Source organism: Halanaerobium kushneri, assembly GCF_900156285.1.
In the GTDB taxonomy this organism is placed as follows: domain Bacteria; phylum Bacillota; class Halanaerobiia; order Halanaerobiales; family Halanaerobiaceae; genus Halanaerobium; species Halanaerobium kushneri.
Genome location: NZ_FTNC01000017.1, coordinates 1 through 57,671, shown reverse-complemented (window position 1 = coordinate 57,671; position 57,671 = coordinate 1). Strand labels below are relative to the sequence as shown.

42 protein-coding genes (1 of these 42 running past the window's edge) are annotated in these 57,671 nt (G+C 34.3%); all 42 read right to left on the bottom strand.

Annotated features, from left to right (window positions below; translation table 11 throughout):
• Positions 1-69 carry the beginning of a GntR family transcriptional regulator gene (locus tag BW929_RS11050; RefSeq protein ID WP_076545550.1) on the bottom strand. The gene continues 618 nt to the left of window position 1, outside the view, so only the first 69 of its 687 coding nucleotides appear in the window; it begins with the start codon at positions 67-69; the stop codon falls past the left edge of the window.
• A 114-nt stretch (positions 70-183) separates the two neighbouring features.
• Entirely contained in the window at positions 184-2,367 is a 2,184-nt protein-coding gene (locus BW929_RS11045) for a glycoside hydrolase family 3 C-terminal domain-containing protein (protein ID WP_076545549.1), read from the bottom strand.
• A 15-nt stretch (positions 2,368-2,382) separates the two neighbouring features.
• Complete coding sequence (locus BW929_RS11040) at positions 2,383-4,476, bottom strand: alpha-glucuronidase family glycosyl hydrolase (protein ID WP_076545548.1); 2,094 nt, start codon at positions 4,474-4,476, stop codon at positions 2,383-2,385.
• 100 nt (positions 4,477-4,576) lie between these two features.
• Positions 4,577-6,454, bottom strand: a complete 1,878-nt coding sequence (locus BW929_RS11035) for a sialate O-acetylesterase (protein WP_076545547.1) — start codon at positions 6,452-6,454, stop codon at positions 4,577-4,579.
• 72 nt (positions 6,455-6,526) lie between these two features.
• Positions 6,527-7,471, bottom strand: coding sequence for an aldo/keto reductase (locus BW929_RS11030; protein WP_076545546.1), 945 nt, complete (start codon positions 7,469-7,471; stop codon positions 6,527-6,529).
• Positions 7,472-7,581: 110 nt separating this feature from the next.
• Positions 7,582-8,592, bottom strand: a complete 1,011-nt coding sequence (locus BW929_RS11025; RefSeq protein WP_076545545.1) for an endo-1,4-beta-xylanase — start codon at positions 8,590-8,592, stop codon at positions 7,582-7,584.
• 128 nt (positions 8,593-8,720) lie between these two features.
• On the bottom strand, positions 8,721-9,620 hold the full coding sequence (locus BW929_RS11020; RefSeq protein ID WP_076545544.1) for a carbohydrate ABC transporter permease: 900 nt from the start codon (positions 9,618-9,620) through the stop codon (positions 8,721-8,723).
• Positions 9,621-9,638: 18 nt separating this feature from the next.
• The gene (locus tag BW929_RS11015) at positions 9,639-10,562 is read right to left on the bottom strand and encodes an ABC transporter permease (RefSeq protein ID WP_076545543.1); all 924 of its coding nucleotides are present in this window, start codon (positions 10,560-10,562) and stop codon (positions 9,639-9,641) included.
• A gap of 114 nt (positions 10,563-10,676) precedes the next feature.
• Positions 10,677-12,293 carry an extracellular solute-binding protein gene (locus BW929_RS11010; protein WP_076545542.1) on the bottom strand — a complete coding sequence of 539 codons (1,617 nt, stop codon included), beginning with the start codon at positions 12,291-12,293 and terminating at the stop codon, positions 10,677-10,679.
• A 77-nt stretch (positions 12,294-12,370) separates the two neighbouring features.
• Positions 12,371-13,492: a family 8 glycosyl hydrolase gene (locus tag BW929_RS11005; protein WP_076545541.1), complete on the bottom strand. Its 1,122-nt coding sequence runs from the start codon at positions 13,490-13,492 to the stop codon at positions 12,371-12,373.
• A 103-nt stretch (positions 13,493-13,595) separates the two neighbouring features.
• Positions 13,596-14,591: a LacI family DNA-binding transcriptional regulator gene (locus BW929_RS11000; protein WP_076545540.1), complete on the bottom strand. Its 996-nt coding sequence runs from the start codon at positions 14,589-14,591 to the stop codon at positions 13,596-13,598.
• Between the two features lie 192 nt (positions 14,592-14,783).
• Positions 14,784-16,103 carry a xylose isomerase gene (gene xylA / locus BW929_RS10995; RefSeq protein ID WP_076545539.1) on the bottom strand — a complete coding sequence of 440 codons (1,320 nt, stop codon included), beginning with the start codon at positions 16,101-16,103 and terminating at the stop codon, positions 14,784-14,786.
• A gap of 151 nt (positions 16,104-16,254) precedes the next feature.
• Positions 16,255-17,397 (bottom strand): sugar ABC transporter permease, encoded by a 1,143-nt coding sequence (locus tag BW929_RS10990; RefSeq protein ID WP_076545538.1) that lies wholly within the window; start codon positions 17,395-17,397, stop codon positions 16,255-16,257.
• Positions 17,390-18,919 carry a xylose ABC transporter ATP-binding protein gene (locus BW929_RS10985; RefSeq protein WP_076545537.1) on the bottom strand — a complete coding sequence of 510 codons (1,530 nt, stop codon included), beginning with the start codon at positions 18,917-18,919 and terminating at the stop codon, positions 17,390-17,392. The genes BW929_RS10990 and BW929_RS10985 overlap by 8 nt, the downstream gene beginning before the upstream one ends.
• Positions 18,920-18,980: 61 nt before the next feature.
• Entirely contained in the window at positions 18,981-20,015 is a 1,035-nt protein-coding gene (xylF, locus tag BW929_RS10980; RefSeq protein WP_076545536.1) for a D-xylose ABC transporter substrate-binding protein, read from the bottom strand.
• Between the two features lie 194 nt (positions 20,016-20,209).
• Positions 20,210-22,564, bottom strand: coding sequence for a glycoside hydrolase family 3 N-terminal domain-containing protein (locus BW929_RS10975; protein ID WP_076545535.1), 2,355 nt, complete (start codon positions 22,562-22,564; stop codon positions 20,210-20,212).
• Positions 22,565-22,603: 39 nt separating this feature from the next.
• A complete protein-coding gene (locus tag BW929_RS10970; protein ID WP_076545534.1) occupies positions 22,604-23,428 on the bottom strand; it encodes a carbohydrate ABC transporter permease in 825 nt (274 codons plus the stop codon).
• A 10-nt stretch (positions 23,429-23,438) separates the two neighbouring features.
• Complete coding sequence (locus BW929_RS10965; protein ID WP_076545533.1) at positions 23,439-24,326, bottom strand: carbohydrate ABC transporter permease; 888 nt, start codon at positions 24,324-24,326, stop codon at positions 23,439-23,441.
• 66 nt (positions 24,327-24,392) lie between these two features.
• A complete protein-coding gene (locus BW929_RS10960; protein WP_076545532.1) occupies positions 24,393-25,670 on the bottom strand; it encodes an extracellular solute-binding protein in 1,278 nt (425 codons plus the stop codon).
• A gap of 287 nt (positions 25,671-25,957) precedes the next feature.
• A complete protein-coding gene (gene dapA / locus BW929_RS10955; protein ID WP_076545531.1) occupies positions 25,958-26,854 on the bottom strand; it encodes a 4-hydroxy-tetrahydrodipicolinate synthase in 897 nt (298 codons plus the stop codon).
• A gap of 26 nt (positions 26,855-26,880) precedes the next feature.
• Positions 26,881-28,635 carry a dihydroxy-acid dehydratase gene (gene ilvD / locus BW929_RS10950; protein ID WP_076545530.1) on the bottom strand — a complete coding sequence of 585 codons (1,755 nt, stop codon included), beginning with the start codon at positions 28,633-28,635 and terminating at the stop codon, positions 26,881-26,883.
• 106 nt (positions 28,636-28,741) lie between these two features.
• Positions 28,742-29,563, bottom strand: a complete 822-nt coding sequence (locus BW929_RS10945; RefSeq protein WP_076545529.1) for a carbohydrate ABC transporter permease — start codon at positions 29,561-29,563, stop codon at positions 28,742-28,744.
• The gene (locus BW929_RS10940; protein ID WP_076545528.1) at positions 29,563-30,432 is read right to left on the bottom strand and encodes a carbohydrate ABC transporter permease; all 870 of its coding nucleotides are present in this window, start codon (positions 30,430-30,432) and stop codon (positions 29,563-29,565) included. Before BW929_RS10940 ends, BW929_RS10945 begins: the two co-directional genes overlap by 1 nt.
• A gap of 78 nt (positions 30,433-30,510) precedes the next feature.
• On the bottom strand, positions 30,511-31,794 hold the full coding sequence (locus BW929_RS10935) for an extracellular solute-binding protein (protein WP_084566182.1): 1,284 nt from the start codon (positions 31,792-31,794) through the stop codon (positions 30,511-30,513).
• 213 nt (positions 31,795-32,007) lie between these two features.
• Positions 32,008-33,993: a right-handed parallel beta-helix repeat-containing protein gene (locus tag BW929_RS10930; RefSeq protein WP_076545526.1), complete on the bottom strand. Its 1,986-nt coding sequence runs from the start codon at positions 33,991-33,993 to the stop codon at positions 32,008-32,010.
• A gap of 214 nt (positions 33,994-34,207) precedes the next feature.
• Entirely contained in the window at positions 34,208-35,626 is a 1,419-nt protein-coding gene (locus BW929_RS10925; protein WP_076545525.1) for a family 43 glycosylhydrolase, read from the bottom strand.
• A gap of 103 nt (positions 35,627-35,729) precedes the next feature.
• A complete protein-coding gene (locus tag BW929_RS10920; protein WP_076545524.1) occupies positions 35,730-37,202 on the bottom strand; it encodes an alpha-N-arabinofuranosidase in 1,473 nt (490 codons plus the stop codon).
• Positions 37,203-37,229: 27 nt separating this feature from the next.
• On the bottom strand, positions 37,230-38,066 hold the full coding sequence (locus tag BW929_RS10915) for a carbohydrate ABC transporter permease (protein WP_076545523.1): 837 nt from the start codon (positions 38,064-38,066) through the stop codon (positions 37,230-37,232).
• A gap of 26 nt (positions 38,067-38,092) precedes the next feature.
• Entirely contained in the window at positions 38,093-38,986 is an 894-nt protein-coding gene (locus BW929_RS10910) for a carbohydrate ABC transporter permease (RefSeq protein ID WP_076545558.1), read from the bottom strand.
• A 70-nt stretch (positions 38,987-39,056) separates the two neighbouring features.
• Positions 39,057-40,358 carry an ABC transporter substrate-binding protein gene (locus BW929_RS10905; RefSeq protein ID WP_084566180.1) on the bottom strand — a complete coding sequence of 434 codons (1,302 nt, stop codon included), beginning with the start codon at positions 40,356-40,358 and terminating at the stop codon, positions 39,057-39,059.
• A gap of 165 nt (positions 40,359-40,523) precedes the next feature.
• Complete coding sequence (locus tag BW929_RS10900) at positions 40,524-41,525, bottom strand: LacI family DNA-binding transcriptional regulator (RefSeq protein WP_076545522.1); 1,002 nt, start codon at positions 41,523-41,525, stop codon at positions 40,524-40,526.
• 289 nt (positions 41,526-41,814) lie between these two features.
• Complete coding sequence (locus BW929_RS10895) at positions 41,815-43,431, bottom strand: helix-turn-helix domain-containing protein (RefSeq protein ID WP_076545521.1); 1,617 nt, start codon at positions 43,429-43,431, stop codon at positions 41,815-41,817.
• Positions 43,432-43,473: 42 nt separating this feature from the next.
• Positions 43,474-45,327 carry a sensor histidine kinase gene (locus tag BW929_RS10890; protein ID WP_084566179.1) on the bottom strand — a complete coding sequence of 618 codons (1,854 nt, stop codon included), beginning with the start codon at positions 45,325-45,327 and terminating at the stop codon, positions 43,474-43,476.
• 176 nt (positions 45,328-45,503) lie between these two features.
• Entirely contained in the window at positions 45,504-46,778 is a 1,275-nt protein-coding gene (locus BW929_RS10885) for a family 43 glycosylhydrolase (protein ID WP_200805241.1), read from the bottom strand.
• Positions 46,779-46,793: 15 nt separating this feature from the next.
• Complete coding sequence (locus BW929_RS10880; RefSeq protein ID WP_076545520.1) at positions 46,794-47,630, bottom strand: carbohydrate ABC transporter permease; 837 nt, start codon at positions 47,628-47,630, stop codon at positions 46,794-46,796.
• Positions 47,630-48,535 (bottom strand): carbohydrate ABC transporter permease, encoded by a 906-nt coding sequence (locus tag BW929_RS10875; protein ID WP_076545519.1) that lies wholly within the window; start codon positions 48,533-48,535, stop codon positions 47,630-47,632. Before BW929_RS10875 ends, BW929_RS10880 begins: the two co-directional genes overlap by 1 nt.
• A 108-nt stretch (positions 48,536-48,643) precedes the next feature.
• Complete coding sequence (locus tag BW929_RS10870) at positions 48,644-49,918, bottom strand: ABC transporter substrate-binding protein (protein ID WP_076545518.1); 1,275 nt, start codon at positions 49,916-49,918, stop codon at positions 48,644-48,646.
• Positions 49,919-50,071: 153 nt separating this feature from the next.
• The gene (locus tag BW929_RS10865) at positions 50,072-51,586 is read right to left on the bottom strand and encodes an alpha-L-arabinofuranosidase C-terminal domain-containing protein (protein ID WP_076545517.1); all 1,515 of its coding nucleotides are present in this window, start codon (positions 51,584-51,586) and stop codon (positions 50,072-50,074) included.
• A gap of 175 nt (positions 51,587-51,761) precedes the next feature.
• The gene (locus tag BW929_RS10860; RefSeq protein ID WP_076545516.1) at positions 51,762-53,102 is read right to left on the bottom strand and encodes a sn-glycerol-1-phosphate dehydrogenase; all 1,341 of its coding nucleotides are present in this window, start codon (positions 53,100-53,102) and stop codon (positions 51,762-51,764) included.
• 184 nt (positions 53,103-53,286) lie between these two features.
• The gene (locus BW929_RS10855; protein WP_076545515.1) at positions 53,287-54,888 is read right to left on the bottom strand and encodes a xylulokinase; all 1,602 of its coding nucleotides are present in this window, start codon (positions 54,886-54,888) and stop codon (positions 53,287-53,289) included.
• 19 nt (positions 54,889-54,907) lie between these two features.
• On the bottom strand, positions 54,908-55,600 hold the full coding sequence (araD, locus tag BW929_RS10850) for an L-ribulose-5-phosphate 4-epimerase (protein ID WP_076545514.1): 693 nt from the start codon (positions 55,598-55,600) through the stop codon (positions 54,908-54,910).
• Positions 55,601-55,819: 219 nt separating this feature from the next.
• On the bottom strand, positions 55,820-57,316 hold the full coding sequence (gene araA / locus BW929_RS10845; RefSeq protein ID WP_076545513.1) for an L-arabinose isomerase: 1,497 nt from the start codon (positions 57,314-57,316) through the stop codon (positions 55,820-55,822).
• Between the last annotated feature and the right edge of the window lie 355 nt (positions 57,317-57,671).

Below are 57,671 nucleotides of genomic sequence, written 5' to 3'. Positions count from 1 at the left end.
TTTTAAAACATTATATACATAATCTTTCATATTTAAATTGTTATATTTTTTGTGATAAGCTAAATTCATATAAATCCACCACCTGTTAAGTATATTAATAATACTAACATACTAGTTTAGAATTGTCAAACTATTTTCTGAAAAAGCAGAATGGTTAATTATCAAACCACTCTGCATATAATTTTAGTATCCCAATTCAACACTATTTCCTTTTACTTCAAGTTTTTCTACTAAAACTTTCTGTTTTTTTAACTGCTGACTATAATTATTAGGTTGACTCCCCCCTACATAAATATTAAATTCTCCAGCCTCCAAAATAGCCTGTCCTTCTTGATTGATTAAGGCAAAATCTCGGCGAGTAAGTTCAAATTCAACTGTTTTTTCTTCTCCAGGATCTAATTCAATCTTTTTTATACCTCTAAGCTCATATTTGGGAGTTGGAACACTGCTATCTAAATCTTTGAGATATAGCTGTACAACTTCTGCTCCCCTGTATTCACCAGCATTTTTAATTTTTGTGCTAACCTTGATTTCTATCTCAGAGTCAGTGGAAAAAGATTCTGACGATAATTTCAAGTTACTAAATTCAAAATCCGTATAACTTAAACCGAAACCAAAAGGATAGAGTGGGTCTGCTTCCATAAATCTATAGGTTCTATTCTGCATCGAATAATCTCTAAAATCAGGCAGCTGATCCATAGATCTAACAAAAGTTACCGGTAATTTTGCAGATGGATTATAATCTCCAAATAGAATATCAGCAACAGCGTTTCCGCCTTCTTCCCCTGGATACCAGGCTTCTAAGACAGCTCTTGCTTTTTGATCAACCGAATTTAAATTAACAGGACTACCATTTGTAATTACTGCAATGATTGGCTTTCCTGTCTCTGCGACAGCTGTCAGCAGTTGCTCCTGCATTCCTGGCAGAGCAATATCTATCTTATCTCCGCCACCATCTGAGTTGGCAACTGCCCCCTCCTCTCCCTCCAGTTCAGGAGAAATACCAAGGCACATTATTACTACATCAGATTTTTCGGCAATGGAAACCGCCTCTGCAAAGCCAGCATCCGGCTGATTACCCCAGTAAGAAGGCTCAGTTGTTCTCAAATCACAGCCCTCAGCATAGTAAACCCGGGTCTGGTCACTAACCGCATTATGTATTCCATCTATCAATGTCACATATTTAGAAGCCTTACCGCTGTAGTTTCCAATCAGCACCGGCTGACTGTCAGCATTGGGGCCAATAACTGCTATAGAATCCAGCTCAGCTTTATTTAAAGGTAAAATATCTTCTTCATTTTTAAGCATAACTATTGACTGCCTTGCTGTCTCCCGGGCCAGCTCTCTATTTTCCTGACTGTCATTTACTTCAAATGGAATCTGATTAAAGGGAACTTCATCTTCCGGGTCAAACATTCCCAGTTTAAATCTGGTCTTCATCAGCCTCTTAACTGATTTATCAATTACTGCTTCTGTCAGCAGGCCTTTTTCCACTGCAATTTTCATGCTCTCATACACTCGACCGCAGTTTAAATCACAGCCCTTATTTACTGCCATTGCTGCAGCTTCTTCAGGGCTCTCCTGAACCTGATGCCTTAAATAGATATCCTCTATTGCACCACAGTCGGAAACATAGTGGCCGTCAAAATTCCATTCTTCGCGCAGAATATTTTCCATTAACTCTTTACTGGCACAGGCAGGCTCACCATTAACTCTGTTGTAGGCACCCATTACTGCCTCAACTTTTCCTTCCTTAACCGCATCACGAAAAGCAGGCAGATAGGTTTCGCGCAGATCTTTTTTATTGACCTCTGCATCAAAGTGATGGCGCTCACTTTCAGGTCCGCTGTGAACTGCAAAGTGTTTGGCACAGGCTGCAGCCTTTAAGTACTTGGGGTGGTCTCCCTGCAGTCCTTTAATAAAAGCAACTCCCAGACGTCCAGTTAAGTAAGGATCTTCACCATAGGTTTCCTGGCCTCTTCCCCAGCGGGGATCTCTAAAAATATTGATGTTGGGTGTCCAGAAAGTTAAGCCCTTATAAATTCCGCGGTCATCCTTTTTCTGAGCCTGATTGTACTTGGCTCTGGCCTCATCTGCTATAGTCCCCGCAACATCATGGAGCAGTTCTTCGTTAAAAGAAGCTGCCATTCCAATTGCCTGAGGAAAAACGGTTGCTGTACCAGCTCTGGCCACTCCATGCAGGCATTCATTCCACCAGTTATATTTTTTAATATCCAGTCTTTCAACTGCCGCTGCATCATAGATCATCTGCGACATCTTCTCTTCTAAAGTCATTCTAGAAACTAAATCTTCTACCCTTTCTGTTAAGGGAAGAGATGGATTTTTATATTTCATTTCTTCAGTCATTATATTCCTCCATTACTAATATATTTTCCGATCAAACTTATCATCAATACCGGAAATTCTGTGGAAGTAGGTATTCACCTGATCCCTCCACTCAACAGCATTATCAAGCTGCATCTTAAGCCTTTTATTTACATTTTCAAAGATTTCTGAATCAACTTTTTCTTCAAGTTTCTCCCAGTGTCCCTGCAGTTCTTTAACAGCTGCCACACCTCGAAAGTGGCTGTCGTAAATATGCTGAATCACCGTTTTACCAGAATCCAGCTCATGGGTATAGGGAACATGATGGAAAAATAGAAGCAGCTCATCCGGACAGTTTTCTATAGTCTCATATTTTTCTGCATTTTCCTTAAAATATTGACCCGCATAACCGGTTCCAGTTGCTACACTGCGGTCAACACCTATTCCCTCATGGTCCGCTCTGTGATAGGTTCCCCAACGCGAATATTCATAACCGTTGACATTAACTCCATAATGGTGACCTGGGTTTACCATCCAGCCAATTCCTAAAGGCGAAGTATAGTCTTCATAAATACTCCAGGAGTATAACAACATCCTGAGCAGGCTCTCCATCACTTCCTGATCCTGACCAAAGGTGATTTTTATCCACTCTTCTGTGATTTTAACAGCTGATAAATCTGGATTCCAGGCCAGACGGCCGTAGCCATAGAGATTGGCCTGAGCTAAGTGGTGTCCTGTCCAGTTCTGATCATTACCTACATTAACAACCGCAGCAAATCCAGTATTTTTCTGATTATAAGTTGAGCCGTCAACAATTCTCTTAACAGGGGTATTTTCTCCCTCAGCATAGGTGTCGAAATCAGTAACCTTCTTCCACTGAGGAATTAAATAACATAAATCCTTCTGCTGGCCTGTATATTCCTGAGTAACCTGCAGTTCAAGCACCTGATTTGTTTCCGGCATGGCTCCAAATAGTGGAGTAATTGGTTCACGCACCTGAAAGTCCATCGGTCCATTTTTGATCTGTAAAAGTACATTTTCCTTAAATTGGCCATCTAAATCCTTAAAGTTGTCATAGGCAGCTCGGGCTCGGTCGGTCTCTTTATCCCGCCAGTCCTGCTGACAGTTGTAGACAAAACAGCGCCAGATTAATAAACCTCCATGGGGCTCCAGTGCTTCTGCCATCATATTGGCACCATCAGCATGGCTGCGGCCATAGGTAAAGGGTCCTGGTCTGCCTTCAGAATCTGCTTTAACTACAAATCCTCCAAAATCTGGAATCTCATCGTAAATTTCGGCAGTTTTTTCTTTCCACCAGAGTCGTACTTTTTCGTCCAGTGGATCAGCAGTATCAATACTACTCAGCTGCATCGGTGAAGCATAGTTAGCACTTAAATAGGTGGTAATTCCATAGTCTCTTAAAATATCAGCAATGGTAATTACCATCTCAATTTTGTCATCAATTAAGCGTGTTTCCTGATAAGAAACATTGACATTATTGATAGAAAGAGCATTGATACCAATTGAAGCCAGCATCCGGGCATAATCTCTGATCCTTTTTAAATCATTTACCAGCTGATTATCTTTATAAAAAATTGACTTGCCTGCATAACCCCGCTCAATGCTGCCATCTAAATTATCCCAGTGATTTAGCATTCTGAGATTATTTTTGGGATTAGATAAAAGATCTAGTTCCAGCAGATCATTTTCCTGCTGAATTTCTCTTAAAAGGGCAAAAACTCCATACAGCAGCCCCTGATCTGAAGCTGCAGTAAGCAGGAGCAGATCCTGTTCTTTAAAATATTTAATTAAATAGCCTTCTTCATCTAATTCGCCAAATTCTACATTATTTAAAATTGAAGAAATTTCTTTGCTGCCGGCAGCAATCTCTTTTACCTCGGTCTCTGCTGCAATTAAAATTTTATTCTGATACCGATCTTTAAAATTCAATTTAAAATCTGCTGCTAAAAACTTAGGCAGAGCCCGTTTGAGTTCTTCTTTTATTGATGCACTTAAATTTGTCTTCCCATAAACAGAAATATTGCTCAGTAATTCTTCATTTTTATTTAAATAATTATCACTCAGTTTTTCATAACTTAACCAGGCCTGATAGGCCTTAGATTTTTTGTTGATAAATTTTTTTATTGACATTTTTTATCCTCCAATCATGAGGTGAAAATTAAATTAGTAAACTAATCTTTCATATTATTTTTTACTATATAAAATATTTTAGTAATAAAATCAAACAAAATTATATTTTTTCTAAAAAAGTTCCAGCTGGTAAATCAAGCTGGTTATATAAATTGGCTTCTTTAGGATTATCTTTCCAGGCATAACGGATATATTGAGGATTTTTCAGAGCTTCAGTGTAGATTATAACTTTATTATTTTTTAGCACAGCTCTTGCTTTTTTAAACTTTTTATCTGCTGCTGCAAGCTCAAACCCTTTTAACTTATCTCCTTTGAAATTTAAGCCACCAGCAAGATTAGAGAATTCCAGGATTATTCTATCCTTCCTCTTTACTAAATTCTTTAATTTAGGACCACTATAGATAAGTTCTTCACCATAAGCTAAATTTCGAGCTGCTAAGTAAAATCTATGTGCCACATCTTTTTTGTTTAATGGGTGGAGATCATTCCACTCTCCTAGATCAAGGTTAATAGTCATTGCAGTGTTTTTTAATTTTAAAGCATCCCGCTGTGCATTGCGGAAGGCCGCCCAGATTTCTCTTTCATTTTCCTCTGGTGGTTCAAAGTTAGGCAGCTGTGCATAAATAAAGGGTAGATCACCCTGTTTAAATCTCCGCCGCCAGAGTTTAATCATTTTTACAAATAAGTCTTTATATTCTTCCTCACGACCGGTATTTGATTCTCCCTGATACCAGCAGATCCCTTTTAGTTTGTAATTTAACAGAGGAGAAATCATACCATTAAATAAACCTGTCGGCTGCCACTGAATAAAAATTTCTTCCTCTTTATCTTCTTCAATAACTGCAGCAACTTTATACTTCCATTCACCTCTGAGATCAATTTCATTTTCTCCAGTAAAAAGCTTATATGGCTTATCAGCTACAAACTCACCCTGCCCATTATTGACTACAACTCTCACTGCAATTAGATTTTTACCTTCCTTTAAAATCCCATCCTTTAGCTTATATTTGCGGGGAGGATATTTATAGGTAACTGTACCTACCCTTTTGCCATTAACATAGGCTGTATCAGCATCAACTATTCTTCCCAGCCAGAGTCGAGATGGTTTTTCTGCCTCTGCTTCAGTTAATTCAAGCTCTTTTCTAAACCAGACAACACCATTTTTATTTGCAAAGTTAAGCTGATCGAATTTGCCTGGAATTTCAACTGTCTCCCAGTCAGAATCATCATAAGCAGAATCAAAATAGGTAGGAGCATTCTTTAAACCCTGATCATTTTTATGAACCTTTGCTGCCCACTCTTTATTAACCTCTAAATTATGGGCTTCTGCATTTTGAATTTTTTCCGTATCTGAAAATTCGTCTGCCATTTTTAAATACACGGGATAGTCAGCCAGTGATTTTCTGCTCATCCAGGCTTCAACCGGTGAACCACCTACACTTGCATTTAAAATACCAACCGGCACCTCATATTTGTCATTTAATTTTTTAGCAAAAAAATAGGCAACTGCTGAAAAATCTCTGATAGTATCCTGAGTAACCTTTTTCCAACCTGCTCCTTCAATATCTTCATTTTCTTCTTTAAAATTATAGGTGATCGGGAGCTTAAACTCTCTAATTTGGTCATTTCCTGCCTTTTTTATTTCCTCAGCATAGCGATCCTTAACCCGCTGCATTGGTAACTCCATATTTGACTGACCTGAACAAAGCCAGACTTCACCGATTAAAATATCGCTGATACTGATTTTTTCGCCAGCAGTTGTAATTTTCATATCATAGGGGCCACCAGCTTTTACTTCAGGCAAAATAACAAACCATTCACCTTTATGATTTGCCCTGGAGAAATACTCCCTATTTTTAAAAATAACTTTAACTTGCTGCTGCGGCTGAGACCAGCCCCAGATTTTAATTTCTTCATTCCTCTGTAAAACCATACCATCAGTAAGTAAAGCTGGTAATTTTAAATTTTGCTTCTGCATTTATTCAACCTCTTTCAAATTATGTATTAAAAGCAGGATAGAAATCTATCCTGCTAAATTTAAATATTAAACTTAAAATTTTGCTTCAGTCATTGCTTTTAACATTTCTTTACTTAGATCAAGTTTCAGGCTGCCAACAGCTTCTTTAAACTGTTCGTCTGTAGTGGCTGCAATTAGAGGAATAGCCTTTGGCTCTCTATTCATTAACCAATAATAGACTAACTGATTTCTTGTTGCTCCGGTTTCAGCAGCAATTTCATCCAGTACTGCCAGCCTTTTATCTGTATCCGGACCCTGGTACTGTTTTTTGAATTCTTTATTTGGATTTGTATAAGCTCCCTGAAGTAATGGCGAATAAGCCACCAGAGAAATTCCGGTATCCTCGACAAATCCAAATAAATCCTGGTTGGCTGCTACCTGATCACCAAAATCCCAGCCGCTTTTCGGTCGCAGATATGAATAACGCTGCTGGATAGCACTGTAGCTCTGCCAGTGATTTTTTTCCGCAATCTGTCGTGCTCTCTCAAGACGCCAGGCTTTAAAATTACTAGCTCCAATTGCCCTAACCTTTCCTTCTGTAATTAATTCATTGAAAGCTTCCAGCGTTTCCTCCATTGGAGTATTAAAGTCATCAGTATGTGCATAATAAAGATCAAGATAATCAGTGCCAAGTCTTTCTAAACTTCTATGACATTCTTCTTTAATCTGTTCTTTGGTGGTTCCATACTCAGTTCCAGGATAGGGAAAACCAACTTTGGAAGCCAAAATAATCTCTGTACGATTATTTCTATCCTTAAGCCATTTACCAATCATTTTTTCGCTTTCTCCGCCCTGAGTCTGATCACTAATCCAGTGAGAATACATATTAGCAGTGTCAAAAAAGTTTCCTCCAGCAGCAAGGTACTGGTCCATTCTTCTAAAAGATTTTTCCTTACTATCTCTGGCACCAAAGTATAAACAGCCCAATCCCATCTGACTTACCTGAAGTCCTGTATTTCCAAGCTGAATTTTTTCCATACTGAAACCCTCCTTTTATATCTATTATATTACATATTTTTAGCTGGCACAAAAATTAAGCCTTAATGTAGATTTGTTAATCAAAAGCTTTATTATCTCAGCAATAACAGCTAAGAAGGAACAACAACTCTCCAGAAAGCTGGTTTTGCTTTCAATGATTGATCAAATAAAAGCGGCCAGTTATTTCTTACTACCGGGAAACCAGTTAACCAGCTGTGATCATCGGCGATTCCCCAGAGGGTAACATTGGTAATTGAATCAGAATACTGCTTAAAAAGCTTGAAAATTTTACTGTAGCGGTGACCCTGCTCAACAGCTAATTCCTCACTAAAACTGTCATAGCTCTGATTATTATTCTTATAAACACTTAGATCAAGCTCAGTTATCTGGAGATCTACCCCCAGAGAAGAAAACTTTTCTAAAGTTTTTTCCATTGTAGAAATTGAAGGGGACTTAATATTGATGTGGCCCTGCATTCCAATTCCATCTATAGGAATACCCTCAGTCAGCAGCTCCTTAACAAGATTATACATTATATCACGCTTAGCAGGATCAGATAAAAGGCTGTAATCATTTATATACAAATTTGCTCCCGGGTCAATCTTATTAGCATGGATAAAGGCTTCTTTGATATAATCTATCCCTGCAATCTGATACCAGCTGCTGTTTCTGAGTCCATTTGTCTCATCGGATGAGGGCTTAATTACTTCATTAACTACATCCCAGCTGTCAATATCTCCTTTATAATGCTTCATTGTTTTTTCAATATGGTTTCTCATTCTCTCCAGGAGAACTTTTTTAGAAACTAAATTTCCTTTTTCATCCTCAAAAAACCAGTCAGGAACCTGACTGTGCCAGACTAAGGTATGACCTCGCATTATCATTTCATTTTCCTTTGTAAAATCACGAATTTTATCTCCACCGTTAAAATTAAATTCTCCTTCTTCAGGCTGAATAGTTTCCGGCTTCATTACATTTTCGGCGGTTAAACTGTTAAAATGCTTCTTTAAAATTTGAGCATGTTTCCCCTCCAATTGATTGGGTTCAACAGCTGCCCCAATCTTAAAATGATCTGCATAAACAGCTTTTAATGAAGGAATATCTGCTTCAATTTTCTGCATAATACCACCTTTCTTTTTAATAATTAAATCCACAAATTAAAAAGAGAAAACTCATAAAAGAGTAATTTAATCCTGCTTTTATAAGCTTTCTCTTAAATTTTTAAGAAATATTGAACTTTAAATTGTTATTATTCCTTTACCCCTCCGAGAGTCAGACCGTGTACAAAGTATCGCTGGAGAAAAGGATAAACAACCGCTATTGGAACAGTAACAATAATAGTCATGGTAGCTCTAATTGCCCGTGGGGTAATCTGGGCGGCTTGAGCTGAGTTTGATAAAGCCTGCTGCATTGAGCCAGACATTGAATTGGCACTCGCTAATACTTTCATTAACTCATACTGCAGGGTTGAAAGGGCTGGATTGGATGAGTTATAGAGAAAAACATCCCACCAGGCACTCCAGTGATAAACAGCTGTAAAAATAGCAATTGTTGCCAGAACTGGTTTACTTAAGGGTAAAATAATTTTTAAGAAAATAGTAAACTCTGATGCTCCATCAATTTTAGCTGATTCAATTAAACTTTCCGGCAGGCCATTGATATAGGTTCTAACAATAATTAAGTTAAAAGCAGCTACCAGTCCGGGCAGTACATAAACCCAAAAATTGTTGGTTAAACCAAGGCGCTGATAAAGAAAGTATGTTGGTATTAAACCTCCCTGAACATACATTGTTAAAACATAAATAAAGGTTATAAATTTTCTTAAAACAAAATCTTTACGGCTAATTACATAAGCTAACATTGCTGTTAAAAATGTCCCAAAAACCGTAGTTAAAACGGTTCGGGCAATAGAGACACCTGCTGCATGGAAAATCTGAGGATCAGTTAATAAAGATTCATAATTAAAAGTTGTAAATTCACGCGGCCAGAGATATATACCTCCCTTAATACTATCTCTTCCCTCATTGAGAGAGATTGCCAGAGTATTTAGAAATGGATAAAGAGTAACAATAATCAAAGCTATTAAAAATGAATAAACAAATATATCTAATAAAATATCATCCCAGCCTCTTTTCTTGGCTCTGAGCATAAGAATCGATTCCTCCTTTTAAATTAATCTTTCTTCTCCCATCATTTTAGCTATCTGATTGGCACTAAAAACTAAAACAATACTGACTAAACTTCTAAATATACCTGCCGTTGTAGCAAAAGAATAACGCATCATTTTCAATCCATAATCAAGCTCAAAGATTCTAAAAATCCTGGAGTACTCAATTACTCTTCCATTACTGAGCAGATAAATCTGCTGAAAGCCCATATTCATTAAACGGCCTACATTTATAATTAATAAAATTATGATAACAGGTTTTAAAGCCGGTAGAGTAATATATCTAATTCGCTGTAATCTACTCGCACCGTCAATAACTGCAGCCTCATATAAACTGGGACTAATTGAAACAATCGAGGCTAGATATAAAATCGCACCAAATCCAACAGTTTTCCAGACATGAGAGGCACCAACTATCCACCAGAAAAGTTTAGGGATTCCCATAAACATAATCGGAGAATCTATAATTCCTAGATTTAATAAAACATCATTGACAATTCCACCATCAGTGGAAAGAGCATTCATAACCAGATTAGCTCCTACAACCCAGGAAATAAAATGGGGTAAATAAGAAATAGTCTGAGTAATTTTTTTGAATTTAGCAAAACGAACTTCATTTAAAACCAGCGCCAGTAAAATTGAAAAAAACATTCCTGATAAAAGCTTAATCAAGCTCATAGCAAGAGTATTTCTTAATACCTCAAAAAATACAGGATCAGTTAATAATAATCTAAAGTTTTCTAAACCAACCCATGTCTGATTGAAAAATGAATTTCCAGGCCAATAGTTCTGAAAGGCCATTAACCAGCCCCATAATGGTACATATTTAAAAATGATAACATAAATTATAAATGGAAGTGACATTAAAACTAAAGCTTTCTGCTTCCAGAGTTTCTGCCAGAAAGTATCTCCACTTTTCTTCACAAATATTCCTCCTTAAAGAAATAGCTAATTAAACAAAAATAAGAAAATTTTTATTTAGGAGCAGGAAGTTTAACTCCCTGCTCCGATTATTAATGATAGGATTATAAACTAGTTTTACCAGTTCTCCATTCTCCAATCAATTTGTTTTTGATAGTGCTCAATTTGGGCATCCATTAGACCATTAATCTGCTTAGTATAGGCATCCCAGTTAGTTTCAAATTTCTCTGTTGAATCCATTACCAGAGTCGGAATATGCTGCACTAAAGCATCGGTCATTCTTGTTGATTCAATCTGTGCTTTAGAGTTTGTAGGTAAGGTAATTGTCCAGAGTGGGAAATACTTTCTGTCTTCAAATGGCTTATTATAAAGACCAGTAAATGATTTAACACCATAGGCATCCATTACCTCTTTTTCGGCTTCCGAACTATTTGCATAAATTGCACTGGGCTGTCTGCTAGGCATAAAACTGTTTCCATCAGGACCAAGACCAGTTAAACTTGGAAAGGCATTATAGAAATAATGACGTCCAAATACATCTCTAACCCAGGTTGGATCCTGGAACATTTTCAGTTGCTCTTCAGTTCTGTAGAACATGCCATCTTCATCTACCTGATAATGTTCACCTTCAATACCCCACTGAATTAAGCGCTGTGTATCCAAACTAACAAGGTAATCTAGATATTTAATTGCTGCTACTGGATCTTCACAGGCTGTTGTAATTCCCATGCCCTGTGTAGTCTGAACATATGGTTTGTCTCTTACATGTTCTTCAACAATTGGATCATAAGTTACAGGGAAAGGCACCATAATGCTGTCTGGATCTTCATTAATTAAAACTTCTTGAGCCTGCTGAACCTGCCAGTACTGGTTAATTGTTCCTAAAACTCGGCCAGAACTTATCTTTTCTAAATACTGATCAAAATTAGAAACAAAGGCTTCTTTATCTACAACACCTTTATTATACATTTCATTTAATTTTTTATAATAATATTTTTCTACATTACTGCCATAATAGGGACGGACTACATATTCGCCACCTTCTTTAACAGGTACAAATCCACCTTCATTTGGATAACCCATTAAGTGCATCGGACCATTGGTAGTAGCAAATCTTCGCCAGCCATCAAATAAAGTTGTATATCCAATTGTTTTTTGTCCCTTATACTCAGGATGTTCTTTCTGATAATTCTCAATTAACTCAAAATACTGATCAAATGATTTAATTACCGGGTAATCATTTGCTTCAAGAACTCTTTTGTTAATGAAAAATCCTACTGATGGATATCTCCTTTCTGCTGGTTCAAAAGGAATAGCTAATTGAGGGAGATAATAGATATGTCCATCGTCTTTTCTTAAGGCATCCAAATGCTTGGAATAATATTTCTTAATGTTTGGTGCATGTTTATCAATTAAATCCTCAAGAGGAATTAAAGCACCAGCCTCAACAAATTTGTCAGTAAAATGAGCTGCTACTAGCATATCAGGATAATCCTGACTGGCAATCATTAAACCAACTTTTTGCTCTAAATCTCCAACAAGATACTCTCTGTTTAATTTAACTCCTGTCTCTTTTTGGATTATGTCACCAACAATGGATGAGCCAGAATAATCAGGTAAGGAAACAGAAATAAAAACATCAAATTCCTTTAGATCATCCTGAGCTGCTGTTACAGTGGTAAAAGCTAAAGCCAGAACCAACATTAAAATTAAAATACTTAAACCCTTCTTCAAAATAAACCCTCCTTATAATTTTGATGTATATTGATAAAATTGAATCAATTTTATCCGAAAATTAAGAATCATTTGTACTAATAAATTTTAAAATTACCGCTCAATGCAAGTAAAGCAAATAAATACAGAAAATTATCATAATAGCGGCGCTCATCTCTTCTCAGCTCAGCTTCCCAGAAGTCTTTTATATATTTTTCTGTAAATTTATTTTTTCCAGCCAGTGATACTGCAGCATTGGCAGCTTTAAGGCCCAGATAATGTAAGTAATCTGGTTTTTCCAGTTCTTTACCATCTATAGAGTATTTTGTATATTCATCTTTATCAAAAAAGAACTTCTGCAGATTATAAGCTTCCTTCCTCTGCCAGGGATCCTTATTGAACCAGAGTGAATCCACTCCAATATTAAAAGCAACTCGATAAGCATCACTGTAAAAATCTCCATGGCCCTCTTCAAAACGAGGTGATCCGTCATATTCCGCATATTCCGCTGATAAACCGGTTTCTAAATGACAAGATTGCTTTAAATAATTACGACTTGCTTTAGCAGCCTTTTCCCAAAAAATTCGATCTTCTTCATTTCCCCATTGAGCAAAAAGTTCATAAAAATGTGGCAAATGATAGGATGGATCTGAAAACTCGACTTCCGGAATAAACTTAATTAAATAATTATCCGAATTCCACATCGGATCACCAGGCGAATTCTCTCCTTTATGAATAACCTCATGCAAAATTTCTTTTGCCTGTTTTGAATAGTTTAAATCTCCTTTGCCATCTCCCCATCTTCTCGATGCAAAAAGTAATGCCATTGCAAAATACTCTTCCCCATCTGGAGCAGGTCCCTGAGAATTTTTATTTCCTTTAAGATCACAGGACCAGGCAAAATATCCCTTATATTTTCCAGCTGTCTGATACATATATTTTTTGGTCCAACGCCAGAGTCTATCAAAAACTTCTTTTTTATCCAGCTGCACTGCTGCCATCATCCCATAAGACATACCTTCAGTTCTAACATCGTTATTACCTGTATCAGTAATATAGGCCATATTTTCGTCAGTTTGATGATAAAATTTTAAATCATCAGCAAAAAATAGAGAATCCCAGGTCTTATTGATCTTAACTTCAATTTCTTTTTCACTATAACCATATTGCTTCAGTAAATTCTGATAATCACCGGAATAAAAAGCACCCTTTTCTTCCAAATAGTTTCCTCCTTTACCTTTTAGAAACCGGTTTAAAATTTGAATATTAAAAAAATATCCCTAATTTTTATTTAGAAACCGGTTTATATTTATCTAAAAATTATTATACCTTTCTGCATGTCTCTCCAATAATCAGTCTAGTCGGTAAAATGATTGGCGAAAATGATTTCTTATTAATAATATTTAAAAGAAGTTTTGAGGCAGCTTCTCCTAAACCAATCTGATCCTGAGCAATAGTAGTCAGATGATAATGTCTTCCTATCTCTATGCTATCAAAACCAATAATTGAGTAATCACCTGGTACATTTAAACCTGCCTGGCGAATAGCTTTAATTGCACCAATAGCAATTAAATCCTCTGCAAATACAGCAGTTGGCTTTTCATCTAAATTAAGAATTCTTTTCATTGATTGATAGCCGGTTTCCATACTATAATCGCCGTCAAACATCCATTCTGAATTATAGGGGAGATTGAGAGCTTTGATAGCCTGCTGAAAACCAACAAATCTATCTGTAGAAACTTTAAAACCATTTAATCCCCTAATCATTGCAATTTTTTTATGACCTAATTCAGCTAGATATTCTACCGCTTTTCGGGCTCCACCGGTATTATCAGAAGTTACATAGGAAGTATTAGAACCAACCAGATCCAGGTCAATAAAAACAGATGGTATATCCGATTTTAAAAGCCGATCAAACTGAGCTATATTAACCTTACCATAACCCATCATTATTACGCCATCAACATTTCTGTTTTCACATTTTTCTTTATAGCTGTAATCAACCCAGGATTCATCCCACTGTTTATTGGTAAAATATAAAAGATCATAACCTTTATCTCCCATTACAGCCTCTATACCTTCAAAAACTTCTCTAAAGAAGAAGTTATTTAAAATTTGAGGACCAAATATACCAATTGTGTACGATTTTTTTGTTGAGAGACTTCTGGCCACTGAATTGGGCCAGTAGTTATTTTCTTTCATGATTTTTAAAACTTTTTCTTTAGTATCATCACCAACACCTGAGTAATTATTAATTACTTTAGAAACTGTTGACTTAGACACTTTTGCCTTTTTGGCAATATCATTGATTGTAACCATTTTGTCACTTCCTTCGAAACCGGTTTATTTAATTATACTAAAAAAATTATCAGATTTCAATAGGAAATGATAAATATTTTCTTGATATTTAAAATTTTTTGAATCTTAGTTTATTTTTTTTAAAATAAACTTAATTGGGAGTGGACGATTAAATAACCGTCCACTCAGCTTTTAGCAGGTAAATATTTATATTTAATTATTTAAAATATACTGATTCAGTTTCGCTTCCAGCATTTCCTGATGTCCGGAATAATTTTCAACTTCACCAAGTTCAATAGCGTATTCAGCTAATTCTTCCAGACCAACCTCTTTATTTACAATCTTCTTACCAATTCCACTTTCATAACTTGCATATCTTTCAGCCACAAAATCTTCTAATACTTTATCTTCTAATAATTTATTGGCAATTTTTAAGCCCTTAGCAAAGGCATCCATTCCAGCAATATGACCATAGAATAAATCTTTCATTTTGAAGGAAGGACGGCGAACTTTAGCATCAAAATTGAGCCCCCCTTTACCCAGACCATTATTTTTAAGTATTTCATACATAGCAAGAGTTGTTGTATAAATATTAGTTGGGAACTGGTCTGTATCCCAGCCGAGTAATAAATCACCCTGATTTGCATCTACACTTCCCAGCATATCATTAATTCTAGCATAGTGAAGCTCATGCTCAAAGGTATGTCCAGCCAGGGTTGCATGATTTGCCTCCAGATTAACTTTAAAGTGCTCATCTAAATCATATTTTCTTAAGAAGGCAATCACATTTGCTGCATCAAAATCATACTGATGCTTAGTTGGCTCTTTGGGTTTTGGTTCAATCAATAGCTGACCATCAAAACCAATTTTTTCTTTATAATCTACAGCCATTTCTAAAAAACGGGCCAAATTATCTTGTTCCAGGGCCATATTTGTATTTAAAAGTGTTTCATAACCTTCACGACCACCCCAGAATACATAGTTTTGACCACCAAGTTTTTTGGTTACTTCCATAGCCTTTTTAACCTGAGCGGCAGCAAAGGCAAATACATCTGCATTAGGAGAAGTAGAAGCACCATTCATAAAACGAGGATTGGTAAACATATTAGCTGTTCCCCAGAGCAGCTTTATACCTGTTTCGTTCATCTTCTCTTCAATTAAATCAACGATAGTATCTAAATTTTTGTAGCTTTCGGCAACTGTTTTTCCTTCAGGAGCTACATCACGATCATGGAAGCAGAAATATGGAGCTCCCAGCTTATCCATAAAGGTAAAGGCTCCTTCAACTTTGGCCTTGGCTCTTTCTAAAGGATCACTAATATCTGCCCAGGGGTAAACTCTGGTCCCAGCACCAAATGGATCTTCACCTGTATCCGCAAATGTATGCCAGTAAGCGATTGAGAATCTTAAGTGTTCTTCCATTGTTTTGCCCGCAATTTTTTCTTCCGGGTTATAATACTTAAATGCCATTGGATTATCTGATTCTGGTCCTTCATATTTTACCTTTTTAAAATCTTTAAAAACATTTTTCATAATTTGATTACCTCCATTTTGTAAGAAAATATAAGTCTGAAACATTAACATCAATATTAATTCAAGTATTAATTTAAGTTTTAAATTAACTCTCTAGTTTATAATATTCAAGGCCGAACAAAAAATTCCTGCTTTTTTTTAATCTTTTTTATTAAGCAGCAGATTTCTTATTTTTAGTATAAATATCAACCCAGACAGCAAGAATTAATATTAGACCTTTAATTATTGACTGCCAGAAATTTTCAACATTCATTAAACTCATTCCATTATCAAGACTGGCCATAACAATGGCACCAACTACAGCACCACCTACTTTTCCAATACCACCAGCTAAACTGGCTCCACCAATTACACAGGAAGCAATAGCATCAAGTTCCGCACTATTTCCTGCTGCAACTGAAGCAGCACTCAAACGAGATGTCAAAAATATTCCACCAATTGCTGCCATCAAACCATTGAGCATAAAGACAGTTAAAGTTATTTTTTTAATATCTATACCAGATAATTTGGCAGCATCGCTATTTCCACCAATTGCATAAATATAGCGGCCAAAAGTTGTTTTATTAGTTATAAATGTAAAGATAGCTAGAAAAACTGTTAAAACCATTAAGGGAATTGGTATCCCCCGATAGGCATTAAAAATCAGAATAAAGGTAACTAATAAAGCAACTGAAACAACTATTTTCAGAATTTCAAACTTCAAAGGCAGTACTTCAAAATCATATTTTAATTTATCTCTTCTTGACTTGAGCTGAATAATTATAATTGCTAAACCTACTAAAACTGCAAAGATTATTCCAATTGTATCTGAAAGATATCCCTTACCAAAATAATAAAACAGGTCACTCATTGGGCCAATAGTTGTTCCACCAGTTATTCCAACTAAGACACCTCTAAATATTAAAAGACCCCCAAGGGTAACAATAAATGAAGGAACATTTCCATAAGCAGTCCACCAACCATTCCACAACCCTAAAATCAGCCCTAATAACAGCGTAATACCAATAGACATTATAGGATTCATTCCCTGCCAGACATCTAAAATCGCTACTACTCCACCTGTTAAACCCACCAGAGATCCAACTGAAAGGTCAATATGACCCATTATTATGACCATGACCATTCCAATAGCCAACATAGATGTAAAGACAGACTGTCTAAATAGATTGGAAATGTTTCTTGCAGTTAAAAAATCTCCTCCCGTTGTAAAGGAAAATATAATCCAGATTGAAACTAAGGCAATAATCATCATATAAGTTCTTAAGTCAAATTTAATTTTTTTCGTATCAGCCATCTATTTTCCCTCCTGTAGCATAAACCATAATATCTTCTTGACTAATATCTTTATTTCTATTATCAAATTCTTTGGTAATCTTACCTTCATGCATTACTAAAATTCTGTCGCTCATACCTAATATTTCAGGAAGCTCAGATGAAATCATAATAATTCCCATTTTATCTTCAGCAAATTTATTCATTAATTCGTAAATTTCCTGTTTTGCCCCAACATCAATTCCTCTTGTTGGTTCATCCATTATTAAAACTCTAGGAGTTTCAACAAGATTTTTAGCTAAAATAGCCTTCTGCTGATTTCCTCCACTCAAATTAACAATTTTAGTATTAAGAGATGCTGTTTTAACATTTAATTGTTCAACCAGTTCAGTCACATTTGCAATCTCTTTATTTTCATCAACAACTAACAGGTTTTTAAATTTGTCTAAAAATGAAATTGATATATTTTCTTTAACGCTCATTGGAGGAATAATACCAAATCTTTTTCTATCTTCCGAAATTAGCGCAATTCCTTTGTGGAGAGCTTCTTTTGGCGACTTTATATCTACTTTTTCCTGATCTAAATATATATCCCCTTTTTTACTACCAGGAAGATAACCAAAAAGTGTATTAGCTATTTCAGTTCTCCCAGCTCCAATCAATCCAAAGATTCCTAAGATTTCTCCTTCTGCCAGTTCAAAAGAAATGTTTTCTAAAATTTGTTCACCTTCATAATTTTTTAAATCTAAACTTTCAACTTTTAAAATTTCTTTACCTGCTTTATATTTTCTATCAGGAAACATCTGCTCAATTGAGCGGCCAACCATCATTTTAACTACTTCTCTTTCGTTTAAATTATCTTTCAGATCTCCGCCAATGTATTCTCCATCTCTTAAAACAGATATATAATCAGCAATCTCAAAAACCTCATTTAACTTATGAGAAATATAAATACAAGTAACTCCTTCGTTTTTTAAATCACTTAAAATTTTCATTAACAACTCAACTTCATTGTCTGTTAAAGATGCAGTCGGTTCATCCAGAATTAAAAGTCTAGAATTTTTAGCCAGCGCTTTCGCGATTTCAATTAACTGCTGTTTACCAACTCCAAGCTCACCAACTTTAGTTGTTGGTTTAACTCCCTCCAGTTTCATTTTTTTAAGCCACTTGTTTGTTTGGTCATACATTTCATTCCAGTCAATATATCCATTATGCGAAATTTCATTACCCATAAAAATATTCTCTGCTACATTCATTTCTTCAAAAAGTGTCAATTCCTGATGAATGACAGCAATTCCATTTTCTTCAGCCTGATGAATATTTTCGAATTTTTTTTCTTCTCCTTCAATAAAAATTTGACCTTCATAACTTCCATTTGGATAAACACCGCTGAGAACTTTAATTAAAGTTGATTTACCAGCTCCATTTTCTCCACAGAGGGCATGAATTTGATTGCTTTTCACCTGAAAAGATACTTTATCTAAAGCTCTAACACCCGGAAAATCTTTAATGATATCCTTAGTTTCCAGCAAAACTTCTTCCAAATTGTTCAACTCCTTTCATTAAGAAAAGAAAAAGGGGCAAATAATCGCCCCTTTTTTAAGATTACTGTTCAGGCCATTCAGATTTTGGTACATTTTTATATACTTCTTCCATTTCGTGGAATCCATCTTCTATAACTGTATCCACCATATTCCCTTTATGAACCTGAATTGGTGTTAATAAAACTGATGGTACATCATATTCACCATTATTAATTGCACCATTTGTGTCTATTTCTTTACCCTGGGCCATATTAACTGCTATTTCTGCACCTCTACTAGCTAAATCCTGAATTGGTTTATAAATTGTCATTGTTTGAGTACCTTCAACAATTCTCTGACAGGCCGCAAGGTCAGCATCCTGACCAGAAACTAAAACTTCTCCGGCTAAACCCTGCTCTTCAAGAGCTTGAATTGCTCCACCGGCAGTACTATCATTAGAAGCAACAATAACATCAATATCATTATTATTAGCTGTCAGAGCATTTTCTACAATACCTAATGCTTCCTGTGGTAACCAGTCTTTTGCCCACTGATCACCAACAATATTTATTTTGCCCTGATCAATATAAGGCTGTAAAATATTCATCTGTCCCTGACGGAAAAGTTTAGCATTATTATCGGTTGGAGAACCTCCAAGTAAAAAGTAATTTCCTGTAGGCTGTTTATCAACTAAAAATTCTGCCTGTAATTCACCTACACGAACATTATCAAAAGAGAGATAATAATCTACTTTACTATCCATTAACATTCTATCATAGGCAAGTACAGGTACATTATTTGCATGGGCTTCTCTAACTATACTTCCCATCACCTTACCATTATGAGGAACAACTACTAAAACATCAATTCCCTGGGTAATTAAATTTTCTGCCTGTGATAATTGAACTGTGTCATCTCCATTAGCAGATTGAACTAATACCTCTGCTCCCATTTCTTCTGCCTTATTTACAAAAATATCACGATCATGCTGCCATCTTTCCAGTCTCAAATTATCCATTGACAATCCAATTGTAATACCATCCTGGGCCATTACTCCAAAAGATCCTAAAAATAATAATACCGCTACTAATGTTGAAATAATAATACTTTTTCGCATTAAATTAATCCCCCTTAAATTTTTGATAAAATTAAAAACAGATTACACTTAACCGTCACTTTTTAAAATATAATTTATCCCTCCTCCTAAAATCTTAGAAATTAATTCAAGTTTTAATTTAAGTTATAAATTAAGTCTCTAATATATAGATTCTATACAATTTTTAAAATTCCTGCAATAAATTAGAGTTATTTTTAATTACTTACTTCAACCTCTGTAAAATATTCTCTTTCTGCAGTCAATTCCACCTTATCTCCTTTTAGTTCAACCACATCTTCAAGCCTAATATCTGTAGAAGAACTGCCGAGCATTAGCTCAAATTCTCCTGGCTCAACTACAAGATTCATATCCTTATCATAAAATGCGAGCTGTTCTGTTTTTAATTTGAATTCAACAGTTTTAGTCTCTCCTGCTTTTAACTCAACTCTTTTAAAACCTTTAAGAGATTTAATCGGTCTGGTTAAAGAAGCAATTCGATCATGAATATAGAGCTGTACTACTTCTGCTCCAGCAAGCTGACCTGTGTTTTTAATATCTGCCTTAATTGTAATTGTTTTATTGCCCTCAAATTCTTTAGGGGTAATCTTAAGATTTGAATATTCAAAATCTGTATAACTTAAACCATAACCAAATGGATATAGAGGTCTGTTACCTGTAAATACATAATCTCGGTAGTGTGACATATGGCGGCGGTTATAGTGAATAGGAGTCTGCCCAACATTTTTAGGAATTGAAACCGGCAGTTTTCCAGCTGGATTATAGTCTCCAAATAATACATCTGCTACCCCGTTTCCACCTTCTTCTCCCGGTAACCAGGCTTCTAAGACTGCATCTGCATTTTCTGCTGTCCATTCAATTGATAAAGGCCGACCATTGACAAGTACAACCACAACTGGTGTGCCTGTCTTAACAATTTCTTTAATCAATTCTTCCTGTACTCCTGGCAGATCGAGGGAAGTCCGATCATGATGTTCTCCGGTAGTATCAGTGGTATTCTGAAGTTCACTTAAAAATTCTCCACCTTCAAAGTCGACTACATCATCATCACTGTTTTCATTTTCTCCCATACCGGAAAGACCTGATTTACCGCCAACGACAACCAGAGCAACCTCTGATTCCTTGGCTGCCATAACAGCTTCAGCAAAGCCATCTCTGTTCTGATCCATGATACTGCAGCCAGCTGCATAATTAATTTTTGTCTCTTCTGATATTTTAGACCTGATTCCAGCTAAGATACTGATAACCTCAACTGCATCTTCCTTGCTGTCCACATGGGCACTGTAGGCATAATCCCCAAGCAGATTACGGGTGCTGTCTGCAGAAGGTCCGATTACAGCAAGTGATGATAAATCTTTAGCTAAGGGTAGTAAGTCATTTTCATTTTTCAGTAAGACCATAGATTTGCGGGCTGATTCCCGGGCCAGTTCTCTCTGCTCAGCAGTTTCAAAAAGATCAGCAATTTTATCAAGATCAACATAGCGCTGATCAAAGGCATTAACCTTAAATTTATAGCGGAGATGTCGTCTGACAGACTGGTCAATTACTGACTCAGAAATCAGTCCCTCATTAACCGCATCAACTAATTTTTGCCCATAGCATTCCGCTTCCGGCAGCTCTATATCTAAACCTGCCTCTAAAGCTTTTATTCCTGCTTCCTGCATCGAAGCTGCTACTTTATGTTCTTTATAAAGCATTTTAATACTCCAGTAATCAGAAACTACTACACCGTCAAAACCCCATTCTCCTCTTAATATATCTGTTAATAACTCTCTTGAGGAGGCACAGGGAACTCCATCAATATCATGATAGGCATTCATTACTGAACCAGCACCGACAGTTTTAATTGCTGCTTCAAAAGGGAATAAAAAGCTCTCTCTAAGTTCACGCTCAGAAAGATTTACCGGTGCATGGTTGCGTCCACCTTCAGAATAGCTGTGGCCGACAAAGTGTTTTAAAGTTGCTACAATTCCTTCTGATAATTTATCTCCCTGCAGACCTTTAACATAGGAAGTTACCATTTCTGCAGCCAGATAGGGATCTTCACCAAATGTTTCCTCCACTCTACCCCAGCGTAAATCTCTTGCCACATCAGCAACCGGAGATAAAGCCAGATGAGCTCCAATTGAACGCAGCTGTTTTCTAATCACATCAGTCTGTCTTTCCAGTAACTCCGGCTCCCAGCTGCTGGCGACACCTATTGACTGAGGAAAAGTAGTTCCACCTTTACCCATATAGCCGCTCAAACATTCTTCATGGACAATTGCTGGAATATCAAGACGAGTATTTTCAGCAATATATTTCTGCATCTTATTTGCCGCCTCAGCTGCAGCTTCCGGTTCCAGTGCACTTGCACCTGCTATTCTTGTAATCTGACCGATACCATCTTTTAGATATTTAGCTGCTTTTTCTTCTGAGAACCTGCCATTTTCTAAAATTTTATCCGGTCCTATTGAACCAAGCTGAGCAACTTTTTCTTCTAAAGTCATTTCAGCCAGTAATTTATTTACTTTTTCTTCCAGCGAATAGTCATCTAAATTAAATTCCGTCATTAATTATCTCTCCTTCTTTATCTTAATAATATTTTATTTTTATCCTTTTAAAGCACCAGCTGTCATTCCTTTAATAATATGTTCCTGCAGGAAAACATAGAGCAGAATCAAGGGTAATACAGAAAGAAATAAAGCTGTCAAAGTTAAAGGAATATTAATACCGTGCTGTCCCTGAAATTCAAATAAACCGAGAGTTAAAATTCTTTTGCTCGGACTTGAAGTTAAGACAAGAGCATAGGCAAATTGGTTCCAGAGCAGTGTGAGATTATAAATTGCAACTGTAGCAATTGCCGGTTTAACCAGTGGTAAAATTATATCCCTAAAAATTCTAAACCTGCTGGCTCCATCTATAATCGCTGCTTCCTCCAGTTCATAAGGAATATCATTGATAAATCCGGTCAAAATAAAAACCGAAATTGGAAGACTAAAAGCAACATAGGGGCCAATTAAAGCTGAAAGTTTATCATATAATCCCATTGAAAGTGTTATCTTATAAATAGGAATTAAGGTTGAATGAATTGGAATCATCATTCCTGCCAGAAATAAAATATAAACAATTTTATTAAATTTAAAATCTATTCTAGAAATTGCGTAACTGGCCAGAGCAGAAACTATAATAATAATTGCAACTGAAATAAAACAGACTATAATACTGTTGATAAAGTAAATATAGAAACCTGATTTCATTACCTCAATATAATTTTGCCAGGTAAATTTTTCTGGCAGAGACCAGACTGGATTGCGAAAAAATTCCATTCTGATTTTAAAACTGTTCTGGACCAAAAAAACAAGTGGATATCCTGTAATCAGCAGCCAGACTGACAAAAATATATAAATAACTAACTGTTTTAATTTATTAATCATAATCACTCACCTAATTCCTGACATCTTTTTTACTGAAATTCAAAAATACAACTGATACTATAAGGGCAACTAAAAATAATGCTACAGATATTGTACTACCATAGCCCATATTCATTTCTGTAAAAGATTTTGTATAGAGATAGGTAGCCATTAATTCGGAAGCATGATTTGGTCCACCACCGGTTAAAGCAAAAATCATGGCAAAATATTTAAGTGAACCAACAATTATTAAAACAGATGCATTAACAACTGTAGATCTGAGCATTGGTAAAGTAACATAGAAAAATGACTGCCAGTTATTAGCTCCATCTATTTCCGCAGCTTCATAAAGCTGTTTTGGTATATTAGAAATAGCCGCCATAAAAATAATCATATAAAGAGGAATAAACCTCCACTGGATAGGAGCAGATGCTGAATAAAAAGCAATATCTGAGTTTCCAAGCCAGCTCCTGGTTAACTGTTCCAGCCCAACCAGGTTTAGAAAACTATTTATTAGTCCAAAAGTTGGATCATACATATAGCGCCAGAGAAAAGCTACCGCAATTGAAGATAAAAGCATCGGCACAAAAAAGATAGTCTTAAAAAAACTTGCTCCTTTAATTTTTCTAGTCAGCAATACAGCTAAAAACAGTGCTATGGGAATCTGCACAACCAGTGAAATTAAAACCAGTTTAAAGTTATTAGCCATCGAAGACCAGAATATTGGATCACTCAACAATTTTGACCAGTTATCGAGACCCAAAAACTCCATTGCCCCTATACCATCCCATTTAAAGAATGAATAATAGGTTGAAAGAGGAATTGGGATAATCAAATAAACCAGAGAAAAAATAACGGCAGGTAGTAAAAACAGAGCTGCAATAAAATATTTATTGTTCATTAATTCTTTTTTATTCATAATTAGAACACCTCTTAAATTAGAGCAGAGAGGATTAAATCCCCTCTGCCTATTAAATTACTTATTTTATTCACCATAGTACTCTTGAGCTGCTTCTTCCATCTGATTGGCTGCCTCTTCTGGTGTTATTTCCATACCAAATAAAGCTTGAGTTGTATTTAAATGAACCTGTGCCAATTCTAATGGTAATGTCTGATCATACCAGAGCTGAATATGATTTGCTTCCTGACTGGAATTATAAATTTTCTTCATAATTGGATCGTCAATCTTTTCTGCAACACCGGTAAATGGCGGAATATTACCAATATTGATTAACTCTTCACCCATTTTGGAATCAGTTAAATACTTTAAGAATTCAACTGCCGCTTCTTTGTTTGCTGCCTTAGTAGAAACTGAATAATAGTTATCTCCAGGTGTACCAACTAAGTTAGAAGGATCGCCTTTGCCGGATTCTACTGCCGGGAAGTTAAAGAAACTAAACTGATCTAACATATCAGGTGCTTCATTTTTGAAGGAAGAATATGCCCAGCTTCCCATTAAATACATTGCTGCCCGGTCGGTATATAGTAAAGTTCTGGACTGACCTGCGTCTTCATCAAGACCATTAACACCATCAGGGAATGCTCCCATTTCTACTAATTCCTGAATTCTTCTACCTGCTTCAATAAATGGTTTGTCATTAAAAGCACCTTTTCTGCTAATTGCCTGCTGCAGAGCTTCCGGTCCACCAATTCTATCTACCAGATACATAAAGTACATTGAACCTGTCCATTTGTTTTTATTAGCCAGAGCAAAAGGAGTTATTCCATTTTCTTTAAATGTTTTTACAACATTTTTTAGTTCTTCATATGTTTCTGGTACTTCCAGACCATATTCTTCAAACAGATCAGTTCTGTACCAGACAAGTGCTGGAGAAACATTGGTTACTGGAACACCATACAGCTCACCATTTACCCGACCTAAATCCATAGCAGCTGGCATAAAATTACTTTCCCAATCTTCTGTCATATGTGATTCTAATGAATAAACTTTATCAGCATCAACATATCTTTCTAAGCTGGCACTACCCCAGGTCATAAATAGATCTGGTGCATTATCAGCTGACATAGCTGTTCTCAGCTTAGTTTTGTAATTATCATTTTGAGTAGGTACATGCTCAATATTTACATTTGGGTTATCAGCTTCAAAACGCTCAATTGCATCCTGTAAAGCAGGAGTAACCTGGTCAGAAGCAGTTCTAATATCCCATAATGTTAAATTTACCTCATCCTGAGCCATAACTGTAACCGAAAATAGAGAAAATACCATTAATAAAGCAAGTGACAAAATTGAAAATTTCTTCATAAAATTATTCCTCCCTTTTAATTTTAAATCAAGACTTTAAGAAAGCTAACTTGAATCATAAACAAAGAAAGTACTTTTTACTGATCCCTCCTTTTTTAATTTATTAAAACAAATGACAAAATTTTCGTTAATTTAAGCTTTAATTTAAGAAGTAAATTAACTCTCTATAAATATTATTCAATACTCAACCAAAAATTCCTGCAAAAAATTTCAGATTTTTTGCGGTTTTTTAATAAAAAAAAGAAAAACCACCATTTAAGAGGTAGTTTTTCCTTTAATTAGATTTTTTAGGTTAAATTTACTTTTTTAAGTATTTTTTTAATATTTTTGCTCTGTGATTCATTCAAGAGACCAACCGGTTCTTTACAGGCTGCGTTTAGATTACTCCCTCTGAGAGAAACAGCTTTTTTAATTGCCGGAAAAAAAGGATCAGAAAGACTGTAAATTTCCATCATCATATTAATTTTATTGGATATTTCATTAATTTTCTTAAAGTCTTCTTTTTGGTAAGACTTATAAAATTCAGCAAAAAGTTCAGGGGCTATATTAGATAAACCGCCGATTAAGCCATCTCCTCCATTCAGGAGGTTTGGTAAAAAGTATTCATCAAATCCGGAATAAACAGCAAATTCTTTCTCCAGCTCTTTTTTAACTTTTTGAATTAACTCTCTGGTATGGCTGATTGTATCCATTGTATCTTTAATTCCCACAATATTTTTATATTCACTTGCCAGCTTATAAACTGTTTGGGGATCAATGTTTACTCCACTGCGGGCAGGAAAATTATATATATATAAATCTAATTCTACATTATGAGCAATATGACTGTAATAATTATAGAGGGTCTGCTGGTTAAACTGGAAAAAATAAGGGGTGATTACAGCTGCTCCATCCACTCCTTCAGCTTGAGCAAAATTACTCAACTCTATTACATCTTCGGCAGCTGTACCACCTGTACCTACTAAAACAGGCACCCGCTTGTTTACAGTTTTTACAGCAAAAGAAATTAACTTCTTCTTTTCTGCCAAAGTCATTGCAAAAAATTCTCCAATGCTCCCTAAAAATAAAATCCCATTTACACCAGCTTCAATTAAATTTTCTATATGTTCTTCTGTTGCCTCAAAATCAATATTTTTATCCTCATCAAAAACTGTGATCGTTGGTGTTATAATTCCTTTAATCAATTAAATCCTCCTCACATCAATAATTATTATTTAGTACTTTTATTTATTAAATTACTTAAATATTCAGTATCGATATAGGCGCCCTTCATTGGAGAAGCTGCAAGCTGAGTAAAGATACCCAGTACCCCATTTAAAAATTTTGGCTCCGGCTTAACCCAATCTTTTGCTCGCTCATTTAGAATCTGACTGATTTCTTCTTTACTTTTTTCTTCACCACTGACTCCAATAATATTTATGCTTCTATTTTCTATATCAATTTCGATTAGATCATTTTCTTTAACAAGAGCTATCGGCCCTCCCGAAGCAGCTTCAGGCGAAACATGTCCGATTGCCGGTCCCCGGGTGGCCCCGGAATATCTACCATCAGTTATTAGAGCTGTTGTCTTATTTAATTTAGGGTCAGAAGCAATAGCCTCTGTTGTATAATACATTTCAGGCATTCCACTTCCCTTAGGTCCTTCATAGCGAATAATTACAGCATCACCGGAAACTATATCCCCATTTAAAACTGCTTCCATTGCTTCCTCTTCTTGATCAAAAACTCTTGCCCGACCAACAAAATCTTTCATCTCTTCTGGAAGGGCAGAATGCTTTACCACTGAGCCTTCTGGAGCCAGATTTCCTTTTAAAACTGCAATTGCCCCCTCTTCATTAATCGGAGAGTCCATTGAGAAAATCACTTTTTCTTTTTCCGGCATTAAAGCTGGTTTTTCTTCCATTCCTTTGAGATAGGAGAAGTCTGCTAAGCTTTGAAGATTTTCACCCAGCGTTTTTCCCGTTACTGTTAAAACATCAAGATGGAGGTGTTCTTTAATTCTTTCCATAATTTCCGGAACAGCGCCAGCATACCAGAAATACTGAGTTGGATAATCCCCACTGGGAATTGTGTTAACTAAAAATGGTACTTTACGGTTAATCTCATCAAATAAGTTGCCGTCAATTTCTATGCCAAGTTCATGAGCAAAGGCCGGCAGATGCAGCAGAGCATTACTTGAGCCGCCTATTGCAGCATGGACTGCAATTGCATTTTCAATTGACTTTTTAGTTACTATATCTTTGACTTTAAGATCTTTTTTTACAGCTTCAGTTAAAAAGGAGGCTGCCAGATCAGTCATTTCTTTTAAATAGGGACCATTGGCTGGGATTAAAGCTGAACCCGGTAAAGCCAGTCCAAGTGCCTCAGCCATCACCTGCATAGTAGAAGCTGTACCCATAAACTGGCAGGCACCACAGGAGGGACAGGCCAACTTTTGAGTTTCTAAATATTTTTCTTTACTGATTTCTCCTCTTTTATATCTGGCATAATCACGGGCAGTCATATCAACTGTGGTCTTTTTCTTACCCAGCGCCATTGAACCCCCGGGCACCTGAATTATCGGCATATTTAATCTTGCTGCTGCAAGCAGATGGGCAGGAACTGCTTTATCACAGGCTGAGATCATCATTATTCCATCATAAGGAGCTGCTTTTGCCTGTACTTCTACCATATTTGCTATCATTTCTCTAGAAACCAGCGAATAATTCATTCCATCATGTCCCTGAGCAATACCGTCACAAATGTCACTGACTATCATTGAAGCACCCTTGGCTCCCTGCTTTTTTAAACTCTGCAGTGCCTCTTCAACCAGCTGATCAAGGTGAAAACTGCCTGGATGCCCATAACCATAGGTGCTGCTTACTAAAATCTGAGCTTTAGATAAATCGTCTTCCTTCCAGTCCATCCCCATTTTTAAAGCATCAAGTTCAGGACTGCTTTCTCGAATTTTTTGACTTTTAAGCATTTCAAACCTCTCCCGAATTTATATTCTGAAATAACTATTTTTATTATTTAAAATTATCCTCTAAGGCTTTAATTAAATCTAGATTATCATATTTTATGTCTTATTCTTAACCCTTAACTGCTCCTGCTGTCATACCCTTAATTACTTTTTCCTGAAGGAAAATGTAGAATAATAAGAGTGGTAAAACAGAGAGCATAACTCCAGTCATAACCATTGGTACATTAGTTCCATATTGCCCCTGAAAATTCCATAATCCTAAGGTCAAATTCCATTTATCTGGATTAGAAATTAAAACCAGAGCATATATAAATTCATTCCATAATAAAACCAAATTATAAATTGCGACTGTAGAAACTGCTGGTTTGATTAAAGGAAAAATAATTTTAGTAAAAATCTGAAAGATATTTGCCCCATCAATATAGGCTGCTTCCTCTAGTTCTCTTGGAATTTCTGCAATAAATCCTGTTAAAATAAATATTGAAATAGGTAAGCTAAAAGCTACATAAGGACCAATTAGTCCTGTTAGTTTATCATATAACCCCATAGTTTGAGTCATTCGATAAACAGGAATTAAAGTAATATGAATCGGAATCATCATTCCAGCCAGAAAAAATGAAAAAACTGAATTACTTAACTTAAAATCTATTTTAGCAATCATGTAGGCTGCCATTGAAGCTGAGATAATAATAATTACAAGTGAAGTAATAGTTACAAATAAACTGTTTAAATAAAATCTTATAAAACCTGAATTCATAGCGGTTAAATAATTATCTAGACTTATATTTTCTGGAAATGCCCAAACTGAGGTAGTAAAATACTCCATATTAGTTTTCATGCTGGTCTGCAGCATAAAGATAAATGGATAAAGTGTTATCAATAACCAGATACCTGCCAGTAATATTACTATGATCTTTGCAGTCTTTGACATTATTTAGCCCCCTTTTTTGTAACTTTCATAAATATAATTGAAAAAGTAAAAGCAATTATAAATAAGGCAAGAGCAATAGTACTGCCATAACCCATTCTCAAGCTATTGAAGGCGTTTTTATACATATAGGTTGCCATTAATTCTGAAGCATTATTAGGCCCACCACCTGTTAAAACATATACAATATCAAAAAACTTTAAGGAACCTACAAGAGAAAGTACACTGGCATTAATTATTGTAGGTCTGAGCAAAGGCAGTGTAATATAGCGGAAATTTTCCCATTTTGAAGCTCCATCAACTCTTGAAGCTTCATAAAGCTCGTCGGGTATATTTTTTATCGCTGCCAGAAATAGAATCATATAGAAGGGAATATAACGCCAGTTAATTGCTACAATTACAGAATATAAGGCTAATTTAGGATTCCCAAGATAATCGATAAATAGATTCTCAAACCCGATTGTTTGTAAAAACATATTCAAAAGCCCAAAATTAGGATCATAAATATTACTCCACAAAGTTGCAACAGCAACAGAAGACATTAAAAGAGGAACAAAATAGATAGTTTTTAAAATATCGGTAATTCTTGTTTTTTTAGCCAGTAAAATAGCTAATGCCAGTGCAATTGGTAACTGCCCAAATAAAGATAAAAACACCAACTTGAAATTATTAAATAATGCCTTATGAAATATACCATCCCCAATTAATTCCACCCAATTACTTAAGCCAACAAAAACCCTTTCTCCAAATCCTTTCCACCTAAAAAAAGAATAAAATGCAGAAAGAGGTATTGGTGCTACCATATAAAGTGAAAAAATTAATAATGCCGGTAGTAAAAATAAAAATATCGTTAGTTTACTAACCTTCTGCATATTTTAATACCTCCTAATCTAATTGTTAAATAATCACCCTGTCTTTTAAATAAACAGGGTGATTATTATAGTTAATATTTATTGTTCATTAAAGTATTTTTGTGCTTCTTCTTCTACCATTTGAGCTGCTTCCTCAGGAGTCATGGTCTTTCCAAATAAACCCTGAATTGTATCTAGGTGTGCTTGAGCTATTTGAGGTGGTAAATACTGATCATAATATAATTGAACATAATTAGCATTATTCAACGCATTATATATATCAATCATAAATGGATCATCCAAATATTCTTCTACACCTCTAAAAGGAGCAAGGTTGCCAAGATCTACTAACTGTTTTGCTGCAGTTTCATCTGATAAATATTTTAGAAACTCAATAGCTGCTTCCTGATGCTCACTGCTTTTGGCAACACTGTACATATTTCCACCTGGTGAACCAACTAAATTGCTTGGATCTCCTTTTCCATCTTCAAAAACTGGGAATCTAAAGAAACTGAAATTCTCTAACATAGCTGGATTCTCATTTTTAATTAATCCATATGCCCAGTCTCCCATCAAATACATCGCTGCCCGATCAGCATAAAGGAGCTGTCTTGATTGTCCCTGGTCTTCATCAAGTCCATTTACACCTGGAGGGAATGCTCCAAGATCAACCAGTTCCTGAATAACTTCTCCTGCTCTTACAAAAGCTTCACTTGCAAATGATCCACCATTTCTATTTGCCGCATTAAGAAAAGCTTCTTTTCCACCTATGCGGTCAACTAAATACATATAATACATTGATCCAGTCCATCTATTTTTGTTTGCCAGAGAAAGTGGAATATACCCTGCATCCTTTAGCTGAACAATTACATCTTTAAAATCTTCATAGGTTTCTGGAATTTCTACTCCTACTTCTTCAAAAATATCAGTTCTATAAAACATTAAAACTGCTCTCATACCGGTAATTGGCACAGCATAATAATTTCCATCAAATCTGGCAATTTCTAAACCGGCCGGCACAAATCTTTCAATCCAGTCATCCTGCTTTAACGCCTTGGTCATATCCATTACTTTACCTGCATCAACATATTCTTTTAATGGACCTCCACCCCAGGACATAAAAATATCTGGTTCATTATTTGCTCCCATTGCTACCTGTAATTTTGTTTTATAATCATCATTACTTGTTGGTACATGTCTTATTGTATACTCAGGATTATCTGCCTCAAATCTAGCAATTGCGTCCTGTATTACTGGTAATTCACTCTCGGCTTCAGTAGTTATATCCCATAGAACAATTTCTTCTTGAGCAATAGCAGAAACACTTAATAAAATAACTAAAAACATAGATACTGTCACAACTAAAGATAATGATTTTTTCATTTTTTTAATAACCTCCCTGTTTAATTAAATAAATCCTAATTAAGTGAATTCCCCCCTTTCTTAAATTTAATATATATGAAAAGAATTTAATTTAAATGTTAATTTAACAAGTAAATTAACTTCTAAATATATATTTCGACATATTTATACATATTCCTGCAAAATAGTCTTAATTTTTTAAATTTAAATTCATTTAATATAAATCAGACTTTTTTATTTGCTCCAAACTTTAACACTATTATTACCATTTTTCAATACAGCCAATGGACCAATTGATGCTTTTGGGATAAAGTTTTCGCCTAAATAATCTTTATCAAAAACTATTTTTTCTCCCAACTTATTTTCAAAGTCAGCGTCAGTAATCCTAACTTTTTCAAAATTTTCGGTACTTTGGATATCTGCTTCAATATTTTCAAAATCTGATGTCAGCTTACATTCCAGATAGACATCTTCTCCTGATTCCCTGATTGATAATTCTGGATTAAAATCAGCTTCAATATAGTTTCTTTCCTCTCTTTCAAACGGGAGTGCTCCATTAAGATAAAGATTATTATTTATATATACAGGCTGATTGGTATCCATAAATATCTCTACATCACCAGGCTTCTGATGAACTTTATTAAAATATTCTTCTAAAGAAGCTGTATAATTATTAAAATGAGCAGTTCCTACACCCTCTTTTGCTTTGTCATTAGAAGTTGCTCCGTGATCAACTTCAAAAATATCATCAAGGTCCTCTAAACCAATAAAAATATTATTATAAAAACGATCATCTCCACCTAAAATTACTGTAAAACCCTTAATTTTAGTGCTGTGAGGCTGGTGATAGGGGGTAGAGCGTTTTAATATTTTTCGGTGTACCATCTTTCCTGCTATTAAATTATTAACATAGGCTCCTCCCTGAGAGAAATTATCCAGGGCATAATCAGAAGCCAGAATATTATTATCAACAATATAAGGTCCGTGGCTGACCTCAATAAATAAGTCGCGGTTATTATTATAATAAAGATTACTGCTGATTCTGGTTCCCTGTGTCTGCCAGTCCATCCAGGTTCCCAATGAACAATTATGGATACGATTATCATGAATCTCTACATCAATGGGCGCGTGCAGCTTAATTCCTGCAATTTCATGGCCGTAAAATTCTCTTTTTAAAGCAATATTATAAATGTGATTATTGTATATTTCACTGAATATACAGCCTAAATGGCCGACAACTCCATTCTGGCCGCAGTCATATATTTCGTTATTTCTAATAATATGAGAGCCAACATTATCTTTATTCCAGCCGTAAGCTTCTGCTTCAAAAACTGATTCAATCTGATATTTATAGCCAGGTTTATCCTGTCTCTTACTGCGGAAATTATCTCCTGTAGCAGCTGTTTTTCCAATACTGATTGCACTGCATTTAGAGTCATGAATAATATTATCTTCAATAATCCATCCTTTTGCCCAGTTAGGTCCAATTAGACCGGGCTGGTCGGCTGTTGGAGGTGTCCAGGGAGTTGCCGCCTGGGCCATCTCGAACCCCCTAACAGTGATATAATCAATACCATTTGTTTCTGGATAAAAACAGGCTTTCCTCACATTAATTTCTACTAACTCCTGATTTGGATCAGACTCATGAAAGTTAGCATAAATCGTTGTTTTTTCTTCGTCAACTTCAACATACCAGAGATATTTTGTCTGCTCCGGATTTTTAACTTTATCTATTTTACCAGTCCAGTCATCTTTAATTTCAGTTTTAACTTCTGGATCAACTAATTTATCATATGAGTCGACTTCATAAAAAGACATCCCATTTAAATAAACATCACCCAAGTGTTTAGTTTCCTGGCCGCCGGTGTGAATCAACCAGTCACCAAAAATTTCTTTCTGGTAGGGATTGTATTCACCGAAAAATTGATTATCTATTTCTGTTTTCCAGATTGAATCTTCAACATTCTCCCAATCGTTTATTTTTTCTGAACCCTTAATCACTACTTTCTCATCTTCAGCTGCCTGATAGGTAATTCTCCTGCTTTCACTTAAACCTCTATTCTGTGGTTTGACCCACTCTCTGTATGTACCTTCGTGAACAATTACAGTATCTCCGGCCTGAGCTGCAGCTGCAGCTTTATTGATTGTTAAAAATGGTTCTTCTTTAGTTCCGGAATTAAAATCTGATCCCTTTTTAGAAACGTGGTATTCAAAACTCATCTGCTTTCCTCCTATTAAATATTTTTTACATAAATTAACTTTTTAATAAATAATCGGATGTTAATTTAAGACTTAAATTAATGCTATACTTATATTATTCGCCACCTGTGAACTGATTCCTGCAAGAAATTTCAGACTTTTTAAACTTTAAAAAATAATACCGCCATATAGATAGCGGTATTAAAATAAAATATAAAGTTCAAACATCATTTTATCATGGAAGCAGAGTAAATGAAGCTAAGCTTGCACTTCCTTCTCCTCTATAAGTGAAATATAGAGGCTGTACTCCATCCGGAATTTTAACAGCTGCTGAATACTCCTGCCAGATATTTGAGGACTTAACCGATATCTCAGCCAAAACTTCACCATCCCAGACAGTCTTAACTTCAAATTTGCCGCTGCAGTAGCCTCGAACTTTAATCTTAACTTTATTTATCTTATGACAGTCGAAATATTTAAAACCAGCTGTCGCTGAATCTTTCATATTTTGAATATATCCAATCTCCTTATCTCCGTCTTTTCCATCCTGAGTTATTTTAGGAAACTGCTTATTCATCCAGGCTCCACTAAAATCTGTATAAACTGATTCCTCATCAGTAAATAAGTTACAGGCAAGATAAGCCGGATATTCTCCAACACCAAGCAGAGGATTATCTTTAGAACCAGAAGAAGTTATTTCTACCTGAGGGATTTGACCTTCAGCAGTAAATTCTATTTTCTCCAGGCAGGCCTGTCTGCTGAAATTAGTTCCATTAGTATGGCGGTGATAAAAGATATACCAATTATCATTTATCTCAACAATACTGCCGTGGTTATTGCCGCCATAATACATTGGCTTATCAGCATCTTTATAGCTGTCAATACCAATATCAGCATTACTGACAATGGTGCCCTGGTATTTAAAGCCTTCGGTTGGATTCTTACTGGTTGCATAGCATAACTCATGCATTAAAATTGAAGAATAAATTAAATAATATTTATCTCCTCTTTTTCTAATTGATGGGGCTTCAAAAAACTCATGCCCTTCAAAACCTGTTCCTTCACTATATGGCTCACTGGGAATTACAAATTTCGGTTCTTCAATTATTGTCAGCATATCTTTATCTAAAACAGTGGCCATAGCACCATTTCTTGATTTATCATCTTTTTGACAGAAGCCGGTATATAAATAAGTTTTATCTCCTTCAGTAATAACACCTGGATCAAACTGCGGCTGATCCCCTTCTTTTTCGCCCAGACGGGTACCGTCTGCATAATGTACATAACCATAAAACTCATACTCTCCAACCGGAGTGTCAGAAACAGCTACCGAAACAATCTGAACTTTATCAAGAACATAATAAAGATAATACCTGCCATCAGATCCAACAGTCACATCAGGAGCGTAAAGACACATGGCTCCTTCAGGATTGAGTGGATCTTCTGTTTTTCTATAAATTACTCCTTCATAGCGCCAGTCTGAGAGATCTTCCACCGGTGCCGACCAGCAGACATAATCATTCAAACAGTATGCGTGACCATTAAATCGATCATGAGAACCGTAAATATATACTCGATCTTTAAAAACATAAGGTTCAGCATCAGGAATATACTCCCAGGATGGTAAATAGGGGTTAACTTGTTGTTTTTTCATAAACCCATTCCTTTCGCTTATTTTTTGAGTTTAATTATAATAAAGACATATTAAACTTTTAGATTTTTTTTCGTACTTTTAATGAACTTTAAAAATAATATGATTATTTTTTCAGAGTTAACAATACTACAGAACTCGATGGGATTTCTCCGACCAATTTCTGACCTTCCATGCTGAACTTATCAAATCCTTCTGGTTTAACTTTATCAGGGTTTTCAAATGTATTATGATCATTTAAGTTATCTGAACTTAGTATTTTAGCCTCAACTTCATTGGCCTTGATAGCATTAATAACAGTTTCAATTTTAGCTTCATTTTCTGGATCCAGATTACAGATAGTAATATTAACTTCTCCCTGCTCATTTTTAGAAGCAGAAACACTCAACTTTGGAATCTCCTTATATTTTTCAGTTTCTAAATAAATAGGAATTTGGAGTGCTTCCTGATGTACCTTAAACATCTTAAATACATAATAAGTAGGGGTTACAATCATATCCTCTTCATCTGTTAAAACCATGGCCTGCAGAACATTTGCAGTTTGAGCTATATTGGCCATTTTTACTCTATCAGCATGCTGATTGAAAATATTTAGATGAATTCCGGCTACAAGAGCATCTCTTAAAGTATTCTGCTGATATAAAAAGCCGGGGTTTGTGCCGGGTTCAACATCATACCAGGTCCCCCATTCATCAACTATTAAGGCAACCTTCTTTTCTGGATCATATTTATCCATAATTGTACTATGTTTTGTTATTAGTTCATCCATATACATGGCCTTTTTTAATGTAATATACCATTCATTCTGATCAAAATCAGTAGCTGAGCCTTTATTTTCCCACTCATCACCAGGAACAGTATAATAATGAAGACTTAAACCATCCATTTTATCTGCAGCTTCTTCCATTAGAACTTCAGTCCAGTGATAATTACTGTCATGAGAGCCGCAGGCGATCTTGAATATTTTATTATCTCCGTGATCATTAATATATGTTTGATAATTTTTATATTTATCAGCATAATACTCAGGCCGCATGTTGCCACCACAGCCCCAGTTCTCATTCCCTACTCCAAAATATTTCAAATCCCAGGGTTCTTTTCTACCATTTTCTTTTCTCCAGTCAGACATTGGAGACTCTCCATCATGGGTCATATAATCAACCCATTCCTGCATTTCTCTAATAGTTCCACTACCCAGATTTCCTGAGATATAGGGTTCTGTATCTAAAAGATCACATAGATCCATAAATTCATGAGTACCGAAGTGATTATTTTCAGTTACTCCACCCCAGTGATTATTAACAATGGTAGTTCTTTCCTCGCGAGGGCCAACACCATCTTTCCAGTGGTACTCATCTGCAAAACAACCGCCGGGCCATCTTAATACCGGTATATTAATCTCTCTTAAAGCTTCAATAACATCATTTCTAATACCTCTAGTATTTGGAATCTCAGAATCTTCGCCAACCCAAAAGCCCTCATAAATACACCTACCCAAATGTTCAGCAAAATGACCATAAATATTTTTATTGATCTTTTCCTTAGCTTGCTCTATATTTAAAATCAGTTTATTCAAAATTATATTCCTCCAAAAAATTTATATTTTTTAACCTTTAATACTTCCAGCAGTTAGACCTGAAATAAAATAACTCTGCATTTTCAAAAACAAAAGTACAATTGGCAGAACAGCCAGAGTTGAACCTGCCATTAACATACCGTATTGTGGTCTATACTGTCCAATTAATGTTGATAAACCTACAGATAAAGTAAACATCTCTTCAGTTCTCATTACAATTAATGGCCACAACAGATTATTCCAGGCAAAAAGTGAAAATAATATTGCCATTGCTCCTAAGGCGGGTTTAGAAATTGGCAGGATGATTTTATAGTAAATCTGCCATTCAGAAGCGCCATCTACCCTGGCGGCATTCATTAAGTCATCAGGTATCCCCAGCATATACTGCCTGACAAAAAAGAGACCCAATGGATTTGCTATCATAGGAAAAATTAAGCCAGCATAAGTATTAACTATCCCCGATTTAGTTAGCATAATAAAAAGCGGGATTAACTGCATATGAATCGGCAGCATTTGAGCAGCTACTATCACAATAAAAATAAGATTTCTAAATTTAAATTTATATTTAGCAAAAGCAAAGCCAGCCAGACTACAAACAAACAATCCTAAAATTACATACCCTACTGCAAAAATCATAGTATTTAGATACCATCTTAAAAAATGTGTACCCAATAAATTTGTATAACTGCTAATTATCGGATTTTTGGGCAGTAAACTCAAACTATCAGTAAATATTTCTCCAGTTGGTTTAAATGAAGATACAAGCATCCAATAAAATGGAATTATAAATAACAGAGAAACAAATATAAAAAAAAGAATAACTAAAGCTGTTTTAATTCTATCTAATTGTTTTGGTTTAATAGACATTATAACCCTCCCTTATAACAGTATTTTTATTCTTCTTCATTGAAAAATCCAGTAATTTTTAATTGAATTAAAGAAAGTACTAATATTATTAAAGCCATTACAAATCCAATTGTAGAAGCATAGCCTAATTCAAAATAAGAAAATGCAGTTCTATATAATAATACCGCCATAGTTAAGGCACTTTTCCCGGGAGATGCACCACCATCCCATAACATAAATACTTCAGTAAATAATTTATAGCCACCTATTAAATTTAAAGTTGCTACAAAAATAATGATTGGTTTTAATAATGGAACAGTAATATAAAAGAAGCGCTGCAGCATATTTGCACCATCAATTGAAGCTGATTCGTATAATTCCTGAGATATCCCTGTTAAACCTGTGGTAAAGTAAATCAAATTCATACCGGTCCAGCGCCAGGTTGCTATTAAGATTACTGAGGGAATAGTCAAATAGGGACTAATAAGCCATTTTTGTGGTGAAAAACCAAATAAACCTATAATTGTATTTATAATTCCGGCTTCTCCTTCATAAAGTAATATTTTAAAAACAGCAGCAGCAATTACTAAAGAAGTTAAAGTAGGAATAAATAAAATAGCTTTATAAATATTTTTACCTTTACAGTGCTTCGAATCTAAGAGGACTGCAAAAATCAGAGGGATAGGAATCAAAGTAATCATTGTCCCAATCATATATTTAGTATTATTCCAAACAGCCTTTAAAAAATCACTATCAGAAAAAACTTCAAAATAATTTTGAAGACCAACAAAATTAGACGTATTTAAGCCGCTCATTTCATGCAGACTTAAATAGGCTGAATATACAATTGGCCAGACTTTAAAAACCGTAAAAAATAATAAAAAAGGAGTAATAAAAATCCAGGGAACTACTTTTTTATTATAAAATAAATTTTTTAGCATCAAATACAACACCTCCATAAAAAGTTTAACTGAAAATTAGTCCCCTCAAAAGAGGGGACTAATTATTAGATTATTGTTCTGCTCTAAGCTTTTCGGCAGCTTCTTTAATATTCTTTTCTACATCTCCACCATTTTCAAAAATTTCATATAGTGTTTCTTCATTTAATTGGTCGCGGAGTCTAGTTAAGAGATCAGAGAAATAAAGTGGTTGAATTTCTGACTGTAAATCCTGAATAGTCAGCATAACTTTTTCGTTACCAAAATAAGGGAATTTCTCCTGGAATGATTCATCATTATAGGCATCAGTAACAATTGGATCAAAACCTAAATCAGTCCAAATTTTAACTCCAGCTTCCCTAGTTAATTTAGCATAAGCTAAAAACTCTTTTGCCAATTCAACATCGCTTGCTTCTTGAGTGACTGCAGTTCCTGTTCCACCACCCATTGTAGAAAGTGTTCCTTCTCCATTAGGCCATGCAGGAAGAGGTCTTACACGAATTTTACCTTTAAGATCTGGCATAAAATCAGTAAATCTAATCATATACCACTGAGGCATAAAAATACTAGCATATTTCTCATTATTTAAAGCATTATAGAAATTCTGCTCATGATAATCAGTAACAACATCAGCTATCTCATATTTATAAACATAATCTTTTAAGCGCTTTAGAGTTCTAATATTTTCTTCTCTATCTAAAATCACATTACCATCCTGATCAAAATAATTACTTCCCAACTGTCTACTCATTCCATCAAAAGCTGAAGCTTCTTCACTTGGAACCGCAAGCATAAATTGATCATTTTCTCCATCTCCATCGGTATCTTTACTAACTTTTTTTCCTGCCTCAAGATAATCATCCCAGGTTTCAATATCATCAATTGAAACTCCAGCTTCTTCTAACATATCTACGTTATAATACATTAAATATGTTCCAACATGAGTAGGAATTCCATATACTTTATTATCAGGAGTAGAATAAGGTGCTAATCTCGCTTCTAAAATATCATCTCTATATTCATCAATTACTGAACTTAAATCAACTAAAGTTTCTGCATTATTCTCTAAAATACCAGGGAATTTTCCGATTTCAATATCAACAATATCAGGAGCACCCATACCAGTTTGTAAGGCTATATTTAACTTGTCATGCATTTGATTAAAAGGTAATACCTGAGTATTGAGTGTTATAGCTCGATCAGGATTTTCTTGATTCCAGTTCTCAGCCATCATTTCATAAAATTCAGCATGTGCATTAACAAAAGTCCACATATCCATTTCAGTTTGCGCACTTACTGAAGAAACTGTAAACAACATTCCAAAGATGATAATAACACTTAAAACTAAAACCTTTTTAATACTTGATAAAAACATAAATTTATTCCTCCCTTTTTTGTTAGAAAATTAGTCTTTAAGACCGTTGCCAATATATATAATCAATTCACTAAACTAAATTTTTGTGCCTCACCTCCTTAATTAAATTAAAAAAATATTTAGCAAAAAATCATATTGATTTTTAATTATTCAATTTATAAAGCCTTAAGTAGTTTCTCTAATTATTAAATCTGGATGAATCAACAATTTCTGATATTCATCCCTACTATTATTCTGAATTCTATTAAATAATAATTTCATCGATTGTTCTGCCATTTTGAACTTTGGTAAAGCTACAGTAGTGAGTTTTGGTCTGGTATAAGAAGCTACACTATTATCATAACCAATAACTGCAACTTCATCTGGTATCTTAATTTTCTGATGATTTAAATAATCAATTACTCCAGAAGCCATTACGTCATTGTAAACAAAAATGGCATCTATTGCTCCATAATTTTCAATCAATTCTTCTGCTGCCTGATATCCATCTTCTCTGTCAAAATCTTTTTGAATTGAAACCAAATCTTCATCTAATTTTAAATTATTTTCTTTTAATGCTTTTTTGTAACCAGAATATCTAATTTCAGTAGTTTTACTTTCCTCCACCCCAATAAAGGCAATGCTAGATCTATTATTCTTAATTAAATATTCAACGGCTTTATAGCTTCCTTCCTGATCATCAATTAACACTGTATCAATATCATCTCTTTTCCGAGCTCCAGCCATACCCACCACAGGAATATTTGCTTCTAGAAGATTCTCAATAAAATTGCTGGTCATAATTTCCCAGGTTAAAGTTACTATCACACCACTAACTCTATTTTCAATCAAATTATTTAAATATAAATCACTTCTTTCTATTTTTGAGTGTGTATTACATAAATATACCCCATATTTTTTTTCGAAAGCAAAATTCTCAATGTAATGACCAATCTGCGAAAAAAATTGATTCCTAATTGTCGGAACTACATAGGCTATCATTGGATTTTCTTTTTTTGATAATGCCCTGGCAATTCTATTTGGACGATAATTTAGTTCATTAACGGCATTAATTACTTTTTTTGAAAGCCTGTCACTCACATTGACATCAGAATCCTTATTTATTACTGCAGAAACTGTTGCTACAGAAACCCCTGCTTTTTTTGCCACGTCTTTGATTGTAACCATAATAATCTATCTCCTTAATTATTATCTTTATAGTGATTAAATTTCATTTCTAACCGTTTAGAAGTTTGAATTTTAAAAAATCTAACCGATTAGATTTTAAATAAAAAATATATTTTTAATACTTTTCATAAATTTTTATAAAATAATTATTAATTCAAGCCTTAAATTAATTCACTATTGTTATTGTTCTATACTCAATCAAAAATTCCTGCAAGAAATTTCAGATTTTTTGCTGTTTTTTAATAAAAAAAAAGAAAAACCACCATTTAAGAGGTAGTTTTTCTAAAATTTATTTCTGGCTTTTTCGCTCATATTCACTTGGTGTCATTCCCTCTGAATCTTTAAATACCTTAAAAAAATAATTATAATTATTAAAACCAACCTGATTAACAATTTCCTTAATATTACTATCTCCAACTTCAATTAATTGTTTAGCATTTTCTATTCTCAGTTGATTTAAGTAATCACTAAACCCCTGTCCACACTCTTCTTTAAATTTCCTACTCAAATATGAGTAACTAACTCCTATTTCAGAAGCAGCTCTGCTTAAAGTAATATCTTTATCATAATTTTTGTTCATATACAATAAGGTTTTATTTATAATATCAGAATAATTATTTTTATTTTTCAATTCAATAATCAAATTATTGTAAATTTCCTCAATCCAGATCTTAAATTCTTTTAGAGTATTGAATTCTTCTAATTTCTGGTATGGATTACCAGTGTTTTTAAAAATCTTTTCCTTCTTTAAATTTTTATCTTTAATTTTACTGTTCACTATATTAATTAAAGAAATAAAAGTCATTTTTACAACTGATAAACCTGGCTTAATTCGATAAATTTTATTAAATATGCTTTCCAATTCCAATTTTAAGGAGCTATAATCTTTTTGATCAATATATTTTTGCAAAGCTTTTTCTGTTTTAATGTCAAGATTAAATTGCTGATTATCAACTCTATTATTTTGATTTTGATAAATTATCATATCTTTACCCTGGTAAAATCTATCTCCCAGAAGTTCTAATATTTCTCGATAGTTTTCGCCTATTTTCAAAGGATCCTTTAGTATATTTCCAACAGCAAAACTGGCAGTAATATTCAAATAATTTTTTAAAGCTGTTTTTATTCTATTTAAAGCTGAAGCAATACTGTTATTAATTTTCAACTCACTATTATCTTTAAATGAAAATAAGAAGAGAAATTTTTTTTCATCTTTTAAAACCGCAAAAGATTTTCCATTTTCTCTAAGAATTTCATCTACCATATTTATAAAAGATCTTTTTAAGTTCATCAACTTTGATTCTGAATATTTCTCCTGCAAAACTTTATAATTATCAAACTGTCCAACTGTAATTACTATATTTTTTAATTCAAAATTTAAAGATAATAATTGTATCTGTCTTTTTAACTCATTTTTATTATTAAAATGACCTCTGATTAGTTTTTCAACAAAATTTTGAACTAAAATTTCTTTTTGATCCATAAAGAAACTTTCTTCAAAAATGTTACTATCTTCTTTTTGATCGCGTTTATTAATTTCTTTCTTTATTTTAGCTAAAACCTGACGTAAATTGTCCTGCCTTAATTCATGTTTTAAAATATAATCTTCTGCACCTGCTTTTAAACTTTGTTTAACATAATCAAATTCCTTATAACCACTGAGAGCAATAGTTTTAAGTTCGGGAAAATTATCTGAAACAAATTGAATAAGATCTGCTCCACTCTGACCCGGCATCTTCATATCAGTAATTAAGATATCAAAGCTTTGCTCAAACAACTTTTCTTTTGCAGCTTCTACGTTTTTAATCTGTTCAGAAATTTGAAATCCTTCTTGATTCCAGTCAATTATATTTTTAAGATGAGTATAATCGAAAATATCATCTTCAACTATCAAAACTTTTAACATTTTAGATATCCTTTCTAAAATAAATTAATATATTTCTTAAGCTTAATCAATCTCAGGCAAAATAATTTTAACTGTAGTAAAATAGCCTTTTAAACTTTCAATTTCAATACCGTACTCACTACCAAAATAATTCTCTATTCTTTCTTTTACATTGTTAATTCCAATCCCAGAAAATTGATCTTTATTTTTTCTTTCCTTATTTAATAAACTATTAATTTCCGTTTCAGAAATACCGATACCATCGTCTGTAATTGTAAAAATAACTCTTTCTTTCTGGCTAAAACCCTTTATTTCTATTAAACCCTGCCCACTTTTTCCACTTATCCCATGGATAATAGAATTTTCTACAACCGGCTGCAGTAAAAATTTAGGGATCTTATAATTCAATAAATCTTTTTCAATCTCAAATTTTACATCAAACTTATTATGCAGTCTAAACTGCTGGATATTAAGATAACTTTTTAAATACTCTATCTCTTTATTTACAGTTATAAAATCTTCTTTATTATTCATGCTTAAATGCAGTAAATTAATAACAGAGGAAAGAAAATTCTCAAGATTATCGGCATTCTGCATATCAGCAAGTAAGCGGGCTGTATTTAAAATATTAGAAAGAAAATGCGGATTAATCTGAGCCTGTAATGCCTTGAATTCTAAATTGTTTTTTTGTTTTTCCTTTTCCTTGACATCCTCAAGCAATTCCTTTAATTCAACTACCATATGATTAAAGTTATTGCTGGCCTCCGATAATTCATCCTGTGCCTGGTAATCCTCTATTTGAACCTCTAAATTACCATCTTCGACCTGATTCATCGCAGAAACCAGTTTGTTTAAAGGATCTGATATACTTTTTGTAAATAAATATGATAAAAAGATTGCTAACATAAAAATAATCAAGCTAACTCCCATAATATCCTTTGCTATTTGACCGGTCTCACGATTTAAATATGAAAAAGGAATGGTACTTACAATAAACCAATCAGTATCCTTGATTGGTGAAAAAGCAACTAAATTTTTATCCTGATTAATATTTAACTCAAAGGTAGTGTTTGTCTGTTTAGAATTTTCATTAATTTTATTAATCAAGTTAAATTCTGGATACTTTTCATTAAAAGCAATATCATTATTCCTTGTCGAAACAACTGTTCCAGCAGAATTAATTATAAAAATCTCAGTTCCTTCGCCCAGATCAATATTTCTATAAACATCAGAAAATAAATTTTCATTAACTCTAATAATAACAGAACCAAGCTGTGTTCCTTTATATAATTCTTTAATTGTCCTCCCGATAATTATTCCATAAGATTTCTCAGGTGTATTTTCGGGATACACTCTGCTTACCTGATGCAGCTCATCTCTAAAATCAACTGCCTTCCAGACAGGAGCTCCATCACTATTTTTTATCTCTGCAAGTAAATTATTTCTAAACTTATCTTTAAAAGTTAAAGTAAATCCTGTATCTCCATAAGCAATAATTTTATCTCCCTGATCAGTAAAGAGCTGAACATCAGAAATATATTCAGAAAAAGAAAATTTTCTCACCATATCGGCCCGCATTCTGTATCTAGCATCATATATTTCCCATTCACTCAGTTGTTCATAATTGCTGAGCGTGTTCTGTACCAGTTCTGAAAATGCTATCTCAATAGTCTGATATTCCATTCTGGTCAATTCTTCTTCAATATTTTTAGCAACCTGATTTACTACTTCAACTGAATATGTATTAATTTTATCGTGAATTGCCTGACTTGATTTCTGATAAGAATAAATACCGGTTACTAACATTGGGAAAAGAGATAGAACTAAAAACAAAACAATTAACCTATTTTGGATATGAGTTTTTCTGAGATAACTATAAATTTTCAATTTTATTTTGATGATTAAATTATTATCCATTTTTATCGCTGCTTTCTCTTTGCATTTAATAATATTATATCATTTTAAAACTGATTAAACAGCTTTTTAGCAAAAAAATTACTTTAAATAACAAAGAACTCTCAGCTGAGAGTTCTTTGTTATAAAGGAGGTCTTATTTTATCATTATTCATTTATACTTAAGCTTATAATTTTAATTATTCAACTGTAATTTCTGCTACAACACCTCTATCCCCCTCAATTTTATAACCTGGAATTCCAAAAACAGGGTTATTATTTTGATCCCAGAAAATTCTCTGTACTCTTGTATGGCGATTGGGATCATAAAGGGGATCACCGTTAATTTTTTTATATGATCTGGCATGATAAACTAGAATGTCATTTCCATTTTCATCAACTGTAAAAGAATTATGACCGGGACCAAATTGCTCAGTAAGTTTACTACTCTTAAAAATAGCTTTATCATATTTTGACCAGGAATCAGGATCTAAAAGATTACTGTCCTGATCAGCAGTTAAAAGACCAACAGAATAATTGGCATCTGTAGCACTTGCAGAATAAGTGATAAATATTTTATTTCCCTTCTTAATAACAGCTGCACCTTCATTTACATTAAAGCCTTTACGCTCCCAGCTGTAAATTGGCTCAGCTATCAGTCTTTGTTTTCCTTCTATTTGCCAGGGGGTTTTTAGTTTTGCAATATATAAATTCGAATCACCATATTTCTTCTGCGCCCAGACTAAATATCTCTGATTTTGATGAGTAAAACTAGTGGCATCAAGAGTAAATTCCTCAAAATTCATTTTAAGTTTACCTTTTTCCTTCCACTCACCCTGGAGTGGATTGGCTGAATCATTTTCCAGCACATATTGTCTAATTGCCCAGATCGCATCAGTTCTGGAAGCAGCAAAATAAATATACCATTTTCCATTTATAAAATGCAGTTCTGGAGCCCAGATATGCTTACTCATTTCTTTTTCCTGATGTTTCCACCAGATAACTTTTTCTTCAGCATCTTTTAATCCTGCAATAGTTTTTGAGCGGCGCAAAATTATTCGATCATATTCTGGATAAGAAGCAGTGAAATAATAATAGCCATCCTGATGTTTATAAATAAATGGATCAGCTCGTTGTTCAATTAAGGGATCCGGATAGTTTTGGATTTTTAATTTCCCCTTGATTTGGTAATTTCCTTTTTCCCGATAAATTAAATCAGCAGTCTCATCCCAAACAACAGGAAACTGAGCTGTAATTCCCTGCTGTAATTCGACCTTTAACTGACTGGGTAAAGTAATTTTTTCTCCTACTTTTACTTTAAGCTTAATTTTTTCCAGATCTTTAATTTTAAAATTCTCTTCCATAATTACCGGGTCAGATGCCAGAGCTGAACTATAAAAGACTAATAACATAGTTAATAATGCCAATCCTATTAGTATATTATTTTGAGACAAAGTTTTAATTTTTAGCTGCAATTTTGACTCTCCTTATTATCCTTTAACTCCTCCAACTGTTAAACCAGAAATAAATGAATTTTGTTTAAACATAAACAGAATTATTATCGGTACAACTGAAATTACTGCCCCGGAAAAAAGCATATCATAACTATTACCATATGGAGTAATTAAAGAAGCAAGACCAATTGGAAGAGTAAAGTTTTCATTTGAACGTAGAACTATTAGCGGCCAGACAAAAGCATTCCAACTAAACATCGCCTGTAAAATGATCATTGCTCCATAAGCCGGTTTCATTAGAGGCATCATAATCTTGAAAAATATTGCAAATTCAGATGCACCATCAATTCTTGCTGCATCAATTAATTCTGTCGGCAGACCAACTGCAAACTGCCGGAAAAAGAAAACTGCAACTGGTGGGACAATAAAGGGCAATATTACCCCGGCATAACTGTCAATTATTTTTAAAGTTATAGATAGTTTATAGAGGGGTAATATTAAAATTTCAATTGGTACCATCATTAAAACTAATACCAGCACAAAGATTAAATTTTTCCCTTTAAACTCATAGACAGCCAGACCATAACCAACCCAGGAACTTAAAAACACTGCTACAGCTGTCTGAATTGTTGTAATTAATACACTATTTTTATACCAGTGAAGATAAATTCCACTTCTTTCTGTAAACAAAGTCTTATAGTTTTGCAAAGACATGATATCAAAATCTATGCTGGCACTGATTCCATTTTTAATAATCTGGTCTCCTGGTTTAAAGGATGAAATTAACATAAAGAAAAATGGTGCCAGAGCAAAAAAGGCAAAAAATGATAAAACTAAAATTATAGCTGTAATTTGAACTTTACTATTTGACATTACTGTTCCTCCTTTTTGAACAATCCAAATATATTGAGCTGAATAATATTAACTACTAATACAATCAATAACAGGGTAATACCAATTGCCGAAGCAAAACCCATATTGAAATTATTAAAACCGGTCTGATAAATATAAGAAACTATTGTCATTCCAATATCATTTGGAGTTGCTGTCTGCCAGTAAGCATAACTTTCTGCAAACATTTTGTAACCTCCAAAAACACTGATTGTTATTACATAAATAATTACCGGTTTTAAAGAAGGAATAGTAATATATTTGAATTTATCCCAGCTGTTTGCCCCATCAATATCTGCAGCTTCGTAAATTTCTTCGGGAATACTCTGCAGTCCTGATAAAAAATAAATTATATTTACTCCCAGCCAGCGCCAGACACATAAAACAACCAGAGCTATCATTGCCGGAATATAGTTTTGCAGCCAGGTAATAGGTTCTAAACCAAAAATACCAATAATTGAGTTAGCCAGAGTTGATGCCTGCTCACCAAAAGCGTATCTAAAAAACATACCTGCTACAATTACAGATGTTAAAGCTGGCATAAAAATTGATGATCTAAAAAAGTTAGTAAATTTTGTTTTATCACTATTTAAAAACACTGCCAAAATAATCGGCAAAGGAACTAAAATTAAAATTGTCCAGAAAGTATAATTGGTACTGGTTAACAATGCATTTTTATAATGTACGTTAAACAATTTTTTATAGTTTGCCAGTCCAATAAACTTTGCTTCCCCAAATCCAATCTCCTGAAAACTCATAATTACTGTTGAAATTATAGGATATAAATAAAATACTAAAAAGACCAAAATAAATGGTGAAACAAAAATATAGGGAGCAACTTTTTTCGAGTTAATGTATTTTTCATAAAAATTTTTAAATATCTGCATAGAAATTCTCCTTAATAAAAGACTAAAAGATCCAACTTAATCATTCAATTTTCTTAAGATTAGAGCCGAACCTTTTAGTCTATTTAATAATTTATTTTAATTAATTAACTACTGTCTTAACTCATCTGCAGCATCTTTTAAAGCTTCGGCAGGTGTTTGACTCTGCTCTTTAATGACTTTGAAAGATACATTCTTTTTCAGCAGATCAATTGCCTGTGGGTATTTTTCTGTAATCATAGTAGGATTAATTTCGTCTTTAATATCTAAAAGCATTCCAAAAATATCTTCATTCTGGAAGTATTCTGTATACTGATTAGGCTCTGACATAACTGGGTCATCCCAGACTTCCCATCTTACAGGATCAAAACCAAGATCAGTCCATAATTTGTGTGATGCCTGTACTGATAACTTTGCTTCAACCAGGAAGTTTTTAGCCAGTTCTTTTTTATCACTCTGAACTGTAACTACAGTACCTGTACCACCCATACCAGCAGATCTGTTTCCACCTTTATCCCAGACTGGTAGAGGTCTAATAGCCATTTTACCTTTTAGGTCAGGCATATACTGAACAAATCTTCCCATATACCAAAGTGGCATCATTAAGGAAGCTGCCCCTTCATCATTCATGAAAGCCCAGTACTCTTCTGAGTGGTGGAATCCACCAGGAGCTGGTACAGCTATTTCGGACTTGTGTACCATGTCATTAATAAATGTTAAAACTCTTTCGTTTTTGTCATTATCTAAAATAACACTGCCATCTTCTGCAAAAATATCAGAACCAATCTGACTGATCATTGGATACAGTGTCCAGTGTTCTGTAACCTCAACTGTAGTCATTGGTTTGTCAAGAGCTGATTTTACTTTTTTACCTGCTTCAACATAATCATCCCAGGTAACAATATTATCAATATCTACACCGGCAGCATCCATCATTTCCATATTATAATACATTACAGTGGCTCCAACATGGAAGGGAATTCCATAATATTTGCCATCTTTGGCATAGTTCTCAAACCTTGCTGTAATCATCTTATCCATAAGTGGATCAACTACATCATTAACAGGCACTAATTGTGGATTACTTCCCTTTAAATAATTAGCAAATTTACTGATTTCAATATCTGCAATATCTGGAGCACCAACACCCGACTGCAGAGCAATCAATAACTTATTATGCATTTGATCATAAGGATAAACTGTTGACTCTAAATTAATTTGATTATCGGGATTATTCTCATTCCAGAGTTCAACCTGTTTTTCAAAAAACTGCTGATGTAATTCCTGAAAAGTCCAGTAAGTAAGAGTTGTAGTCTCAGCCGCAGCAGAAAAAGTAAACATAAGCAGCATTGTTGAAACTAAAAAGATAAGCAAAGATTTTTTCATAATAATTATTCCTCCTATTTTTAATTTTATTAACTTAAGTTAATTTTAAGATAATTTAGATAAATAGTCACTACAATTTTTTTACTTTATACTACAATATTTTTAACTTTTTAGAATTTTAAATTAATCAATTCAATTATTTTGTTATTTAAGCTATTTAAGTTGAATAATATTAACAGAATGAGGTTTTAATTCTAACTTTAAATTACCAGCAAATTCTCCCAAATCTTCCTCAATTATTTTGACCTCATTTTTATCAACATCATTATAAGAATCTTTATTTTCACCACTAATATAAAATAATTTAGCTTCCTTATAGTCAGCAGCAATAGATAGATCTAACAGCTGACCTTCCTGAGGGGCTTTATTTACAGCTGCTATAGCAATTCCCTCTTTATCAGACCATTTGGTAGCAAGTAAATCTAAACTTTCTACTTCAACTTCATTACCTTGTTTATCATTTATTGTCATCTGAGGGAGCTGATCAGTCCAGAGGTCAATAATTGTATCTCCAAGATAATTAACATATAAATCAAATACATGATAGGTAGTTCTTAAAACTATTCCTTGATCATAACTGTAGATACAGCCTCTTGTATTTAAAACTGGTGCAAAATTAGCCATACCAACAATGTCACAATTTCTATTCATTGCATTTAAAAAGCAGGCTGTAAAAACCGCATCTGCCATCGTGTACTGACTGTTATCATCATTTTTATCTCTTGGGTCCAGATAATCTTTTTTATCAACACCCTGTTCTATTGTGTGAACATTAGGATGATGCCAGCTTCTGAGGTTCCATTCATCAAAGGCAATTTTAATCTTTTTATCCAATTTCATTGCTTTTAGCAGTCCTCTAACTTCATCAACTGCATGCCCAACATCTTTAGTAAAAGCCATACACTGTTCATAAGTAGCCAGATCATTCTCTTCCGGCACCATGTCCCAGTATTCATGAATAGAAATCCAGTCCAGAAATTCACCACAATTTTTTAAAAGGTTAACATTCCATTCCAGATCAGAAAGCGCTGCAGCAGAAAGCTCAGTCTCAGGATCAACATGTTTAATCATTTTGGCAGCTTCTCTAACAAGTTTTCCCCACTCGTCAGCTGATTTTGCCCCAATTTCCCAGTGACCATAATTTTCATTGCCAATACTCCAGTATTTAACCTTAAAGGGCTCTGGATTTCCATTTTCTATGCGCCATTTTGCATACTGACCTTCATTTTCTAGATTACAGTATTCTACCCAGTCACTCATTTCTTCTGCTGTTCCAGTTCCAGCATTTGTGCAGATATAAGGTTCACAGCCTATTTTTTCACACATTTTAATATATTCATCTGTTCCAAAAGTATTGGGATCTTCAACCCGCCAGGCTTTATCAAATAAAGGTTTTCTTTCCTTTCCAACTGCATCTTTCCAGTGGTAAGAAGAAACAAAACAGCCACCAGGCCACCTTAAAATGGGGATGTCTATTTTCTTTACTGCTTCGATAATGTCAGTTCGAAATCCATCCTCATCAGAAAGAGGTGATTCAGGATCATAAATTCCGTTATAAATCTGCCTGTGAAAATGTTCTATAAAATGTCCATATATCTTTTTGTCTCTTTTTCCAGATACCCTTTTCGGCTCAACATTAATTTCAACACCTAATTTATCTTTACTCATATATACCCCCTTTTAATTTTATTGACTTAAATTAATTTTAAAATAATTTAGATAGTTTGTATATCAATTTTTTTACCTATTACTACAATATTTATAACTTTTTACGATCAGCTTTATTTAAATAAAAATAGTGCTGGAAAAATGAAGCTCCAGCACTTTTAAATAGTTAATCCATTTATTTATTATTTTCGGCTAATTTTACTTCCAGCTTCTCAATTGCTGCTGCTCCCCATTTGTCAAGCAGCCCTACCTGTCTTAAAAGAGTGGAAATGGTATAACGAAAGCGAATTTCAAAACAGTGATTTACTGCCTTTTTTAGCCAGTCTCGGTTTAAATTTCTAACGTCTTCCCTTTCAAAAAACCCAAAATCATCTAAGATGGTTTCTACACTTAAGAGATAATCTTTAAATTCCTGAATATTATTTTTTATTTCTTCTTCAGCTGATAATAAATCTTCTTTGGAAATCAGATCATGCTCCCAGCGCTGATCTAGGAGTTCTAAGATACCATCGGCTTTATCTAAATAAGCTTCTTTAATTTCTTTTTCCCGAGCTTTTCGATTATGAGTGATTTCAAACTGAGAAAAATCACTTTCTAATAATCTTAGATAATAATCACTGCTAATAAAAGATGCAGTTCCTACTTTAATACCGTGGGTTGGAACATGCTCCTTAGAAATGCCAGCATACATATCAAAAAAGTGAGAAATATGATGTTCTGTACCTGAAGCAGGACGGGAACTCCCAACCATCATCATAGAAATCCCGGAATAAATTAATCCCTTTGTTAAAATTTCTATTCCAGATTTTTTTCTGGCAATAATTTTATCTGAATTATTGATCAGATCATCTAAAACCTCTTCGACTAAATTAAAGGCCTCCTGACAGAAATATTCATCAAATAAAGCCACTCCTAGTTTCCATTCCAATAATGATGAAACTTTACCTAAAAGGTCTCCTAATCCTGATTGAATTAACTTCCAGGGAGCATCTTTTAAAATCTTTAAATCAGCTATGATTAACTCTGGAGGAGTGGTATTATATGTTTGTTTAACTCCATTAACTGTAATTGAAGATACTGAAGATGCATAACCATCCATTGAAGGAGCAGTGGCAAAAATAGAATACGGAAGCTTCATCTTATGAGCTGCATAGGCAGTAAGATCATTTATAGAACCAGATCCACAGGCCAGCACATATCCATCCTCTTCTATTGCAGATATAATTTTAAATAATGCTACCGGTTCTGGAACTAAATGATCATCTGCTTCTCTTTCTTTTAGTAAAATTTCCTGAACTTCAAAATTAGCCTGGACTAGCCTTTCTTTTAACTCAGAACCTGCAGCTTTTTTGGTATTCTGATCCAAAACTAAATAGATTTTATTTTCTTCAGTCAGCTCTTTTAATAAATCGGCAGTTCTAGCTAAAGCATTTTCTTCAATTATTACGTCTTTTATTGGGATCTCATGAGTTCGACCACAGGAACATTTTTTTCCCGACACTTCTTTAATATCCATCTTTATTATTACCTCCCACTTATAAGTTGAAATCAAGCTTTTTTTAAGACTTAAATTATTCTAATTTATATATTAACGATTTATGTAATTTTTCCTGCCTGAAATAAAGTTTTAGCCCCAGCCAATATAAACTGGGGCTAATAATAAATGTTTTTAAGTCAAATCTTAATTGATAGCTGTAAGATTATTTTAAGTTCTCTACAGCAGCTCTTTCAATGGCCAGACCATCTTTATAACGCTGCATAAAGGCTTCAAATCCTTCTACATCTTCTGGATCTGGAGCTATTACTTTCTCATCTTGGTTACTAAAAATATTTTGATTTAAAAATACTTCCAGACTCTGGCTCTCTTCTTTATTTAAATGATAGGATGCCAGGAGAGCAATTCCCCAGGCTCCACCTTCTCCAGCAGTTTCCATAACTGAAACAGGAGCATTAACTGCTGCTGCCATAAATTTCTGAGCTACACCTTCAGTTTTAAATAAGCCACCATGGCCAAGCATTTTGTCAAGTTTAACATTTTCTTCTTTTAAAAGAATATCCATTCCCATCTTCATTGCACCTAAGGCACTCTGAAGATTAACCCGCATAAAATTAGCCAGATTAAAATTATTGTCTGATTCCATTGTAAATAATGGACGTCCTTCTTCAAACCCAGTTATATGTTCACCTGATAAATAACCATAAGCTAAGAGACCTCCACAATCTTTGTCTCCTTCTAATGCTTTATTATATAAAGTCTCATAAAGATTATTTATATCAACTTCAAATCCTAACTCCTCAATAGCCTCTTTAAAAACATTGATCCACTTATCTAAATTAGATGAACAATTATTAGAATGAGCCATTGCTACCAATTTACCGGTAGGAGTCATTACCAGATCAAGTTCGGGATGAGGCTTAGAAAGTTTATCTTCTAAAACTACCATTGCAAAAACTGAAGTTCCTGCAGATACATTACCAGTTCTTGGAGCAACACTATTTGTAGCAACCATACCGGTTTCGGCATCTCCTTCTGGAGGACACATTAAACTTCCAGCTTCTAAATTTCCTGTTGGATCAAGTAGTTTAGCACCTTCCTTAGTCAAAGTTCCTGCATTTTCACCTGCCAGCAGTGGTTCAGGTAAAATTTCATTAATTTCCCAGGGAAGATTATACTCGGAAATTAAATCACTAAATTTCTCCAACATTTTTTGATTATAATTCTTAGTTTTAACATCAACCGGAAACATGCCTGATGCTTCTCCAATTCCAATTACTTTTTCTCCCGATAATTTCCAGTGAATAAAACCTTCGAGAGTTGTTAAAAAATCAATTTCAGAAATATGAGCTTCTTCATTTAAAATTGCATGATATAAATGAGCAATGCTCCAGCGCTGAGGAATTGGATGATTAAATTTTTCAGTTAATTTTCGACTTGCCTCTTCAGTTATATTATTACGCCAGGTTCTAAAAGGAACTAAAAGTTCGCCCTCTTTATTAAAAGGCATATAACCATGCATCATAGCACTAAAACCAATAGAAGCTATCTTTTTTAGCTTCAATCCATATTCTGATTCTATATTTTTAGCCATATCCCTATAACTGGCCTGAAGTCCCTGCCAAATTTCATCTAAACTATAGGTCCAAATTCCGTCCACATAACTATTTTCCCAACTGTGACTTCCGGATGCTATTATCTGATTATCATCTCCATTAAGCAAAACAGCTTTAATCCTGGTTGAACCAAACTCAATTCCCAGAACTGTATTTCCATTTTCTATAGCATTCTGATTAGCTGCAGTCATTGATTTAACCTCCTAAATATCATTTTCCCTGTCCATAATAGGCGTTTTTACCATGTTTTCTTAAAAAATGCTTATCAAGTAATGTCTGATCAATCTCCTGAAGAGCTGGATTTAAATTAACAGCCCGATAAGCCATTTTAGCAACTTCTTCCATCACAACCGCATTATGAACAGCATTTTCTGCATCTGTTCCCCACGAAAACGGACCATGATTATTGACCAGAACTCCCGGACGTTGAGTTGGATCTATATTCTTGAATGTTTCTACTATTACTTTACCTGTATCTCTTTCGTATTCTCCGTTAATCTCTTCTGCCGTCATTTTACGAGTACAAGGAATTTCTCCATAAAAATAATCAGCATGAGTCGTACCAAAAGCAGGAATTCCTTTACCTGCCTGGGCCCAACTGGTAGCCCAGCTAGAATGGGTATGTACAATCCCACCAATTTCTTCAAAGTTTTTATATAAATAAAGATGGGTTGCAGTATCCGAAGATGGCTTTAAATCACCTTCTACTTTTTCCCCATCAAGATCTACCACAACCATATCAGCGGCTGTCATCTGATCATATTCTACTCCACTCGGTTTAATTATAAACAGACCTTTTTCTCTATCTATACCACTGACATTACCCCAGGTATAGGTTACTAATCCTCTTTTTGGTAATTCAAGATTGGCTTTTAAAACTTTTTCTTTAAGTTTTTCTAACATTTTTTTCCCTCCCAAAAGTATCAAATTTCTATAATACTTTTATAATAATTTAAATTCCTCCATATAAACAACTTTTGACAGTTCAAAAGGGGGTACTTTATTATTACTATCAAAAAGCGTTTATATGGAGAGAATTATTAATGAGAAATTTATTTAAATATCTCTTAATAAAGATATTTATTTTATTAGTAATTTTACTTTTTTACACCAACTTCAAATTTACTTCAATTTATAGTAAATATCATTCCATTTTAATTCTTTTTTAAATTCATTTACTTCTGTATCAGCATCAATTGTAAGCAGCTCAATATCTGCTATTTCAGCAAAGTCTCTTAAATGTTCAGTTGTTACAGCTTTTGAAAATCCTGTATGGTGAGCCCCTCCTGCATAAATCCATGATTCAACTGCTTCTCTAAGTGTTGGCTCTGGCTTCCAGAAAACTCTGGCCACAGGTAATTCGGGCATTTCATGTTCAGGAGCTTCAACCTTAACTTCATTAACTATCATTCTAAACCTATTACCCATATCAGTGATTGTGGCATTGACTGCCGGCCCGGAAGCAACATCAAAAACTAATCTTGCTGGATCTTCTTTTCCACCTATTCCTAAAGGATGCATTTCCAGGTTAGCCTTACCATCAGCAATACTTTCACAGACTTCTAACATATGGGCACCAAGAACTTTGGTATCCTTAGGGTCAAGATGATATGTGTAGAATTCCATAAAAGAAGTTCCACCCTCTAGTCCATATCCCATAACCTTCATTGCTCTAACTAAAGCTGAAGTTTTCCAGTCTCCTTCACCACCAAATCCATATCCATCTCTCATCAATCTCTGCACTGCAAGTCCGGGAAGCTGTTTCATACCGTGTAAATCCTCAAAATTTGTAGTAAAACCTTTAAAGTTTCCTTCTTCCAGGAACTTACGTAGTCCAATTTCAATTCTTGCTGATTCTTTTAAAGACTCTTTACCTTCACCTTCCAGCAGTCCTTTTTGCACATTGTACTCCTGTTTATATACTTCTATTAGCTCAGCAATTTCTGCTTCATCAACAGCATCAATATATTCTACTAAGTCACCAATACCATAATAATGAACTTCATAACCAAATTTCATCTGAGCTTCTACCTTATCACCTTCAGTAACAGCAACATTACGCATATTGTCACCGAATCTCACAAATTTCGCTCCCTGTGCATCTGCCCAGGCAGCAGCTGCTCTGGTCCAGACACCAATTCTACGCTGAACTTCTTCATCCTGCCAGTGTCCTGCCACTACTTTACGGTTCTTACCTATTCGGCTGACCATAAAACCGTATTCGCGACCACCATGTGCAGCCTGGTTGGTATTCATAAAGTTCATATCAATCTCATCCCAGGGAATATCCCGATTAAATTGAGTATGCAAATGCAGCAGTGGTTTCTGCATTGCTTTTAAACCTGCAATCCACATTTTAGCAGGTGAAAAAGTATGCATCCAGGTAATAAGACCGATGCACTGATCACTGCTATTAGCCTCCAAAACTACTTTCCTGATCTCTTCTGCAGTGGTTACTACACTTTTAAACTTAATTTCTACTGGAATTTCCCTAGCAGCAGAAAGTCCCTCCGCTATTTTTTTACTATTTTCCTCCACCTCTTTTAAAACACTATCTCCATAAAGATGCTGACTTCCAGTTACAAACCATAATTCCTGTTTTTCAAAGATATTTTTCATTTTTCTCCTCCTTATTACTTTAACTTGAATTCGGCAAGTAAAAAGTTAAAATAGTTCTTTTTAGATTTTTGCCGTTAAAAAATAATTTCAATCTATTAAAATTAAATATTTAGTCTCAATTTAAATAGCCAGTTAAATAAATTGTCCAGCTTCCAGATTTTAGACGCACTTAACTAAACTATGGTTTTCATAGCTTAAAAAATTAGTCTAAACTGTACTGGTGGTTTTAATTTAGCACCACCTTCTTTCTAAAATCTGTTAGTGCTTTTCTAAGATATTTAATTGTTTTTTCCAGCAGTTTATTTGGGGCAAAGCGGATGTGTTTGTACCAGCCGCTGCCGCAGATATTACCTGC

Excerpts from the sequence above, each read along its gene's own strand:
- BW929_RS11045 (WP_076545549.1), bottom strand. The coding sequence starts at position 2,367 with ATGACTGAAGAAATGAAATATAAAAATCCATCTCTTCCCTTAACAGAA.
- BW929_RS11040 (WP_076545548.1), bottom strand. The coding sequence starts at position 4,476 with ATGTCAATAAAAAAATTTATCAACAAAAAATCTAAGGCCTATCAGGCC.
- BW929_RS11035 (WP_076545547.1), bottom strand. The coding sequence starts at position 6,454 with ATGCAGAAGCAAAATTTAAAATTACCAGCTTTACTTACTGATGGTATG.
- BW929_RS11030 (WP_076545546.1), bottom strand. The coding sequence starts at position 7,471 with ATGGAAAAAATTCAGCTTGGAAATACAGGACTTCAGGTAAGTCAGATG.
- BW929_RS11025 (WP_076545545.1), bottom strand. The coding sequence starts at position 8,592 with ATGCAGAAAATTGAAGCAGATATTCCTTCATTAAAAGCTGTTTATGCA.
- BW929_RS11020 (WP_076545544.1), bottom strand. The coding sequence starts at position 9,620 with ATGCTCAGAGCCAAGAAAAGAGGCTGGGATGATATTTTATTAGATATA.
- BW929_RS11000 (WP_076545540.1), bottom strand. The coding sequence starts at position 14,591 with ATGGTTACAATCAATGATATTGCCAAAAAGGCAAAAGTGTCTAAGTCA.
- xylA (WP_076545539.1), bottom strand. The coding sequence starts at position 16,103 with ATGAAAAATGTTTTTAAAGATTTTAAAAAGGTAAAATATGAAGGACCA.
- BW929_RS10990 (WP_076545538.1), bottom strand. The coding sequence starts at position 17,397 with ATGGCTGATACGAAAAAAATTAAATTTGACTTAAGAACTTATATGATG.
- xylF (WP_076545536.1), bottom strand. The coding sequence starts at position 20,015 with ATGCGAAAAAGTATTATTATTTCAACATTAGTAGCGGTATTATTATTT.
- BW929_RS10975 (WP_076545535.1), bottom strand. The coding sequence starts at position 22,564 with ATGACGGAATTTAATTTAGATGACTATTCGCTGGAAGAAAAAGTAAAT.
- BW929_RS10970 (WP_076545534.1), bottom strand. The coding sequence starts at position 23,428 with ATGATTAATAAATTAAAACAGTTAGTTATTTATATATTTTTGTCAGTC.
- BW929_RS10965 (WP_076545533.1), bottom strand. The coding sequence starts at position 24,326 with ATGAATAAAAAAGAATTAATGAACAATAAATATTTTATTGCAGCTCTG.
- BW929_RS10960 (WP_076545532.1), bottom strand. The coding sequence starts at position 25,670 with ATGAAGAAATTTTCAATTTTGTCACTTGCTTTATTAATGGTATTTTCT.
- ilvD (WP_076545530.1), bottom strand. The coding sequence starts at position 28,635 with ATGCTTAAAAGTCAAAAAATTCGAGAAAGCAGTCCTGAACTTGATGCT.
- BW929_RS10945 (WP_076545529.1), bottom strand. The coding sequence starts at position 29,563 with ATGTCAAAGACTGCAAAGATCATAGTAATATTACTGGCAGGTATCTGG.
- BW929_RS10940 (WP_076545528.1), bottom strand. The coding sequence starts at position 30,432 with ATGCAGAAGGTTAGTAAACTAACGATATTTTTATTTTTACTACCGGCA.
- BW929_RS10935 (WP_084566182.1), bottom strand. The coding sequence starts at position 31,794 with ATGAAAAAATCATTATCTTTAGTTGTGACAGTATCTATGTTTTTAGTT.
- BW929_RS10930 (WP_076545526.1), bottom strand. The coding sequence starts at position 33,993 with ATGAGTTTTGAATACCACGTTTCTAAAAAGGGATCAGATTTTAATTCC.
- BW929_RS10925 (WP_076545525.1), bottom strand. The coding sequence starts at position 35,626 with ATGAAAAAACAACAAGTTAACCCCTATTTACCATCCTGGGAGTATATT.
- BW929_RS10915 (WP_076545523.1), bottom strand. The coding sequence starts at position 38,066 with ATGTCTATTAAACCAAAACAATTAGATAGAATTAAAACAGCTTTAGTT.
- BW929_RS10910 (WP_076545558.1), bottom strand. The coding sequence starts at position 38,986 with ATGCTAAAAAATTTATTTTATAATAAAAAAGTAGTTCCCTGGATTTTT.
- BW929_RS10905 (WP_084566180.1), bottom strand. The coding sequence starts at position 40,358 with ATGTTTTTATCAAGTATTAAAAAGGTTTTAGTTTTAAGTGTTATTATC.
- BW929_RS10900 (WP_076545522.1), bottom strand. The coding sequence starts at position 41,525 with ATGGTTACAATCAAAGACGTGGCAAAAAAAGCAGGGGTTTCTGTAGCA.
- BW929_RS10895 (WP_076545521.1), bottom strand. The coding sequence starts at position 43,431 with ATGTTAAAAGTTTTGATAGTTGAAGATGATATTTTCGATTATACTCAT.
- BW929_RS10890 (WP_084566179.1), bottom strand. The coding sequence starts at position 45,327 with ATGGATAATAATTTAATCATCAAAATAAAATTGAAAATTTATAGTTAT.
- BW929_RS10880 (WP_076545520.1), bottom strand. The coding sequence starts at position 47,630 with ATGTCAAATAGTAAAGTTCAAATTACAGCTATAATTTTAGTTTTATCA.
- BW929_RS10875 (WP_076545519.1), bottom strand. The coding sequence starts at position 48,535 with ATGCAGATATTTAAAAATTTTTATGAAAAATACATTAACTCGAAAAAA.
- BW929_RS10870 (WP_076545518.1), bottom strand. The coding sequence starts at position 49,918 with ATGAAAAAATCTTTGCTTATCTTTTTAGTTTCAACAATGCTGCTTATG.
- BW929_RS10865 (WP_076545517.1), bottom strand. The coding sequence starts at position 51,586 with ATGAGTAAAGATAAATTAGGTGTTGAAATTAATGTTGAGCCGAAAAGG.
- BW929_RS10860 (WP_076545516.1), bottom strand. The coding sequence starts at position 53,102 with ATGGATATTAAAGAAGTGTCGGGAAAAAAATGTTCCTGTGGTCGAACT.
- BW929_RS10855 (WP_076545515.1), bottom strand. The coding sequence starts at position 54,888 with ATGACTGCAGCTAATCAGAATGCTATAGAAAATGGAAATACAGTTCTG.
- araD (WP_076545514.1), bottom strand. The coding sequence starts at position 55,600 with ATGTTAGAAAAACTTAAAGAAAAAGTTTTAAAAGCCAATCTTGAATTA.
- araA (WP_076545513.1), bottom strand. The coding sequence starts at position 57,316 with ATGAAAAATATCTTTGAAAAACAGGAATTATGGTTTGTAACTGGAAGT.